This window comes from Nocardiopsis sp. CC223A (genome assembly GCF_030766825.1).
Taxonomy (GTDB): Bacteria; Actinomycetota; Actinomycetes; order Streptosporangiales; family Streptosporangiaceae; genus Nocardiopsis.
Genome location: NZ_JASFDV010000005.1, coordinates 1 through 56,584, shown reverse-complemented (window position 1 = coordinate 56,584; position 56,584 = coordinate 1). Strand labels below are relative to the sequence as shown.

Genomic DNA, 56,584 nt, shown 5'->3' with positions numbered 1-56,584 from the left:
GAACGCCCATCGCGGCGGCGATGGCCGCGGTGGCCTCCTCGCGTGGAACGGCGTAGGCGGCGGTCCCGGCCGGGCGGGCGACCACGGGGGCGATCTGCGACAGGTCCTCGTACACCGCCTCGTCGAACCCGGCGGAGACACCGATGATGAGGTCGGGCTCCAGGGTCGCGATCTGCTCGATGTTGGGCTCGGAGTCGGAGTCCAGCAGGGTCGTCTCCGCGTCGCCCACGAGGTCGTCGGTCCAGGGGCCCAGGCCGGTCTCGAAGAAGGAGAAGCCGGCGTTGCCGACCGGGACCGCGCCCAGGGCCAGCACGGCGTCGGCGTCGGTGACGCCCAGGGTGACGATGCGCTCGGGCGCCTCGGTGACGGTGGTCTCGCCGAACTCGTGCTCGATGGTGACCGGGAAGGCGCCCGCCTCGGCGGCGACCCCGCCACCGGGGCCGTCGGCGTCTTCGCCGCCGGAGGCGTTGTCCGCGGCGCTGCCGCAGGCGCTGAGCAGGGTCAGGGCGGCCAGGGCGGCGGCGGACGACAGGACGCGCACACGGGCGCGCGGGGTGCTGCACAGGGGAGACACGGGACTCCGTTCCAGAATCAGATAAGGCGTGCCTACCCTAAGCCATGCCCTCCTCGGGTCTCCGTCGGGGGTCACCCGTGGGACCGCCGCGTGAGTCGTCCCCGCAGTGGCCGTGCCGTGGATCTCCCAACGGTGTCCGAGGACCGGAGACGGATCGGATCCGGTGCCGCCGCCCGCCCGGCCGCCGTGGACCCGTTGTCCTTCGGTTCCATGGCGGCACCTGCGCGGCGCGGTCCGTGTCGTCATGCTCGCGCACGTGAGTGCGGACGCCATGGTCGAGCGGCGGGTCGGGCGTCGCGCCCGGCCGGCGCCGTCGCCTGTCCGGATGTCGGTGCTCGCCGCCCCGGCCGGCACCGCCGGCGTCCCGGCCGCCGGACCCCGGGCGGGCCGCCCCCGAGCCCCGAACGCGTTCGGACACGGCCCGGGGCCCGGTGCGGCACCGGGCCCCGTTCGCGCCGACGGGCGGGGAGGGCGCGTGTCCTCGCGCACCCCCTAACGCACGTACCGGGGGTTGCTCACACCGCTCTCGTGGTGGGTCCGGTCCAGCGCGGTCGCGTAGTAGGTGCGCCCGCCGCCCTCGGCGGTGAACACCGCCCGGCCGTCGTCGCCGGCGGGCACGGTCCCGAGCAGGGTCCGGGCGTCGGACACGGCGCAGTCGGGGTCGCGCCCGGGCAGGCCCTCCACCGCGTACACCGCGTAGTAGGCGGGCCGCTCGCCCCGCCCGGGCCTGATGGACAGCTCCACCCCGTCGCCCTGCGCCCCGCCGATCACCCGCGGCTCCTGCGGGGCCCGCCCGGGCAGGTCCCCGTGCAGGGGCACGAGCGCCGGGTGCCGGTAGTGCTCCTCGCGCAGGATCTCCATCGCCTCCGCCGCGTTGGTGCGCAGCGACGTCGCGCTGAAGTACACGTCGCCCAGCACCCCGGGGTGGTCCCGGTTGAAGTCCAGGTGCCGGGACAGCTCGCGCGGGTCCGACCAGGCGCCCGCGTTCCCGACCTTGTACGCGGCCTGGCCCACGTACAGGTGCACGCCGGTGCCCTCGACGACCTGCTCCCACCAGGGCACCAGCACCGCGTAGTCGGCGATCGGCAGGCCGATCTCCCAGTAGACCTGCGGGTTGATGTAGTCCACCCACCCCTCGCGGACCCACCGGCGGCTGTCGGCGAAGATGGCGTCGTAGGACTGGAGGCCGTTGGTGTCCGAGCCCTCCGGGTCGGTGCCGGCGTTGCGCCAGATGCCGAACGGGCTGATGCCGAACTTCACGTGCGGCTTGGCGGCGTGCACCGCCTCGTCCATCTCCCGCACCATGGCGTTGACGTTGTCGCGCCGCCAGTCGCCGATGTCGTCGTGGCCGCCGCCGTACTCGGCGAAGGTGTCGGCGTCGGGGATCTCCTGCCCCGCCACCGGATAGGGGTAGAAGTAGTCGTCGAAGTGCACACCGTCCATGTCGTAGTTCTCGACGGCGTGCATCATCGCCCCGATCACGAACTCCCGGACCTCCGGGATGCCGGGGTCGTAGTAGAGCCGCCCGCCGTAGGCGAAGGTCCAGTCGGGGTTGCGGCGGGCGGGGTGGTCGGCGGTCAGGCGGTCGAGGTCGTCGTGCATGGCCACCCGGTAGGGGTTGAACCAGCCGTGGAACTCCAGGCCCCGGGCGTGCGCCTCCTCGACGGCGAACTCCAGGGGGTCGTAGCCGGGGTCCTCGCCCTGGGTCCCGGTGAGCCACTCCGACCAGGGCTCGTGGGGGGAGGGCCAGAAGGCGTCGGCGGTGGGCCGGATCTGCACGAACACCGCGTTCAGCCCGTCGGCGACGGCGCGGTCGTACAGGGCGGCCAGCTCGTCCTGCTGCTGCTCGGGGGTGAGCCCGGTGCGGCTGGGCCAGTCGATGTTGTGCACCCCGGCGATCCACTCGGCGCGCAGCTGCCGCTTGGGCGGGGCCTGGGGGTCGACCCGGCACTCGGCGTATCCGGTACCGGTCCCGGGCGCGGTCAGCGCGGCCGCGGGGAGGGCGGGCAGCAGGGCGGCGACCAGGGCCGCCGTCAGGAGTGCGCCGCATCGGGGGACGGGGGAGGTGGATCGGGACGGGTGCGCCAACATGGCTCCTTCCGGAGGCTCTCCTGCGGGTGGGGCCCGACGGGGTCCGGGTCGTGTCCTGGCGACGACGGTACGCGACGATGACCCACCCGGTAGAAAACCTTCATGATTTTCCGGGGTGTCGCAAGAGAACTACGCGTTTTTGGTGCCCGAGCGCCGAATGTTCCGTATGTGTCCTTCGCCCCGCCTCGGCCGGTCGGTCACACCGGGGCGCATGGCCGGACCCCTGTGCGCCACCACCCTGCACCGCGACGGCACCGACCTGCACGTCCTGGACACCGGTGGTGAGGGGCCGCCGGTGCTCCTCCTGCACGGGCCGGCGGGGAGCGCCCGCGAGTTCGAGCCGACCGCCCGCGCCCTGGCGCCGGACTGCCGGGTGATCCTGGTCGACCAGCGCGGCCACGGCCGCAGCACCCGCCGTCCGGCGGACGTCTCGCACGCCGCGTTCGTGGCCGACGCCGTCGCGGTCGCAGAGCGGGTCGCCGGAGGGCCGGTGCGGCTGGTCGGCCAGTCCCTGGGGGCGCACACCGCCCTGCTCACCGCCGCGGCCCGGCCCGACCTCGTCGAGCGGCTGGTGCTGCTTGAGCCCCCGTCGGCGGACGACGACCCGGAGAGGGCGGCGCGGACCGGCGCGTTCTTCGCCTCCTGGCCGCTGCCGTTCCCCGACCGTGCGGCGGCCCGCGCCTTCCTCGGCCCGGACGTGCTCTCCGAGGTCTGGGTCGCCGACCTGGACGAGGGGCCCGACGGGCTGCGCCCGCGGTTCGACGCCGACGTGATGGAGGCGGTCATCGCCGCCGCCCGGGAACCCTGGTGGGCCGAGTGGGAGAGGGTGGCGGCCCCCACCCTCGCCGTCTTCTGCGACCTGGGCCCCGTCGCCGAGGCGTGGAAGGACGAGATGATCGCCCGCCGCCCCGCCACCGTCCGCGCCGACCTGGACGCCTTCTACGGGGCCCACCTGGAGGACCCCGCCGCCCGGATCTCCCTCCTGCGCGGCTTCCTCCCCGGCTGAGGGGTCGCGGGGATGACCAGGCTCACAGGAGGGGGACGCCCACCACGTTGCATGTGCATTCATCGTGATGCATACTTATTGCCATGTCCAAGGTACTCACCTCTCTGCCCGTCGGTGAACGTGTCGGCATCGCCTTCTCCGGGGGTCTCGACACCTCGGTGGCGGTCGCGTGGATGCGCGAGAAGGGCGCCGTCCCGTGCACCTACACCGCCGACATCGGCCAGTACGACGAACCCGACATCGCCTCGGTCCCCGGTCGCGCCCACGACTACGGCGCCGAGATCGCCCGGCTCGTCGACGGTCGTGCGGCCCTGGTGGAGGAGGGCCTGGCGGCGCTGGCCTGCGGCGCCTTCCACATCCGCTCCGGCGGGCGCGCCTACTTCAACACCACCCCCCTGGGCCGCGCCGTCACCGGCACCCTGCTGGTGCGCGCCATGCTTGAGGACGGCGTGCAGATCTGGGGTGACGGCTCCACCTACAAGGGCAACGACATCGAGCGGTTCTACCGCTACGGCCTGCTGGCCAACCCCGCCCTGCGCATCTACAAGCCGTGGCTGGACGCCGACTTCGTCAACGAGCTCGGCGGCCGCAAGGAGATGTCCGAGTGGTTGCAGGAGCGTGACCTCCCCTACCGCGACAGCACCGAGAAGGCCTACTCCACCGACGCCAACATCTGGGGCGCCACCCACGAGGCCAAGTCGCTGGAGCACCTGGACACCGGCATCGAGATCGTCGACCCCATCATGGGCGTCCGCTTCTGGGACCCCGAGGTGGAGGTCGTCCCCGAGGACGTCACCGTCGGCTTCGAGCAGGGCCGCCCGGTCACCGTCAACGGCAAGTCCTTCGCGTCCGCCGTGGACCTGGTCCTGGAGGCCAACGCCATCGGCGGCCGCCACGGCCTGGGCATGTCCGACCAGATCGAGAACCGCATCATCGAGGCCAAGAGCCGCGGCATCTACGAGGCCCCCGGCATGGCCCTGCTGCACGCCGCCTACGAGCGCCTGGTCAACGCGATCCACAACGAGGACACCCTCGCCGCGTACCACACCGAGGGCCGCCGCCTGGGCCGCCTCATGTACGAGGGCCGCTGGCTGGAGCCGCAGGCGCTCATGCTCCGCGAGTCGCTCCAGCGCTGGGTGGGCACCGCCGTCACCGGCGAGGTGACCCTGCGCCTGCGCCGCGGCGAGGACTACTCGATCCTCGACACCACCGGCCCCGCGTTCAGCTACCACCCGGACAAGCTGTCCATGGAGCGCACCGAGGACTCCGCGTTCGGCCCGACCGACCGGATCGGCCAGCTGACCATGCGCAACCTCGACATCGCCGACTCCCGCGCCAAGCTGGAGGAGTACGCCCGGCTCGGCATGGTCGGCACCGGCGAGGCCGCGGTCGTGGGCGCCGCCCAGGCCGCCTCCACCGGCCTCATCGGCGCGATGCCCGAGGGCGGCGCCGAGACGATCGCCTCCCGCGGCCGGGCCCCCGAGGACGAGCTGTTCCTCGACCAGGCCGCCATGGAGTCCGGCACGGACTGACCTTTCGCGGCGCGCGGCCCCGGGGCCGCGCGCCGCGGGCCCCGCCCGGGGCTCAGCCCTGCCGCGCGGGGCGCTCCTGCACCAGGCGCATCGACACGTACTCCCCGATGCCGCTGAACCTGGAGTAGGGGGCCCTGCGCCGCCGGTGCTCCCGGAACCCGAGCCGCCGGTAGAGCCCCAGTGCGGCCTCGTTGTTCGCGGCGATGTCCTCCAGCACGTACTCGTCGTACCCGGGCAGGGCGAGCAGGTGCAGCAGGACCGCCTTGGCCGCCCCCCGCCCCCGGTGCCGCAGTGACGAGGCCACGAACCCGATCTCGGCCTTGCCCTCCCGCGGTTCCCGCACGGCCCCCCGGAAGTGGCTGCGGAACACCCGGTCGGCGATGGTCCCCCTGACAGCGCCGAGGTGCCGCCGCAGGGTCTTCGCATCGGGTTCGACGCACTCCTCATCGCCGACGGTGAGCGAGGCCAGTCCCGCTGGCTCGCCGTCGATCAGGGCCACGTGGAACCGCTCCGGCACCAGCATGTGCGCGATGGCGTCGGCCAGGACCTCCGGGTCCTTCGAGAAGGCGGCCAGGTCCGGCCCGAACCCGTCCACGAACACCCGTGCGATATCCCGGCGGCGCGTCTCGCCCAGCACATCGCCGCGCACCACCTCGATCATCCCGCCCTCTCCGTCTCACCTGTCATCGGTGTCCTCCTCGATCAGCGGGGCCAGTACCACGGCGGCGCTCGGAACGGCGAACCCGTCACCCAGGGCGGAGCGCATCGTCACCAGTCCGCCCAGGGTGGCGAAGAAGCAGGTCGCCAGCTCGTCCGCCGGGCCGCGGCGGAATCCGCCCGACGCCCGGCCGCGCTCGATGAGGTCCACCGTCGCGCGGAGCAGCGCGGCGTTCCCCTCGATCAGGTCCCGGACCGCGGGCGGCGCGTCCTCCGGCCCGCCGTGCCCGGCGGCCCCCCGGGCGAACGCCTGGTTCATGAGCAGGTAGAAGTCCACGAACTCCGCGTTGTCGGCCAGGTCCCGCAGGAACTCCTCGCAGAAGGCGCGCAGCAGCTCCGCGGGGGAGCCGGGGCCGCGCAACCGCGCGACGGTGGCCTCCAGCCCGGCCGCGGCCTCTCCGACCAGGTCGCCGTACAGCTCCTCCTTGGTGGCGAAGTGCCGGTAGACGAGCCCGGTGCTCATGCCCGCCTCGGCCGCGATCCGGCGCATGTTCACCGTCGCGTACCCCTGGCGCGCGAAGAGGCGCATCGCCGTCCCCCGGATCCGCTCCCGTGTGGCGGCCCGCATGGCCTCGTTCTGCTCCGGACTGCGCGGCACGGTCCCCCGTCTCCCCGATTTTTCAATGAACAATTGTTCATTGTATTCGGGGCGCCCCGTAGCGCAAGGGGTCTCACTCCCCGAGGCCGGGATCCCGGCCCGGGCGTACGCTTCGGACATGGACGCACACGCCGACACCCTGGTCGCCAGACCGAACGTGCCGGGCGTCGTCGAGGTCTTCCACACCCACATGCTCGGGCACGCCTACCCGATGCACACCCACGACACCTGGGCGCTGCTCATCGTCGACTCCGGCCTGGTCCGCTACGACCTGGGCCGGCACGAGCACGGCGCGCTGGAGCGCACCGTCACCCTGCTGCCCCCGCACGTGCCGCACAACGGCACCCCCACCTCGGAGCAGGGCCTGCGCAAACGCGTCGTCTACCTGGAGCCCGCGCGGATCGGCACCGACCTGGTGGGCCGCTCCGTCGACCGCCCCGCCCTGGACGACGCGGTGCTGCGACGGCGCATCCACGCCCTGCACCGGGCCCTGCTCGAACCCGGCGGGGAACTGGAGGCCGAGAGCCGCCTGGCGTTCATCACCGAACGCCTGCGCGGCCACCTGCTGGGCGACCCCGAGCCCCCGCCGCCGCCCGGCGACCGCTCGGTGCTGGCCGGGAGCCTGCGCGACCTGCTGGACGCCCGGGTGGTGGAGGGGGTCTCGCTCGACGAGGCGGCCGCCGAGCTGCACGCCCACCCCGCCCACCTGGTGCGGGCCTTCGGCCGCAGGTTCGGCCTGCCCCCGCACCGCTACCTGGTGGGGCGCCGGGTGGACCTGGCCCGCCGCCTCATCCTCCAGGGGCACGGTCCGGCAGCCGCGGCCACGGCGGCCGGGTTCCACGACCAGGCGCACCTGCACCGGCACTTCACGCGCGTCCTGGGGCTGTCCCCGGGCCGGTTCGCGCGGGCCCTGCGCGCGGCCCCGGTCAGCGGTGCATCCGGGCGCCCTTGACGACCTTGTCCACGGCGTTCTTCGGCCCGTACACGGCGATCCCGACCAGGTCCAGCGAGTCCCGGGCGACCGCCCGCACCGCCGCCCGGTTGTCCCGGTCGTTGCCGGTGGCGAACAGGTCGGAGGTGAACACGGCGACGGCCAGGCCCCGGGACACGGCTCGCCCATGGGCCCGGGCGAGGATCTCCTTGTCCCCCTCGAACACCAGCACCGGCTGGCGGAACATGGGCAGGTAGACGGTGCCGTCACCGTCCTCATAGGGCTTGCCGACGACCTCGGGATCGCGGGTTCCCAGCCCGCTGACCAGGAACGAGGCCACGTTCAACCGCTGCCACACGGCGAGGTCGTCGCGCAGCAGGACGGCGATCTTGGTGTCGAAGCGCACGGGTGCGCCGACGGCCTCGGCGCCGCCGTTCGCGAGGTGTCCGGTCGCGGGGTGCTCGGTGTTCTCCATGGCCCCATGCTCGCGCCCGGCCCGCCCACCGGTCTTGTACGTTCTTCACCTCTTCGCCGCCGTGACCGCCCCCTGCCGGACCCGTCGGCACGGCGTACGGACATATCCGGCGAGGGAGGGGCGGAACAGCGTGCTGCGGGTGCGAGGACCCGCCCCCTCCGGGCCGCCGCGCCCTGTCGGGGCGGGGGTGCTTCTGCCAGACTGCGGGCCACATGAACGAGCACACGGACTGCCCCCGATGCGGCGGCACACCCGCCCCTGACGGGCGCTGCTGGGAGTGCGGCGCCGACCTCTCCGACCTCCTCGGACACACCCGGGCCGACGCAGGCGCCGACGGCGCGGCCGGCTACGGCGAACGCGGACCCGGCCGCCGGCTCAACGCCGACGCCCTGGCCCTGCGCACGACCGGCCCGTGGACCGTCGGCGCCGTCTGCGACGGTGTCTCCATGGCGCCCCGGGCGGAGCGGGCGGCCCGCATCGCCGCCGAGGTCACCGTCCAGACCCTGGCCCGCGCCCTGGCGGCGGGCGCCATCCCCGAGGACGCGCTCACCGACGCCACCGCCCGGGCCGGTCGCGCCGTCGCGGCCCTGGCCGCACCCGGCGGCCCGCGCCCGGACCCGCTCGTACCCGGATCCCTCGCGCCCTCCTGCACCCAGGTCGCCTGCGTCGTCGGGGAACACGGCCTGTGGGTGTCCTGGGTCGGCGACAGCCGCGCCTACTGGCTGCCCGACACCGGTACCGGGATGCTCCTCACCGAGGACGACACCGGCGAGCACGACGCCCTCGTCGCCTGGCTGGGCGCCGACGCCGCCGACCCCGTTCCGCGCATCCGCAGCCACCGGCCCCCGTGCCCGGGCCGGCTGCTGCTGTGCACCGACGGGCTGTGGCGCCACCTGCCCGACCCCGACGACCTGCGCACGGCCGCGGCCACCGCCGACGCGGCGGAGACCGCCCGCACCCTGGTCCGGCACGTCCTGGACGCCGGGGGTCGCGACGACGCCACCGCCCTGCTCGTCCCCGTGCGGGGCCGACCGCCCGCGGAAACGGGCGGCGCCCCACCGGTCACCTGACCCGCCGGTACACCAGGTCGAAGTCCTTCTCCCAGCCGCCGTCCCCGTGCGCGATCTCCCAGGCGCCCTCGATGACGTTCCCGTCCGCCGAGAAGGTCCCGGTGAACCGCTGCCGGAAGTCGAGCGGCGAGAAGTCGGCCTCCTCCCGCAACAGGGTCCACACTCCGTCGGCGAACCCCATCGCGTACAGGCGCACCACGCCACGGGAATCGAAGTAGTGCTGTGTGTACGTCCCCGCCTCCGCCCCCGGCGCGACGATCAGCAGACCGTCGGGCACCTCGGGTACCGAGACCTCGCTGCGCTGGACCAGGAACCTTCCGTCCAGGTCCCACTCGAACCGGCTGCGTGCCAGGACCGGCTCCCCCACGGGGGCGACCCCGCTGAGGTGTTCGGCGGAGAAGCGGGGCTCCAGGTCCCACTCGCCGATGAAGACGTCCAGGCACGCCAGCGCCTCCGGCCCGGTTCCTCCCGTGGTTCCCATGCCTGATCTCTTCCCTCCCTGCGGGTCCCCTCCCACAGCGGGCACCGCCCGCCGTGATCCGTCACCGGTACCGACCACCGCGGGCGGGAGAACTCATCGGGGGGCCGGAGCGGGTCCGGTCCGACCCCGTTCGACCAAGATGGATCCATCACATGGTTTGACTAGTTCCAGAAAAGGCGGCAGACTGCCTGGCATGCCAACCCCTTCGGATTTCGAGCGCATGCTGCGCGAGTCCGGCCTGCGGGTGACGAGCCCTCGGATGGCAGTGCTGTCCGCCGTGCACGACAACCCGCACGCCGACACGGAGTCGGTCATCGACCTCGTGCGCGGGAACCTCGGCACGGTGTCCGGCCAGGCCGTCTACGACGTGCTCAAGGCGTTGACCGGCGCCGGACTGCTTCGGCGCATCCAGCCACAGGGCTCCGTGGCCCGTTACGAGACACGGGTCGGGGACAACCACCACCACGTCGTATGCCGCTCCTGCGGTGCCATAGCCGACGTCGACTGCGCCGTCGGCCACGCACCGTGCCTGACCGCCTCGTCCGACCACGGCTTCCGGGTCGACGAGGCCGAGGTCGTCTACTGGGGTGTCTGCCCCGACTGCTCCCGTACACGCGAGTCCTGAAACCAAGAGTTCACCTCTTCCCTGTTCCGGAAGGAAGACGATGTCCGAAAACAACGAGGTAGTCACGCCCACCGCCGAGACCGAGGCGTCCGGCGGCTGCCCCGTCGCGCACGGTCGCGCCCCGCACCCCACCCAGACCGGTGCGAACAGCGCCTGGTGGCCCAACCGGCTCAACCTGAAGATCCTGGCCAAGAACCCGGCCGTGGCGAACCCCCTCGGTGAGGGCTTCGACTACGCCGAGGCGTTCAAGGCCCTTGACCTGGACGCCGTGAAGGCGGACATCGCCGAGGTCCTCACCACGTCCCAGGACTGGTGGCCCGCGGACTTCGGCCACTACGGCCCGCTCGTCATCCGCATGTCCTGGCACAGCGCCGGCACCTACCGCCTGTTCGACGGCCGCGGCGGCGGCAGCGCCGGCCAGCAGCGGTTCGCCCCGCTCAACAGCTGGCCCGACAACGCCAACCTGGACAAGGCCCGCCGCCTGCTGTGGCCGGTCAAGAAGAAGTACGGCCAGAACATCTCCTGGGCCGACCTCCTCATCCTCGCGGGCAACGTCGCTCTGGAGTCCATGGGCTTCGAGACCTTCGGTTTCGGCGGCGGTCGCGAGGACGTGTGGGAGGCCGACGAGGACGTCTACTGGGGTCCCGAGACCACCTGGCTCGACGACAAGCGCTACAGCGGCGACCGCGAGCTGGAGAAGCCGCTGGCCGCCGTCCAGATGGGCCTCATCTACGTCAACCCGGAGGGCCCCAACGGCAACCCGGACCCGATCGCCGCGGCCCGCGACATCCGCGACACCTTCGGCCGCATGGGCATGAACGACGAGGAGACCGTCGCCCTCATCGCCGGCGGCCACACCTTCGGCAAGACCCACGGCGCGGGCCCGGCCGACAACGTCGAGGCCGATCCCGAGGCCGCCGGCCTGGAGCAGCAGGGCCTGGGCTGGAAGAACAACTACGGCACCGGCAAGGGCGGCGACACCATCACCTCGGGTCTGGAGGTCACCTGGACCACCACGCCCGCGCAGTGGAGCCACGGTTTCTTCAAGAACCTGTTCGAGTACGAGTACGAGCTCACCCAGAGCCCGGCCGGCGCCAACCAGTGGGTCGCCAAGGACGCCGAGGAGATCATCCCCGACGCCCACGACCCGAACAAGAAGCACAAGCCGACCATGCTCACCACCGACCTGTCGCTGCGCTTCGACCCGGTCTACGAGCAGATCTCGCGCCGCTTCTACGAGAAGCCCGAGGAGTTCGCCGACGCGTTCGCCCGCGCCTGGTACAAGCTGACCCACCGCGACATGGGCCCGAAGTCGCGCTACCTCGGCCCCGAGGTCCCCCAGGAGACCCTGATCTGGCAGGACCCGCTGCCCGAGCAGGAGGGCGAGGTCATCGGCGAGGCCGAGATCGCATCCCTCAAGGCGGCCGTCATCGAGTCCGGTCTGACCGTGTCCCAGCTGGTCAAGACCGCCTGGGCCTCGGCGTCCACCTTCCGTGACAGCGACAAGCGCGGCGGCGCCAACGGCGCCCGCGTCCGCCTGGCCCCGCAGATCGACTGGGCGGTCAACAACCCGGTCGAGCTGCGCGAGGTGCTGGCCACCCTGGAGAGCATCGCCGAGAAGTTCAACGCCTCCTCCGCGAAGAAGGTGTCGCTCGCCGACCTCATCGTCCTCGCCGGTGGCGTGGGCGTGGAGAAGGCGGCCCAGGCCGCCGGGCAGGACGTCGTCGTGCCGTTCACCCCGGGCCGCGTGGACGCGACCCCGGAGCAGACGGACGTCGAGTCCTTCTCCTACCTTCAGCCGGTCGCCGACGGCTTCCGCAACTACTACGGCGAGGGCAACCGCCTCCCCGCCGAGTACCTGCTGATCGACAAGGCGAACCTGCTGGGCCTGAGCGCCCCGGAGACCACCGTCCTGGTCGGCGGCCTGCGTGTGCTGGGCGCCAACTACGACAACTCCGAGGTGGGCGTGTTCACCGACGCGCCGGGCACCCTGACGAACGACTTCTTCGTCAACCTGCTCGACCTGGGGACCACCTGGACCCCGACCGGTGAGAGCTCCGAGACCTCGCAGACGTTCGTCGCCAAGGACGAGTCCGGCGCGGTCAAGTGGACCGGCAGCCGCGTCGACCTGGTGTTCGGCTCCAACTCCGAGCTGCGCGCCCTGGCGGAGGTGTACGCCTCCGACGACGCGAAGAAGAAGTTCGTCGAGGACTTCGTCGCCGCGTGGACCAAGGTGATGGAGCTGGACCGCTTCGACCTGGCCTGATCCGCCTTCCGGGTCCTGCCCGGAACCGGACCCGGAGCCGGTCCGACCGCCACGGTCGGACCGGCTTCCCCCTTTTTCCGGGTAACGCTCGTCGTGCGCGCCCCCGGCGGCCTCCCCGGCCGCACGGGTCACTTCTCCCGCACGGCCGGCCCGCGCTCACACCGCGCCCTCCTCGGGGCCGACTCCGCGGGGTGAGCGCGAGGGAGCCGCGCCGGGGAGCGGACGGTCCCGGGGTCATCCCTTGCCGCCGGTGCCGTCGGCCACGGTGCGGATCGGCCCTCCCCGCCGTCGAACGGCCCGTACCGCCGGGAAGGCGGACCGGCCACCCGTGACGCCACGTCACGGTCCCGCCCGGGGAAATGTCATCACCGTCCGGTGACACGGCGCCACTGCCGTGCGGGCGCCGCCGCGGATGGAATGGAGACGTGCCCGGGGACCGCGGGCGAGGGCGCCCGACACGGCCGTGTCCGTGCGGGTCCGCGGGTCCCCGGGGCATCCGACACCGAGGAGGGCTCTTCATGTCCGGTACCCGTCCCGACCACCCGCGGCGGCCTGCGCCGATCGTCGGCGCCGCCCCGCAGCGCCCCGGCTGGCCCGAGATCATCGCCGGGCTGGCCGGCCTGGCAGCGGCCGGCGTCCTGCTCGTGTTCATCCCGGCCGACCGTCTGGGCCCGGTGGCGTTCGGCCTGGTCGTGGCCGCCTGGTCGGGTGTCGCCGGGCTCTTCGGCTTCGCGGTGGCCGCGGTGCTGCGCGTCCGCTCCCTGGCCGCGTTCAACGTCCGCCGCACCACCTGGCGCTGGATGCTCATCGGTGCGGCCTGGGGTGTGGCCGCGCTGCTCCTCAAGGGCGGGCTGATCCTCGCCATCACGGCCCTGACCGGGTACGAAGAGAACCCGCAGGGCATGTACTACGACGCCGCGGGCGGCGGCCTGCCCGCCTTCCTCCTGACCGTCCTGTTCCTGGCGGTGCTGACGCCGATCGGCGAGGAGTTCCTCTTCCGCGGCGTCGTCACCACCGCCCTGCTGCGGTACGGGCCCGTCATCGGGGCTCTGGGCGGTTCGGTGGTCTTCGCCGTGTTCCACGGCGTCAACATCATCCTGCCCGCGGCGTTCCTGGTGGGCCTGATCGCCGCCGAGGTGATGCGCCGCAGCGGTTCGATCTGGCCCGCCGTCGCCGTCCACGCCGTCAACAACGCGGCCCTGCCGCTGCTGGTGCTCCTCACCGGGGCCACCGCGCCGGCCTGATCAACGTTCAGCGGTGCGGCGGGTGGGGCGGCCGCGGCGGATGCCCCTGCCCCTGCCAGGGGCCGGGCCGAGCGGGCGGACCGGGGCGGTACCGCTGCTGCGGGTGTCCGTACCCGGACCCGCCCACTGCTGCGGATACGGGGGATGGTGCGGACCGGGGTGCGGCCGCCGTGCCTGCGCCCGGGCGTGCTCCTGTGCCTGGAACCGGGCCCTGACCTGCCGGACCCGGGCCCGGGTGACGATCAGCGAGACGGCCACGAGCAGCAGACCGATGCCGGCTCCGGCGAGCGAGCCCAGCCCCCGCCGGACGTCTCCGTCGACCAGCATGACCAGGGCCGAAACCCAGTGCCACCAGGCTCAGGAGGGTGAGGACGATCGTGCGGATCACGTAGTCGGGCGACACGGGACCTCCGGAGCGGGGGGATGGGGGTGGATCCGAGGTGCGCTCCGCCGGGGCGGTCGCTCCGGGAGCGGGATGCCCGCGCCCCCGCCGTGGTTCACCCCGCCGTGGTCCTCGGCGGCCCCGGCGTCACCCGCCGCCCCCCGGGGGGCGAACGGCACGTCCAGGCCGGATGGTGTCCCATCGAGTGGTGTGACTTTTCCGGCCCTGTTCCCACGGATGCGCGTCAGCGGTGTCGGGCGGATCGGTGCGCCGCCGCCTCCGGCGGCTTCTTCATCCCGGCCGGCGGGCCGCCGGTACGCGGCGGCCTGCCCGGCTTCGGCCGACCATCACGATGACCCGCAAGGACGCACCCGCGCGAAAATCACACCACTCCCGGGGACGTGACCCCAGGCCGTGCCGGCGTTGGCGTGTCGCCGGGTCGACGTGTTGTGGGCGCTCATCCGTGGCGGACGGTGTCGTCGACCGCCACCTCCGGTCACCCTCGCGGCTCGGCAACCCCGTTAGGAGGTGGTCCGGCGGAACCGGTACCACTGCGGCGAGGTCCGGTTCATCGGCCACCCCAGCCCTGCGGGGTCGGCGTCCTCGGCCGAGAGGAGTTCCCAGCCCGGGAACGCGGCCTCGACCTCGGCCCGTGAGACACCCTCGACGAGGCGCCGGTACTGGGACGGCCCGAAGGCGAGCATCAGCAGGGTGGCGCCGGGGGCGGCCAGCGCCGTCACACCCCGCCCCTCCGCGGCCCGCTGCTCCGGGGTCAGGCCCTGGAAGCAGCCGATGTCGAGGAAGAGGTCGAACACACCCAGGCCGGCCGCGGGCAGGTCGGTCACGTCCCCCACGACGTAGGCGATCTCCGCCGGGCCCTTGCTCCGGGCGGCCTCGACGGCGTCCGGCACGAGGTCGAGCCCCACCGCCTCCCAGCCGCGCCGGGCCAGTTCGGGGGTGAACTGGCCGCGCCCGCAGCCCAGGTCCAGGGCCCGCCCGGGCCCGCCCGGCCGCTCCTTCGTCTCACGGTCGATCAGGCCGCCGAGCTGCGTCCCGCCGGCGGCGCCGTAACGTTCCCACGGAGTGAAGCCGAGACGGTACATCCGCGCGTATTTCGTCATGCCCTCACGGTAGAACGCCCTCCCGGTGCGGCCCGGTCACCCCCCGGAGACCGGATCCGCCGCAGGTGGCGGCGGGGGAGGCGCCGCCGGGCCGCCGCCGACGGCCCGGAACCGCCCCGGCTCCACCTCGACGACCCGGCCCCGACCCATCAGCAGCTCCAGGTGCTGCACCGCGGTCCGGCGCTCCACCGGCTCCACGTGCGGCCCCTCGACGTGCGGGCGGTAGACCAGCCGGTGCGCGACGATGTCCTCCAGGGTCCGGGGTTCGGCGAGGAAGTCCAGCAGCACGGCGCTGCGTCGGCCCACCACCCCGGCGTAGGCGTCGAGCCTGCGCCGGAACTCCGCGGCGCCCTCGACCACGCCCTTGTGGTGCGCGGTGCCGTACCACCGCGCGTCGATCTCCCGGCAGCGGCGCATCGACGCCTCGAAGTCCGTCAGGCTGCTGCCGGGGTCGCCGTAGAAGGGACCGAACGAGCTCAGGTCGATGTCCGCCACGAACAGGAACCCGTCCGGTTCGACCAGGAAACCGCAGTGGCCCGCGGTGTGGCCCGGCAGGTGCACGGCCGTCACGGTGCATCCGCCGAGGTCGAACACGGCGCCGTCGGCGAACCCCGTCGCGTCGGGGCGTTCGCGCACGTGGAACCGTTCCCGGTACTCCCTCTCGACGGCCGGGACCGCCTCGGGGGCCAGGCCCAGGCCGGCGATCAGCTTCTCGGGAGAGCGCACCCCTTCGAGGTCGTGTTCGTGGACCCGGACCGGGGCGGTGTGGTCCGCCAGGCCCGCCATGTGGTCCTCGTGGGCGTGGCTCACCAGGATCAGGTCCGCGGGCGGCGGGGAACCGACCAGCGAGAGCGACGGGTCGATGAGCACCGTCGACTCCGTGCCGCGCACCAGCAGCGAGTTCGCGTAGGGGTAGGCGCCGCGTTCGGCACCGACGAGCACCCGGACCCGGCCGTGGTCCACCGCCGTGTGCCCCGTGGCGTGCGCGTCCATCACTTCGACCCTTCGTCGGAGGCGGGCTTGCGGACGAAGCGCTCGTAGTGGGTGCGGAAGTCGAAGAAGCGCAGGCCGTCGATGACGGTTCCCTCCTCGATCTCCCGCAGGGTCCACGCGTGTCGGGAGTGGTCGTCATAGGCCGCACCACCGTGTTCGAGCAGCAGCGCGGCCAGGCGGTGGAGTTCGGCGGTGCCGTCGACGCGTCCGGTGACGTTCACCTGGAGCGCCCGGGCGGGGTGATACCCGAGGGCGGCGTCGAGGACCGCCACGTCTTCGGGATCCCAGCCGCGGAAAAGGTATCCGGTCGGCTCGTCGTCGATGTCGATGTGGAGGGCGTCCTCCATGATCCACGGATCGCGCTGAGCGGGCAGGCGCCGGTCCGGCATCGCGATGGTCTCGTCCCGCCCTGTGGCGGGGAACATGAACACGGTGCGCATCGCCGAAGTCTAGAAGGTGCCCTCTCCGGCGGGGCGGCCCGAGTCGTAGTACAGGACGGTCCGGACCGAAGGCCGGACCTGCGCCAGGGTCGCGGTGTTGGCGGGCACGGCGCCCACCGGTGTCATCGTCGGTGCGCTCAGCGTGACGATCAGGGGTGTGAGGAGGCGTTTCAGCATGCGGGGCTCCCGGGGGCGGGGGTGCTGAACCGATCGGTGGCCCGGTGGGGCCGGGGTGATGCCATGCGCAGTGGCGCGCCCTTACGAGGGGGTGGAAAGACCCTCCGCGGACACCGCGCTCCCGTGCCGGGACTCCCGCCGGGAGCCCCGGCACGGGACCCCGCCGTCACCAGGGAACGGGCCCCTCGTCGTCGAAGAACCCGCCGCGCGGCCCGTCGTCGGGCAGGGTGGCGAGCCGGATCGCGATGGCGGCCCCCTGCTCCGGTGTCCGAGGGGCGTTGAAGCCGGTGAAGTCGGTGGCCACATAGCCGGGGCAGGCGGAGTTGACGATGATGCCGGTGTCGGCGAACCGGCGGGCGTACTGGGTCGTGATGGCGTTGAGCATGGTCTTCGACGGTGCGTACGCCGCCAGCACCGGCCCCGTCCGCAGTGTCAGCGACCCCATGTTGCTCGACATGTTGACGATCCGCGGCGCGTCCGACCGGCGCAGCAGTGGGAGCATCGCGTTGGTGACCCGGACGACCCCGAACACGTTGGTCTCCAGGACGGTGCGCACGACGTCCAGGTCCAGAGTCGTCGGATCCTGCCCGTCGTCGTCGATGCGGCCGGCGATCCCCGCGTTGTTGACGAGCACGTCCAGGCGCCCCGCCTCCTTCTCGACGGCCTCCACCGCCTCGGCGACGCTCTCGTCGGAGGTGACGTCCAGGGCGACCCCGAACGCATCGACGCCCGCGGCGCGCAGCCGCTCCACCGCCGTCTCGCGCCGTGCGTCGTCACGCGCCCCCACCGCGACCCTGAAGCCGACCGGGCCGAGGCCCTGGGCGATGGCGAAACCGATTCCCTTGTTCGCGCCGGTGACCAGCGCGGTCTTCGTATCGTTCACGGGACCCATCCTCCGGGGTGGGCGCAGCCGGGGTCCAAGACCGAGTGGGTCCACTGTGATACCCGCCGGGTATCGGTCGTATCGGTCGGTAGGCTGTCGGCGTGGACCACCTCGAAACCCGTGAACTGCGGTACTTCGTCGCCGTCGCCGAAGAGCTGCACTTCGGGCGCGCCGCCGAGCGGCTCGGGATCGCACAGCCTCCGCTGTCCCGCGCGATCCGCCGCCTGGAGCACCGGGTCGGTGTCGGACTCCTGGACCGGGACCGGCGGGGCGTGGCGCTCACCCCGGCCGGCGCGGTGCTGCTCCGCGAGGCCCGGGCGGCCCTCGACGCGGTCGAGGCCGCCGTCCACCGCACGCGCCGCGCCGGGGACCCGAAGCGGTCGCTGGTACTCGTGACCAAGGCCGGGGCCTCCCACGAACTGCTGCGGCGGCTCCTCGACCGGGCGGCCGGGGAACCCGATGCGGCACCGGTCGACGTCCTGCTGTGCGAGGTCGGCGAGCAGGCCGGGCTGTTGCGCAGCGGGCACGCCGACGTGGCGCTCATGCACCGCCCGTTCGACGACCTCGCCGGGTTCGACACCGAGGACCTCTACACCGAGGGCCAGGTCGCGATCCTGCCGGCGGTGCATCCGCTGGCGTCGTACGAACGGCTCACGCTGGCCCAGGTGCAGGACGTTCCGGGACTGCCGATCGCCCGGTGGCCGCGGCTCGACGGGTCCTATCCGGACGGGCCCGGACCGAGGGTGGGCACCCAGGCGCAGCTCGCCCAGCTCGTGGCGCTCGGCAGGACGCTGCTCGTCATCCCCGCCTCCAGCCGTGCCTGGCAGTGGCCCGAACACGTCGCCGTGCCCGTCGTCGACGCCCCGGAGGTCACCACGGTGATCGCCTGGCCGCCGAACAGCCGGTCCCGGGCGGTCGCGGCGCTCGTCCGGACGGCGGCCGGGCTCCACGACACCCCGCTGCCCGCGCACACGGACTGACCCGCTCCGGGACCCGGTACCGGCGGCGGGTCCACCGCCCGGCCCCGGAGGAAGCGGGTTCGGGAGGCGAAAGGACGGGGATCCCGGCCCTGGGCGGGCCGGTGAGCGGCGTCGACAACGGCGCCGGCCCCTCTCCTCCCGGGCGACGGTCTCCCCGGGAACGACCGTGCCCCGGGGTCCGGTCCACAGTCCTCGCCGCGGACGGTGTGATCAGGACGACTGGCCGAACGGATACACCCGGGGGTATATTGGCTTCCACGAGTCGAAAGGACCACGATGAAACCCGAAATGGTGGGTGACGCCCTCACGAGGCTCAAGCGCGCCCAGGGGCAGCTCTCAGGTGTGATCTCGATGATCGAGGAGGGGGAGGACTGCGCGGCGGTCCTCCAGCAGCTGGCGGCCGTCTCCCGCGCACTCGACCGTGCCGGGTTCAAGATCGTGGCGAGCGGCATGCGGCACTGCACCACCGCCCGCGAGCGCGGCGAGGAGCCCGACATCACCGAGGCCGAGCTGGAGAAGCTGTTCCTGGCCCTGGCCTGAAGGCGCGGGTCCCGGTCGCCGGTCGGAGTCCGGCCCGCGCGTACGCGGTGCCTGCGGGCATCCCGCCGGGGCCCGGCCGTGGACCCTTGATACTCCCCCCGGTATGCAGAAGGCGTATCCGGTCGTAGTGTGCGACCGGGTCGCCTCCTGAATCCTCTGTTCCCGCCCGCGGACCCGTCTGCCCCCTGGATACTCCCCGGAGTATCCAGGGGGCGCTACCGAAGGAGACACATGACCGACGACACCATCGATGTCCACGCCGTGCGCAGCCTGGTCGAGACCGACCCCGACACCCTGCTGGTGGACGTGCGCACCCCCGCCGAGTACGAGAACTCGCACGTCCCCGGCGCCATCAACCTGCCGCTCCAACGGGTGAGCGCCCATCTGGAGCGCATCGTCACCGATGCCGGGGGCCGCCTCGTACTGATCTGCCAGTCCGGCGACCGCGCCCGCCGGTGCCAGGGCGAACTGGTCGCCGCGGGGCTGCGGAACACGGTGGTGATGAACGGCGGCATGAACGCCTGGGAGGCCCAGGGGGCCCCGGTCGTGCGCGGCCGCCGGAGCTGGGCCCTGGAACGCCAGGTCCGACTGGTCGCCGGGGGCATCGTGCTCGCCTCCGTGCTCGCCTCCCTGCTGTGGCCGCCCGCGGTGGCCCTCGCCGGGCTCATCGGCGCCGGACTGGTCTTCGCCGCGATCACCGGCACCTGCATGATGGGCATGGCCCTGGCCCGCCTGCCCTACAACCGGCCCCGTGGCCACGTCGACATCGAGGACTCCCTCGAACGCCTCGGCGGCGGCCGATGACGGCCTGACCGCACCCTCGGGGCGGACCGGCGCCCCGACGTCCACGACCCGGGCCGAACTCGCTCCTCCGGATACTCCCGGGAGTATCCGGAGGAGCGGCGGCACCAACGGACCAACGACACGGACAAGGAAGATCCATGCTCCTGGAACGCATCTACGACGACGACCTCGCCCAGGCGGGCTACCTCATCGGCTGCCAGGCCACAGGGGAGGCAGTCGTGGTCGACGCCCGCCGCGACATCGGCGAATACCTCGACCTGGCCGATCGGCACGGCATGCGGATCGTCGCCGTGACCGAAACGCACATCCACGCCGACTACCTCTCCGGCACCCGCGAACTCGCCGCGGCCACGGGCGCCGTCACCTACGTCTCCGGGGAGGGAGGCCGGGACTGGCAGTACGGCTTCGACGCCGAGCGGCTCCGCGACGGCGACGCCATCACCGTCGGGAACATCGCGGTGCGGGCGCGCCACACACCCGGGCACACCCCCGAACACCTGTCGTTCCTGATCACCGACGGGGCGTTCAGCGACGAACCGGGGTACCTGCTCTCCGGGGACTTCGTCTTCGCCGGCGACCTGGGCCGCCCCGACCTGCTGGACGAGGCCGCCGGGGGAGCGGACACCCGCTTCGCGGGCGCACGCCAGGTGTTCGCCGGCCTCCGCGACGCCTTCCTGACCCTGCCCGACCACGTGCAGGTCTACCCCGGGCACGGGGCGGGAAGCGCCTGCGGCAAGGCCCTGGGCGCACTCCCGGCCACCACCGTCGGATACGAGCGCCTCAACGCCTGGTGGGCGCCGTACCTGCGGGACGACGACGAGGAGGGCTTCGTCGAGGAACTGCTCAACGGGCAACCGGACGCGCACGCCTACTTCGCCCGCATGAAGCGCCAGAACAAGGAGGGGCCGCAGATCCTGGGCCCCCTGGCCCCGCCGCCCGAGCTCACCGGCGCGGAGGCGGCCGGGCTCGTGCACCGGGACCGGGTCGTCTTCGTCGACACCCGGCCGCACACCGAGGTGCACCGGGGCACCGTGGCCGGCGCGCTGAACATCCCCGGCCCGGCCAAGGCCGCCACCTACGGCGCCTGGGCCTACGACCCCGAGACCGAGGACCGCCCGCTGGTGCTGCTGGCACCCGACGGGGAGACCGCCCGAGCCGTGCGGGACCACCTGCTGCGCGTCGGCATCGACCGCGTGGCCGGCTACACCACCACGACGGAGGGCCTGCCGGGGACCGTTCCGGCGGTCATCACCCCGGAGCGCCTCCAGGACTTCGGCGCCGTCCTCCTCCTGGACGTGCGCAACCGGACCGAGCACGCCGCCGGGCACGTCCCCGGCTCCGAGCAGCTCAGCGCCGGCCGTGTCCTGTGGCACCTGGACGAACTGCCGGGCGAGGGCACCATCGTGACCTACTGCCAGTCCGGCGTACGCAACTCCGTCGCCGCCTCCGCCCTGCGCCGGGCCGGATACGACGCCGTCGAACTCGACGGAGGCTACGCGGCCTGGTCGGCCTGGCGGCAGGACCGGGAAGCCCCGGCGGGCACCGCCTCCGGCTGATGGCGACATGGGGGACGCGGTGCCCGGCAACGGGCACCGCGGCACCCGTGCGCGGGCCGCAGAACACCCCCGCTCCGAAGACCCCGCACCGCTCAACGGGCACACGTACGCCCCCGTCACAGAAGGAAACGAGATATGGAGTTCCAGCCGGTCCTCGTCGTGGTGCTCGCCATCGGGGTGGGGCTCGCGCTCGGCCTGCTCGGCGGCGGCGGATCCATCCTGATGGTCCCGCTGCTGACCTACGCCGCGGGCATGGAGCCCAGGGAGGCGATCGCCGCCTCCCTGTTCGTCGTCGGATCCACGTCACTGATCAGCGCACTCGCCCACACACGCCGGGGGAACGTCCGCTGGCGCACCGGCCTGGTCTTCGGCGGGGCGGGCATGGCCGGCGCCTTCCTCGGCGGGCTGGCGGGCGGACGTATCCCCGGCACCCTGCTGATGATCGCCTTCGCCCTCATGATGATCGCCACCGCCGCCGCCATGATCCGCAGCAGCGGACGGGCCCCTTCCGCAGGCGACGCACGGGGACACGGGGACCTCCCCCTGCGACGGATCGTCCTCGACGGCCTGATCGTCGGGGCGGTCACCGGGCTCGTCGGAGCCGGGGGCGGATTCCTCGTCGTGCCCGCCCTGACCCTGCTCGGCGGTCTCGCCATGCCGGTCGCCGTGGGAACCTCGCTCCTCGTGATCGCCATGAAGTCCTTCGCCGGACTCGCCGGATACCTCACCGCCGTGGACCTGGACTGGCCTCTGGTCGGCACGGTCACCGCCACCGCCATCGCCGGGTCGCTCGTCGGGGCGCTCCTGACCTCGCGTGTCCCCGAAGCGCTTCTGCGCCGGGCCTTCGGTGTCCTCGTGCTGGCCATGGGCGTGCTCGTGCTCGCACAGGAACTCCCCCCGCCCCTGGGGGCCGGGATCGCCGCCGGCGCGGTCCTGCTCGTCGGCCTGGCCCTGGTCTGCCGCATGATCGGCGAGTACTGCCCCCTGCACCCGCTCCTGCGCGCGGGGACGTGAACGCCTCCGGGGGACCGGGGGCCGGGCCGGATCGTGCGCGGCCGCCGCACGAGGCTCCAGCGCGGCGGTCTCCGCCGCGTGATAGCCGCCCAGGCCGAGCCCGACGATCCCTACGCGTGCGACTCCGATCAGCGCCTCGCCGTGCCCCGGGACGGGGCAGGGGGCGTCGGTGAACTCCACCGGACGCGTCACGCCCCCTGTCGGGATCAGTCTTCGCATGCGGACGATCCGACCGCCCGCGTCACCCCCGGTCCGACAACGGACGGGAGGGGCCGACAACCTCCGGTCGTCACCTAAGGTCGTGGCCGTGGATCCGGCGCGGGTACGTGTGTTCGTGCTCGCCGCCGACGAGTTCCACTTCGGGCGGGTGGCCGGAACGCTCTCCGTCTCCCAACAGGCGCTGTCCAAGCGGATCGCGCGTCTGGAATCGGTGCTCGGCTCACCGAGGCGGGGCGGCGCTTCCGCGAACCGGTCCGGCGGCCCCTGACCGTCGCCGCCAGCGCGGTGGCCGGGGCCGAACGCCCCGAGCCGACGGCAGGGCACTCACAAGCCCCGATACGGGCCGCCGACCCTCGCCGACCTCGTCGGATGGCCGACGTCCGGGATTCACGCCGCGGGTGGGCCGCCCGCCGCACGGCGGAACCTCGTCGCGAGGCGGTCGAACGCCGCCGCGAGCTCGTCCCCGTCGATCACCTCGATGTCGGCGTCGAGCTGTGCCATCCACAGCGCGAGCCGGTCCGGGTCGTCGGAACCCAGCTCGACACGGCACGTGGACCCGTCGACCACCTCGATGTCGACCGGGACGGGGATCTTCGCGGCGACCCTGGCAGCGGGAGCATGGACGAGCACCCGGGCGCGGTACCGCCAGGTCGCCCTGCTGACGCGTTCGACGACGTACCCGACGGCATCGCCCCCCGGGATCACGCGCGGCCGGAACCGCACACCCGTCGGCGTGTGCCGGACCATGCGGTCGACACGGAAGACCCGCCAGTCGTCACGGTCGAGATCCCACGCGAGCAGGTACCAGAGCGGCCCCCAGCCCACCAACCGTTGCGGTTCGGTGTGGCGGGCCCCTTCGTAGCCCCCGGGCTTGGTGTATCCGAACCGGAGCCGTTCGCGGCCGCGGATCGCGGCGGCGACCGCACCGAGGACCGAGAGGTCGAGCGGTGGTTCAGCCCCCGGAACGACGCTCGTCGCCTCGCGTACCGCCTCGACACGCCGACGCAGACGCGAGGGCAGCACCTGCTCCAGCTTCGCGAGCGCGGTGAGCGACGTCTCCTCGACACCGAGCCTTCGGGTGGCGACCGCACCCAGTCCGACCGCCACGGCGACGGCCTCGTCGTCATCGAGCAGCAGCGGGGGCATGGCCGTCCCGGCGGCCAGCCGGTACCCGCCCGCGACGCCGGGGCGCGCGTCCACGGGGTAGCCGAGCGACCGCAGCCTGCCGATGTCCGCGCGCACGGTCCTGGTGCTCACCCCGAGCCGACCGGCGAGCTCCGGGCCCGTCCAGTCACGCTTGAGCTGGAGCAATGACAGCAGTTCGAGCAGGCGGGCCGAGGTCTCCAACATGTTCCCCATCATCCAGGCGATCGCGGAAGCGAACCTGCCGCATTGCCTGAAAGCGTCGGTGCCATGAACGAGAACACACTCACACCGTTCCGCATCCACGTCCCGCAGGCCGACATCGACGACCTGCGTAACCGGCTGGCGCACACGCGCTGGCCGCACCCCGTGCCGGGCCGGGACGACCGCACCGACTTCAGCCGCGGCATCCCGCAGACGTACCTGAGGGAGCTCGCCGAGTACTGGCGCGACGGGTTCGACTGGCGTGCGCAGGAGGAGAGGCTCAACGAGTACGAACAGTTCACGACGGTCGTCGACGGCCAGACGTTCCACCTCGTCCACGTGCGATCGACGAACCCGGAGGCCACCCCGCTGATCCTGAACCACGGCTGGCCGGGCTCGTTCGTCGAGTACCAGCGGCTCATTCCACTGCTGGTCGACGAGTTCCACGTGGTCATCCCGTCGCCGCCCGGCTTCGGGTTCTCCACCCCGTTGTCGGGGACCGGCTGGGAGCTGGCGCGGACCACGGACGCCTACGCCGAGATCATGACGCGGCTGGGCTACGAGAGGTTCGCGGCCCACGGCACCGACCTCGGTTCGGGCATCGCCGGCCGCCTCGCGGCGCTCCACCCGGAGCGCGTCATCGGCACGCACATCGGCGGCGACCCCCGGCTGCTCGGGTTGCTCGGCGACAAGTTCCCCTACCCCGGCGGTCTGTCCGACGACGAGATCGCCCAGATCGAGGCCATGCGCGCCGAGGCCGCGGCCGAGCGCGGGTATCTCGCGATGCAGGACCACCGTCCCGACACGATCGGCGCGGCGCTCACCGACTCGCCGGTCGGCCAACTCGCGTGGATCGCCGAGAAGTTCAAGACCAGGACCGACGGCGACCCCCGGACGCCGGACGAGTCGGTCGACCGCGACCAGCTCCTCACGAACATCAGCCTGTACTGGTTCACCCGCGGCGGCGAGTCGAGCGCGCAGTTCTACTACGAGTCCGAGCACTCCGGAATCGACCTGGTCATGGCCTCCGACGTGCCGTCCGGATGGGCCGTGTTCGACACCCACCCGCTCATGCGCCGCGCGGTGGACCCGTACAAGGCGATCGGCCACTGGAGCGAGTTCACCGAGGGCGGCCACTTCCCCGCCATGGAGGAGCCGGAACTCCTCGCGGACGACATCCGCGCCTTCTTCCGCGGCATCTCCTGACTCCGTGTCCGGGGTCCGCGGGCCACGAAAGCCCTTTAGAGCTGATCTCATTTGGTGAGTTGGCGGTAGCAGATCAGTGTGCAGGCGATGCCGGCGAAGGCCAGGAAGTGGTCGGCCGGTAGCGGCGGTGCAGGCGGCGGCATCCGGCCAGCCAGGCCATGGTCCGCTCCACCTGCCACCGGTGCCTGCCCAGCCGCTGCGAGGACTCCACTTCCCGGCGGGCCAGGCGGTGCACAATGTCGGCGGCGCGGGTGGGCGTAGTCGTAGCCCTTGTCGCCGTGCAGCTCGGCCGGTCTGCGCCTGCGAGGTCCGCGGCGGGAGCGGATCGGCGGGATCCCCGCCATCAGGGGCTGCAAAGCCTGGCTGTCGTGGGTGTCGGCCCCCGAGATCGCCACGGAAAGCGGCAAAACCTGCTGGTCGGTGATCAGGCGGATCTTCGACCCCTTCTTGCCCTGATCGACAGGATTCGGACCTGTCAGGTCCCCTGTGAGGGCGTGCATGTTCACCGAGTCGATCGCGCACCGCGACCGGTCCGGCTCACCGCGGGAACCCGGCCCGTCCAACACGAGTCGATGGAGCTCGGCTCACGCGCGCCCGGGTCCACTCGGCGAAGCGCCGGTGCGCGGTGGGCCCAGGTGCAGCCGGACGTGGCCACGAAGATGATGGCGGTCGCCGTGTCCGCGCCGCCCGCCGCCCTGGGACCGGGTGACGCCTCGGGCACCACTCGCTGGAACAGTTCCCACAGCTCATCCGGCACCAGCCGCTCCACCATCGACACAGGAGCAGGTCATCGAGAACCCAAAATGAGATGAGCTCTTAGGAGCAGGGCCTCATCGCACTGCCGGCCGCGCGGGTCCCAGACGGTATGACGCCTGGGACCCGAACGGGGCGGAAGCATCAGCGCTTCATGAGGGCGAAGACTCCCCAACTGAGATACTCACGTCCGTAGCGCGCGTAGCGGGCGGGCTCGGTGGTGAGCTTCTCCCGGACCTCAGGGGCCAGTTCGTCGTCCGGGTTCTGGTCGAGCCAGCGGCGCATGCTAAGCCACTGGGCCGCGGTGTACCGGTCCCAGCTGTCCTGGTCGGACAACATCATTTCCACGACGTCGTACCCAAGATCCTGGAACCGCCCGATCAGATCCGGGAGTTCCCGGAAATCGGCGATGGAGGTGGCCTGGCATGCCTGGGCGGTCTCCTCGTCCGGAGGGGGCTGCCGCCAGTACGGCTCGCCGATAAGCATCAGGCCCCCGGGGCGAAGGCTGCGGTCGAGCAGCTCGATCGTTCCGGCGACACCGCCGCCGATCCAGGTGGCGCCGACACAGGCGGCCAGATCCACCGGTTGGTCCGCGACATGGCCGGCGGCGTCACCGTGGATGAACTCGACCCGGTCGGCGACGCCCAGTTCGGCGGCGCGGGCCCGGGCCTGCTCGGTGAAGAGCGTGCTGATGTCCACTCCGGTGCCCGTGAAACCCAGGTCACGCGCCCAGGTGCACAGCATCTCGCCTGAGCCGCTGGCCAGGTCGAGCACCCGTGTCCCGGGGGCGAGGCGGAGTGATTCGCCCAGGGCGGCGAACTTGGCCGCGGTCAGCGGGTTATGGATCCGATGGCCGCTCTCACGGATGGCGAAGATGCGGGGAAGGTCCATGACCAGGTTCATTCCTTTCCGTCATGCCTTGAAAATCGGGGACTGCTTGAGGGTGCGTTGCAGGCGCGCGCCGCGCTTGCCCTGCCGCTTCGTCTCGGCGCGCCGTCGCACGTCGGTGCGGGGGGCGACGTAGGTGTTCTCGCGCTGTAGCCGGTGGCCAGGAGGTCCTCGCCCAGCAGGTGGTTGTCGAGGGTGGACTTGCCCGTGCCCGAGAGCCCGAGCAGGACGACAGTGCCCGACCGGACGGCGGTAAGGGTATCCATGCCTCCCCGTGGCGGCGCTGGTGACCAGCACCTCCGCACCCGGGGCGACCTCGGGCACCTCGTCAGCCGCCCGCTGTGGGTCCGTGCGCCGGGTCGGCCTCGGTGAGCACCACCGCAGGCGTGGCGTCGTTCTCCCAGGCCTCGGTTACCGCTTGACGAGTTCGGCCGGCATGGCGCCGGTCGTTTCGTCGGCCGGTAAGAACGCCTCAAGTCGTAGTTCTGCGATGGTGACGTCGATGGCGGTGCCCAAGTGGGTGAGCGTGGTGATGAGGGTCAACTCCCTGTCGTCGTCCGGATCATGTGCCCGGAGGCACAACGGTACGGCGAAGCCGAGGTGGTGCGGTGACCCGCACGGACGCAGCGGTACCAGATCGATGAGTTCGGAGGCCAAACGTTGGAGGTGGTCGTCCGGGCTGCGTGCGTTCTCGGCCTGGAGGCGGTCGATGATGTGCCACGCCCGCTCGTCGAGGTTGACGATGCGCGGTGCCCCGTCGTCGGCGGGAGCGCGTGCCGTGCTCGTACAGCTCAGAGGAGGTGGGTGAAGTGAGTCCAGGTACTCCGGTCACGTTGGCCGAGGCCGCCTCGTTGTCGGTGGCGCTTGACCCGGTGACGGCCGGTCGGATGCTCGGCCTGGTCCGCACCACCGTCTACCGGTTGCTCCGAGAAAGGGCCTTCCCGGCTCCGGTTCGGAGGCTGGGGAGAACGTGGGTGGTTCCGACCGCCGGGGCACCGGCCTACCTCGGCCTGAACACCCCACCACCTCTGCTGGTGGGTGCGGGTGCGATGTGCGCGTGAACACCGAGGAGAAGATGAGAGCCGTAGATGGCAGCACGTGAGGGGTCCACGTTCAAGCGGTGCGGGTGCCGCGACGAGACCGACAAGGCCTTGGGGGTGAGGTGCCCTCAGCTCAAGCGCAAAAGCGGATGATGGGACCCGTCCCACGGGGCGTGGGCGTTCCAGCACGAGTTGCCCCGCACCACGGACGGTGGGCGCCGTCAGGCGCGCCGGGTCGGGTCGGCCACGCACACCGAGACCACCCAAGGGCTGGAACGGGTCAAGGCACTGATGGCACTGGCCTCCGGAGAGGCGGCGACCGAGGTGCAGATCGCCGACCTCATCCAGGCATCCCTCAAGGGCCGCCGGCCCCTGCCCGAGGTGGAGGAGGTGCGCATGGTGGGGGAGTGGTTGCGCCAGTGGCTGGACGGCAAGCCCGATCTTGCCGAGGGCACCCGGGCCTCCTACGACGGGCACATCCGCAAATACCTCATCCCGCACCTCGGCCGGATCCGCCTGGACCGGCTCCAGGCGCGTCATGTGGAGGCGATGTTCGCGGCGGTGGAGGAGGCCAACGTGCACGTCCTGGAGTGCCGCGAATCGTCCGACCCGCAGGTGCGGAGGTCGGTGCGGGGCGGGGCGGCGGGTGATCTCTCTACCGACCGAGCACCGGATCCGGGCCACGTTGCGCAGCGCGTTGTCGGACGCGGTCCGCTCCCCGGACCTACCGGTGTCGTGAACATCGCCTCCCACGTGCGCCTGCCGTCCTGCCCCCGCAAACGGCCCCTGGTGTGGACCACGGGCCGGGTGCGCCAGTGGGAAAAGGACGGGACCGTACCCGGGGAGGTGATGGTGTGGACTCCCGAGCAGACCCGCACCTTCCTGACGCACGCGAGGAGGTACACGTGGCTGTTCCCGATGTTCCACCTCATCGCCCTCAAGTGCTTGCGTCGTGGTGAGGCGGTCGGGTTGCCGTGGGGGAACACCCGGCTGGTGGACGGCCGGATCGACATCCGCGTCCGGGTCGTGCAACTCGCGTGGGAGACGATCACCTCGACCCCCAAGAGCACAGTTGGCCGGCGGACCATCACCCTGGACTCCGACACCATCAAGATCCTGCGCGGCTGGAAGAGGTTCCAGAACGAGGCCCGGCTCCAGGCCGGGAAGAACTGGAACCGCACCGGGCTGGTGTTCACCCGCCAGGACGGCACGGGGTGGCATCCGGGGCAGGTCAGTGACTGGTTCTGCCGCATCGCCAAAGCCGCAGGGCTCCCGCCCATCACGCTGCACGGGCTCCGCCACGGGGCCGCCTCGCTCGCCCTGGCGGCGGGGACGGACGTGAAGGTGGTCTCGGCCGAGCAGGGCCACGCGACCACGCACTTCACCCAGGACACCTACCAGACGGTGTACCCCGACGTGGCCAAAGCCGCGGCCGAGGCGACCGCCGCGCTGCTGCGCGGGACGCCGATCTCGGCCGGGTAGCGGGACGGGGGAGCACACCAGGAGCACCTGAACACCCCGAGCCCCGGGCCGTGTGGCGGTTCCACCCCGCCCGGCCTGGGGCTTCGCCGTTGGCGGTGCCGGTGGGCCATCGGATCAAAGGTCCCCTGGGCCGGGGTATGCGGACTAGGATGCGGCCTCTCGCAGGGCGGTCGTGACCACAGGGGCGTCAATGGTCACCACTGCCATCTCCCACTCCTGTCCTCCCGCGTGGAAGCCGATGATGCGCACATCTCCGAGGGTGGTGTCCCACCGAGTGGTGTAACTTCACAAGCTCACAAAGTGGTCACCCCTGTCCCGGGGCCGATCTCGTTGGGGCCCTGTTGTCGGCCCGGGCCGCGAGCATCCTCGCCCAGCAACTCGACCATGGACGCCTCGGAGAAGTAGCGGCGATCGCTGACCTGCCACTCATCGTGCATCTCGGCCAGCACCGCCCCCGCCAACCGGCCCAACGCCTTGGGGTTGGGGAAGACCTGCACCACGTCCGCCCGGCGTTTGACCTCCCGGTTCAACCGCTCCAACGGGTTGGTCGACCAGATCTTCTTCCAGTGCGCGGCCGGAAAGTCCGCGAACGCCGTGATGTCCACGCTCGCTTCGGTCAACATCTCCTGCACCTGGGAGAACTGCCGGCCCAGCAGATCCGCGACGATGTTCACCTGGGAGCGCACCGCCTCAGCGTCGGCCTGGGCGAAGATCGTGCGGATCGTGGCCGCGACCATCTCCCCCGACCCCTTGGGGACCTTGGCCAGCACATCGCGCACGAAATGCACCCGGCACCGCTGCCAGGTGGCCCCCAACAGCACCGCTTCGATCGCCGAGACCAGGCCGGCGTGGGAGTCGGAGACCACCAGGCGCACCCCGTCCAGGCCGCGCGAGCGCAAGGAGCGCAGGAACTCGGTCCAAAAGGCCCGGGTCTCGCTGTCGCCGACCGCGAACCCCAGCACCTCCCTGCGCCCTTGGGCGGTGACGCCGGTGGCGATCACCACCGCCTGGGAGACGATCCGGTGGTTCAGGCGTGCTTTGCAGTAGGTCGCGTCCAGGAACACATACGGGAACGCGGTGTGGTCCAGGGGCCGGTCGGCGAACGCTTCGACTTCCGCATCCAGTTCGGCGCAGATCCGCGAGACCTCGGACTTGGACACACCCGAGTCGGCCCCTAGGGCTTTGACCAGGTCATCGACCGCCCGGGTGGAGACGCCGTGGACGTAGGCCTCCATGATTGAGGGCGAACAGGGCCCGGTCGATGCGGCGGCGGCGCTCCAACAGGGAGGGGTAGAACAATCCGGAGCGGAGTTTGGGGATGTGCAGGTCCACGTCCCCGGCGGTCGTGGTCAGGGTGCGGTCGCGGTGACCGTTGCGGCGGTTGACCCGCTCAGGGGTGCGCTGGTGGGGGTGGGCGCCGATCACGGTGGTGGCCTCGGCCTCGATCAGTTCCTGGAGCATCCTCTCCAGGACCAGGCGGACCATGTCCACATTCTCGGCGGCTCGTAGTGACTCCAGAAGCTGTTGTAGGTCATGCTGGGACAGAGCCATCGTGTGTCCTTGGGTGAGGAACGTCAGACCTTCTCTCACTTGACGGTCACACGGTGGCTCGCCTGGTTCTATAGGCGTTCCGGCCAGGGATTGGTCACCGGAAGTTACACCACTCGGCGGGACACCATCTCTCCGAGTTGCCGCTCCTGGAAGGAGGAGGGTTCCTGGACGGTGACTGCTTCGATCGGGGTTGGCACCGGGATGAGCGGAGCGTAAGTGACGAACGGGCACCATTTGCGCCAGGTGAGCCGTTCGGCGGTGGCGAAGTGCATGATGAGGAGGCCCTACCAAAAGAAAGCGTCCCCTGCGCAGGCGGGCGACTGCTTGCAGGGGACGCCCTTGATGGAGGTCGTGCAGGTCCTGTTCGGCGACTTTCGGGTTTCCTTCTTGGACGCCCCACCACCACCGCCGGGGGTCGCAGATAGCGTCCGGGAGGGGGAAGCCCCCGTCTCCTACTACTGGGCCATATGGCGTGAGGAGCACTCTTTAATGTGGCGTCCGGGTAGGGGGTTACGCACAACCTCTTCGTATAGACGCTAACTGACCAGGCGGATCTCGTAGGACACGGGATACCGACGCAGGCCACAGGAGACAACGGTGCTTCCGCTCCCCTGGATGGTCGGAGAGGCCAACCCGAACTTCAGGCCGGTGATCGCATCCTGGCACAGGACTGTCAGCATCCACGCGATCTCTTCTTCTTCGGCTTCGCAGGTGACCGCACCGAAGCTGGGGGTTCCCGTGCAGGTGAGCCCTTCGGGTGCATCCAGCGCTGGGTTCGCATACGTGGTCGGCACATTGTCAGCAGAAGCCGGGGCAATCCCTACGGATACGGCCACCACCATAGCGGTGACGAGGGCGAACATGTGGCGGAAGATCCTCATGGTTTTAACTCCAAGGGTGATCTCTGTTGGCCCCCTACTTGCCTGGAAGATGGGCTCTCGGGGTGCCTTCGAACTCGGAGATCATAGCGGGGAGATGTTCATTTAAACAATTTAATAATTAATTAATGGAACCCTGTCCGCATGTGGACAGGGTTCCAAGTTCCAGGTCAGAGGTGTTCCAGTGCTGTTGGATGCCTGTGATTCGGGGATCGTTTAATTTCTGAAGCATTTGTCTGTGCTAGATTCCTTCTCGCGTCGCCCATCGGGCGTTTGCTTCCTTATCTATTTGGAGGAACCTTGAATAGAAAATTCTTGGCACTGGTGGCTGCCGGTGCCGTTGTGATCGGCACGCCGGTAGTGGCCAACGCCTCTGTGTTCTCCGCACCGATCACCCAGGAGTCCACGGTCTCAGAGCGTCCCTATGATGGTGTCGAACTGTTCAGCGCGATCTACTTCGGCACCGGACCTGCTGTCGAAGCCATCCCTGAGCTGAACACCATGTTCGAAGGGGTCGACACCGAGAACGCCGGCATGGAACACCTGCGCGGTGAACTGGTCGAGAAGCTGGAAGAGCAGGACCCGGAGTTCTTCGTCGAGTTCGCTGATGGCGTCTATTCCGGCGACCACCTGACCATTCAGGCAACGCTGCAGTCGACGGGAGAGCAGATCTATGAGGCCCTCGCGGAGCTGTACCCCCAGGCCGCAGCGCAGGGTGACATCACCCCCAACGCCTGCACGGCGGTGCTCGGCTGCGTCGTGACGGTCGTCGCCGCTGTCAACTACGCTGCGGCGGCAGCCGTGGCGGTCGCCGCCGTCGCCTGGGTCACCGTGGTGAGCCCGAAGTCGGGTGAGATCGACGGAGACTTGCTGGAGCAGCAGATCGTCGACCGGATCGCCAACGATCTGGACACGGCAGCCTAGATCCGATGAAGAGACGTCGTCTCCGTGCGCTGGCCCTCATCGTCTGGAGCCTTATCCTCGCGGTGGTCGTCAACTCCTCGCTGGTCGCCTCCACGCCTTACTCGGCCTGGGCTGGCCTGACCGAGTTCGTTCCGAAATTCACGGTGCAGACAGCTGTCCCCCAGGGGTGGGCGTTCTTCACCCGGGACCCTCAAGAGCCGAGGATCACTGCCTATGAGGAAACCGCCGATGAGAGCTGGCGGCATGCGGACACCGGTGGTAACGGTGCCGCCAAGTGGCTTTTCGGTGCGGACAGGGAAGGACGTCTGCAGTCCGTGGAGATGGGTGTCATCCTCGGAGAGATCGGTCATGACTCCTGGATGGACTGCCCCACTCCTGACCACTCGGAGTGCCTCGAATCTTTGGCAGACCGCGCGTTCGGCCCCGTGGTGAACGAATCCGGACGCCCGCAACTGTGCGGTCGGATCGGGATCATCCGCCGACAGATTACCCCGTGGGCGTGGCAGGGCGGAGAAAAATCCCCGGAGATGCCCACCTCGGCTGTCGTGGTGGAGGTCCGATGCGAGCAAGCCTGAGCACCTGGTACGAAGGTCTGTTCGTCCACGACCCGTGGACGAACGTCTATGCGCTGGCACGTTCGCTGACCGCTGCCGCGCTGCTCATCACGTTGTCGTTCAACTCGGTGGATACGCTCTTCGCGCCCAACGAGGCCTGGGAATCTCCGAAATGTGACGGCTGGCTCCGATGGGGCGGACTTTTCTGCGTCGCTCCCTCCTTGGCGTGGGGGAAGGCCCTGGCCGTCGTCGTTCTACTCCTCGTCGTGATCGGTTACCTTCCCCGATGGACGGCCCTGCCCCATGTGTGGGTGAGTGTCAGCCTGCACAACTCCATGAGCATGACCGAGGGTGGCGATCAGATAGCCGCGATCATCGCCTTGCTCATCAGCCCCATTGCCCTCCTCGATTCACGGCGCTGGCACTGGACCTTCAAGGGTGGTCCCGTGTCGATCAACCGATCAGGAGAGATCCGGCGGATGATCGCAAACACATCCGCCATGCTCATCCGACTTCAGGTATCGGTGATCTATCTCCACGCCGCGATCGGAAAGCTGGCAGTGGAGGAGTGGGTGAACGGGACCGCCGTCTACTACTGGGTCCATGACCCCCAGTTCGGCCCGAGCGGTTTGAGAGCCACGGTTGCTGAGGCGGTAGTATCGACGGCTTTGGGCGTCGTCCTTCTCACCTGGGGAACACTGGTCCTGGAGTTGGCCTTGGCCTATGGTCTCGTGGCAAGTGCTCCCTTGCGTAAGGCGCTGTTCTGGGCAGGTGTCCTCTTCCATGCAGGAATCGCCATGGTCCTAGGGTTGGTGACTTTCGGTATCACGATGAGCGGTGCCCTCCTCCTGTACCTGTGGCCACGCGAAAGCTCTCCGGACATCAATGTTCACGAATATCTCTACAGAAGGTTCAGCAAGAGGTTCGGTGGATACGATAAGAGTGACATGAAGGGTTAGGGTGTATGATTCGAAGTCGTCGATAGAATGGTGGTGTTACCTGTGTCGGACTGGTTCACAGTAGGGATCTTCTTCGGTCTGATAAGCGCGTTTCTCGGCTGGACATCGATCTATTCCGTGCGTGATGGAGTCAACATCGACCGAAGCCCGGGCATACGAATCCCGGTGACGCTCGCGTCGAGAGAAGCTTGGCTCGTCGCCCACAGGAAGGCGCAACCCTACTTCTTCGGGTCCTGCCTGTTCATGTCGGTTTCCGGAGTGGCTTTCGTGGTCTGGGCTGCGGTCATCGACGCTCCGGGCAGCGTGATCGTGCCCATGTTCGCCGTCCTGGCTGCGATGACCGCGATCCTATTGGTCGGAGCGATCCTGGGTGTGCGTGATGTGCGCAGGTCACATGAGGTTCTCGGGCCCAAGGACTGATTCCGAGCATGGGCCTTCAGCGGCTCGGGGACCTGCTCTCCGGGCCGCTGTCCCATCCGGTGCACTTTGACCATGACAATCGTCATGGCCGGGCCTGCTTTCCTGTCAGCAGAATTCACGTTGAGTGATGATGCGTGTGTCGATACGATGCCTTTATCCCAGGATCCACTTTTGGGGTGACCATGACGCTCACTTGCGCCTTGAGAGGTCTCCGTGTCAGAGAACGATTTCTTCGCCGCTCTTTCTCATCCTCATCGAAGACTCATCATCCGAACTCTGGGAAACTCGAAGGGCATGCCGGCAAGCCATCTTGCTGATGCCGTCGGAGTATCACGCCCTGGACTTTCGTCCCACCTCAAAGTACTTAAGTCGTCCAGGATCGTGCACGGTGAAAGGAGAGGAAAGTCGATCGTCTACCGGCTCGACAATGAGACTCTTAATTCACACATAGCGGACATGCTCGAATTTCTGAACATCGGGGCGATAGATCATTTGTTCGCAGGTTCTCCTGCGGGTATCGCTCCTCGACGGCCATGACGGAGATGGGAGACGTGCAGTGAGCGCCGACGCAGTGCTGCCGCATATCTGGGCGGACCAGCCATTGAGCGGTGGAACCCTGGCATGGTTGAGCATCATTCTTGTTGTGGCCGCACTTGTCCTCTTCGCCGTCGGAGCAATGGGCCACGGCGGACGACTGCGCCCGAACAGGGTCGTGGGTATCCGCACCGCCTACACCGAGTCTGACCATGAGGCCTGGTATGACGTCCACGCGAAGGCAGCTCCATGGCTGATCGCCTCGGGGGCGGTGCTCATCATCGGAACTGCGACGCTCAACCTGACCGACACCCCCCGACTGCAATTCCTCGCATTGATGGTTTCGATCGTTGTGGGAACAGCGGTCCTACTCATCGGTACCGGGTCAGCACACAGTTCGGTACGCCGAAGGAACGAGAACGACCAGAGCGCTGGGGAGCAGGAGAGGACACCGTGAGAATCGAGTATTCCCGTATCGGGGACGTTCCTGAGAGCGGGCTCTTCCTCTACGATCATGACTGCGGGTTCTGCCAGCGCGTTGTGACGTTCGCCCGGGAACGGCTGCGTACCCGCACAGCCTTCGCCGCCTGGCAGCGGACCGACCTCTCCCGTTTCGGTCTCACCCCGACCCAAGCCGATAATCGTGCCTGGGTGGTGCTTCCCGACGGAGGGCTGCTCTCCGGGGGCGATGCTATCGCCCACGTCCTTCTACACGGTTACCTACCCGGCAGGCTCCTCGGAAGAGCCATGAGATTACCGCTGCTACGGGTGGCGAATCGTGCCGCTTACCGGTGGGTAGCTGCCCGTCGACATCGCCTGCCGGGTGGGACGGCATCCTGCGCGCTCCCGTCTGCCCCCCTTCGAAAGCCGCCAGAGGAACTCGGTACCATGCGCCCATGACCCCCCTCTCGGAGCGTCTCGACCTACGTCGACTCGATTTTCGCGGCGATGCCGCCCCTGTTGGCCTCAGGTACCTCTTCTGGACCACAGTCGTGCTGATCATCGTGGTCCGTACGATCCTTGCCCAAGCCGGGGGGCGCTTCGTCCCCAACGCCTGGCCCCACTCGGAATGGGTCTTCGTCCTTCTCCTCTCGGCACTGGTGCCCTTGTGCGTTCTCTGGCCTTTTCTGCCCTGGGAGTCTTCAGCTCCCTTACGCGACCGGGCAGTCGCTGTAGCATTCCTGATATCGGCTGTCGTTTTGATGCCCGTCACCGACTTCGCGGCCTACCCCCTGGTAGCGCTCGCTATCGCTAATGCAACGTGCGTGTTCGGAACGGTCGGTGGGCTGGTCCAATCCTCCTTGTTTTCCGCGGTCAACGTTCTGTTCGGAGTGCTCTACCCCGACCTGCCGGCGGCTTATGCACTGACCAATGGCGGCTTGCTCCTCCTCTACAGCCTGGCAGTGCTCTTCGTCATGACGTCCCTGATCGCCGCTGGCAAGCGCGCTCGGCGCACTAGAGAACTCCTCGCAGAGCTCGACAACGCGCATACGCGCCTACGTGCTTATGCCTCCCGAGTCCGGGAAGCGGCGATCTCGGAGGAACGCAGCCGCATGGCGCGCGAGATGCATGACAGTACAGGGCACTACCTCACATCGATCCATCTCTGCTTGGCGAACGCGGAGCGCACAGTGACTGCTCTGCCTGCACAGGTACGCGAGGACCTACGCCAGGCCCGCCGTCTCACCAAGGAAGCTCTCGACGATACCCGCCGCTGGGTGCGCGCCCTCAAACCCTTGGACCTGGCGCACCGTTCCGGCTCTGAAGCGATCCAGGCTCTCACCGAAGCTTTCGGTGAACTGGGCATCACTACCGATTTCTCCGCCACAGGACCCTGGCCTGAGGAGATGGACGGGGAACTGGAACTGGTCGCCTACCGTTTCGTTCAAGAGGCCCTCACCAACGCCTTGAGACATGGAAAGGCCGAACACGTGAAAGTGACCGTGCACGTCACAGGCGAGGGCATATCCCTTGCAGTGGCTGACAACGGCCAAGGGCGTGCTGAGGGAACGGTTGAGGGGTTCGGGATCACCGCTTTGCGTGAACGTCTCACAACGAGAGGTGGAACTCTGACCGTTATCGACCGACCCGAGGGTGGTTTCGAGCTGTGTGCCAGAATCCCCTTTGCCATGGAGACGGCGATGCCATGACCGGTCTAGAAAAGGAGGCCATCCGGGTCATGGTTGTGGACGACCAACCCCTCATGCGCCGAGGACTGGCTCGCCTACTGGAGTCCGAAGGCTTCACCGTCGTCGGGGAGGCCACGGACGGGGTCGACGCCTTGGGCTTCCTCGCTGCCTGCGACCCTGATGCTCTACCCCATGCGGCACTAGTGGATGTCCGCATGCCAGGAATGGATGGTGTGACGTTGATCGGGCGGATGGCCGCGGACTTCCCCACCGTATCCGCGATCGTCTTGACGACCTTTGACGAGGATGAGTACCTCTTCGCAGGGCTGCGCGCTGGTGCTCGAGCCTATTTGCTCAAGGATGCCGAACCGGAAGAGGTCGCCTTGGCGGTTCGGCGTGTTGCCGCAGGTGGGAGTTTCCTAGTCGGCCCAGCAGCAGACCGTATGATTGCGTTCCTGCGTGGCCGGGACACCACTCCGGATTCTCTGCCTGGTGGCGATCCCGGAGATGAACTGTCCGGGAGAGAAGGAGAAGTGGCCTCTCTGGTCGGACAAGGGGCTTCCAACCGCGAGATCGCGCGCGCACTTGGCCTCGCAGAGGGGACGGTGCGTAATCACGTCACCAACATCCTCCACAAACTCGGCCTGCGCGATCGTACCCAGCTCGCCCTGTGGATGGTGTCTCGCTGAGTTGTGCAACTCTCTGTAATAGAGGCGCATTTGGCAAGTACGTGAGGGCCGCCCTTCGGGCGGCCGAGGTCATAACATCAGGCAGGCGAGCCTCCCACCGGCGATGGCGATCTACTTCCGAGATGACCGAGGCCTACGAGGCGATCAGCCTACGACTTGGTGCGCGATTGAAGTCGGTGCGTGTCGGCCTGGAGAATCGGCAGGTGGTCGGTCACCGCTCGGCGGCGCGGTCGGAGACCAGCCCGGCGATCGCGGCGTAGATCTCGTCGAAGTACTCGCACCGTCCGGTGTAGCGCTGCAGAGAGCGCCTGAGGGGCCTTTCTGTTTCCGGATGTGACGAAAGCGACTGCGCTGTTGTTGCGCGGGCTGGCCGCCTGTGTCGGGGCGTGTGGGCGGCTGACACGCCCGGACGGTCCTGCGGGGTAGGGGCATGGGTGTTGGGGGAGGACGCGGCGTTACAGGGCCGTGTCCGCCCAGGGCATGTCCCCGGCAGGGCCCGGGTGGGCCTGCACGGTCACGGAACGGCAAAGTGCTCCGGAGGTGGGTGCCCTACCTGTACTGACCTTGTACTGGGGAGCACACATGGAGCACGCATCGGTCTGAAAAGCGGCGAGGACCTCTTGCGAGGTCCTCGTGTAACCCCTGTGAACTGGGGTTTTGTGGCGCACCCGGCAGGATTCGAACCTGCGGCCATCGGATTAGAAGTGCCCTGGTTGCGTATCGTCACGTGTCGCTACGTACCGTTTGATGCCACCCCATCCGCCCTGCCGCGCCGCCTGCTGTCATGTCGTGCCGTGTGGTGTCGCCCTGGTCTGAAACCGCGGAGCACGAACGGAGCACACACAGGCTGATGGTGGCGTTCGATGGCGCCTCCTGAGGTTCTTGGTGTTGGTGTGGGTGTCGAGGGTGTTCTCTGGGGTGAGGTTGTCATTCTCCGGAATGGTGCTTGAGCTCGGGATCGGTTTCGTCGAGCGCCTGGCAGGTCATCCGTCCGAGTCTGGGGGCCACCGCCGTTCCCTGCCCGCCATCGCTGTTTCCGTCACCGCGGGGCCGTCGGTCGTATGGTCATGAGATGAGGGACGTGGTCCATGACTCTCCGTCGGCGGCCACATAGCAGAAGGCGTTCTGGATTCCGTAGTCCCACGAGTCCTGGTTCGGTGCGATGTAGCCGATGAAGTACGTGTCCGGGGCGCGGGCGGGGTCCAGGGTGCGTTGGCTCATCGGGTCGCACGTGGCCTCGATGTCGGCGTTGAAGGCGGCCCATCCGGGCCAATCGCCTCCGGAGGGGGAGTAGGAGCCGATCACCTGGGCGTCGTGCGGCTCGTCGCAGGAGGTGAGCTCGACCTCGTAGAACTCCGTGGTCGCAGGCTCGATGAAGCAGTCACCGGTCTGCAGTGTGCACACGGTGGCGTACCCGGGCGAGGGCTCGCAGAGTTCGGTGGGGGAAGGGGCCCGTCCCTCGCCGGTGGAGACCGAGGGGGTCAGGCCCTGCGGATCGTAGGGGGCGGACGGGTCCGTGCCCTCCGAGACAAAGGCGCCGGATTCCGCCTGCACGATGATGACCGCCGCGGCCGTCCATCCGAGCCCCCACAAACAGGCGGCCAGGAGCCCGATCAGGGAGAAGATGACGCTGATCACCTTGGCGGCCGAGAACCCGGTCACGGCGGCCGGCGCGAAGGGAGCTGACACCCCGGCGGTCGGCGGTGTGACCGGCGTACCCGCCGCAGCAGACCCGGCGACCGGTGGCGGGGACAGACCGGTGACGGGGTCCGCCCCCACCCCGGGTTCGGCCGGTGCGGTCGGCGAAGCCGGGTCCGTGCCGATGGTGGAAGGGTCGGTCCGGCCCGCCGATCCGTCGGGAGCGGGGGCCGCCGCGTCAGCGGAGACCCCGGTGGGATCGGAGGACCGGGGCGTGGTGTGGGCCGCGGGTACGGAGCCCGCACTGGTTGGATCCGCGGGGCCTGTCGTCGCTCCCCGGGAGCTGGTGGCGTTCGGCGCTCCCCCGGGACCGGCCGTACCGCCGACCGTCTGGCCACTTCCCGAGGACTGGGCCGGGGATGGAGTTCGCAGCGCCCGGGTGAGGGCCATGAGGCCAAGGGCGATGGCGACGGGGATGGGCAGGATGAGGAAGCCCAGCAGCCCCAGGACGAGCGCCGCGACGGAGAAGCCGCTGATCCTCCGTTCTTGGATGTTGTTGTGCACCGTGTGGTGAACGTTGTGGTGCGTGTTGCTGGTGCTGTCGCCTATGTGGATCGGACCCTGGTGGTTTCCGCCCACGCCGACGTTGTGGTGGCCCGACACGTTGACCGAGGAGAACTGCGTGTTCATGGCGGCCAGGCTCCGGGCCAGATCCAGGTCCTCCCGCAGGGCCCGCCTGATCTGGTCGCGGAGTTCCGCGGCGGCGTCGGTGTCCTCCGGTGCCCGACCGAGCTCCCTGACCGCGTTCTCGATTTTCGGTTCAGGTTTCCCGCGTCCGAGGATGGCGGCCAGTAACCGTTGACCGTGCCGCACGGTGCCGCTCGCCGCCGCGTCCTCCGACTTGGACAGCACTGCCTGCCCGTAGGCGGTGACCGCGTCTTTCACGTAGGGGAACACCTGGGAGGTGAGGGTTTCGATATCTGTCAAAGGTGCTTCCGTTCGTCTGAGGGAGATTCGTGATGCCGTGAAGGTCGCTCTCCGAGAAGGGCTCACTACTATAACGGCATGGTGTCCGGGAACAGAGCGGGATTCGATGTCGGTTGTCCGAACATCGGGGGCGCGAACGGTTTCCGCGTTAGGGGGAGGTTCGGAGTATCTCCTGACCTCGAAGAACGTTTCTCTGAGGGTTGGTTTCGCGTGCGTGTCCGGAAGCGGCCATGAAATTCCGAGTTCGCCCGTGCCTTCCCGGGGAATCGGTGCGGAAGTTATACTTCCTTTGTAATTGTTGTGAAGTATTTGTGTTGTTCTAAGAATATTTGGAACGCTGATCTAAGCTTGTATACAGAAGTTCTGCGCGTAACTCCGGGTCGGGGCGCCGCGGCGGACGCGTGTTGACAAGGGCCCTGTCGGGGGTTGGATCGAGAGTGGAACCACGTCCGACTACCCGGCGAGGTCGTGATCAATATGCGCCCGACCAGTGTGTTCGCCCAAGCCTTCACACCTGAGGCCGCCCGACTACGATGCGACCTGCGTGGCCGGTGAAGGGTCGCGGTGTTTCGTGCCTGGTTTACAACACGAGCCGGTGGAGCTTGGCCCACACTCGGGCCTGGGTCCACTCGGTGAAGCGCCGGTGCGCGGTGGCACCGGAGGGACCAAAGACCGGCGGGAGCTGGGCTCAGGTGCAGCCGCTGGTGGCCACGAAGATGATCGCGGCCAGGACCTGGCGGTCGCCGTGTCTGCGCCGCTCGCCGCCTTGCTGGCGGGTGGGTGCCTCGGGCACCACCCGCTGGAACAGTTTGTTTCGTGCCGGGTGTGATGGAGGCTCTGGCGTGTGCCGGAATCGCCTCCCGGCACTCCTGGGACGTTCTCCTCGCGTTCTTGGCGCAGGTTGGCAGACGGTCGCGTTTGCGGGGGATGAATCGTCGCTGTGGTCAGAGTGGACGCCCTCGCTGGGATGGTGGAGCGCTTCGGGCAGGCGGCACGGTGTTGTGACCGTCGCGCGAAGGATGCCAGGTACTGAGGAAGCGACACCGGGTCGCTGATGGGTGTCGGGGGACGGTCACGGAGTTCCGCCGTCGACGGTTGTCGGAGGAAGTCAGGGGAACGTGTTCGTCACAGGTGGCGGGCACACTGGGCGCGTGACCCATGATGATGACGCGGTGTTCGAGGCCGTACGCGCACGCGTGTTCTCCGGTGAGTACCTGGACCATCGGCTCGGCCTGCCAGAGGACGACAGAGTTGGTGCGGCCCGGTGCTGTCCTGACCAGGGCTCGTGGCGAACGGTCTACTTTAGGGGCACACCGGAGTACGACACCGCGCTTGCCGCGGGGCGGCTCGACCCGCCGCCGCCATTGAAGCCTGTGGAGGAGGAAGCGGTCAAGGAGTGCGAGGAGCATCTCGGCCGCCCTCTGCCCCCACTGCTGCGGCGCTGCTACCTCGAGCTCGGCGACGGGGGATTCGGTCCGGGCTACGGCCTGTTACCGCTCTGGGATCCGGAGAACGGTGTCTCCGTCATGGACGCCTTCCGGCAGCGGGAGGGGTGGCCTCGGGAGTGGCGGCCGATGGCGGACTCACTCCTGACGCTGTGCGACTGGGGTTGTGGTATCGAGTCACTTGTTGACTGCCGGAACCCGTCCGGCGGGATGTGGGCCATCGACCCCAACTCGGCGCTCGGGGACGATCCGGGCGTCATGCTGTTCCCCCAGGAGTTCACCTTTCCCGAGTGGATGCGTCGGTGGGTGGACGGCACACTTCGACAGCCTCAACTGCTTCTGGGAAAGGGCGCAGGAGGTTAGCGGGTCTGTTTCGTGCTGGGAGCGGCGGAAGCTGCGGTGCGTGCCGGGATTGCCTCCCGTCACTCGCCTGGCGTACTCCTTCTCCGCGGCCGGCCTATGCCTGGTGGTCATGGGGCGGCAGGGCCGATCCGGCATAGCCTGGGGCCTGTGGCCCACACCGAAGACTTCGCCCAGCGTGCCGCTCGCGCTGTCAGCGCTGCCGCCCGGACCCTGGAAGTTCCTGCTTCACGGGCTGACGGCCTTCCCGCGCTCGTTCGGATGGGAGAGCGAGCGGTGTTCCGTCTCGGCAGTGACGTGATCGCACGTGTTGAGCGCTCCACGGACAGGTGGGAGGAGGCCGACCGGGAGGTGCGGGCCGCCCGCTGGCTCGCCGAGCAGTCCCTTCCGGTGACCCGCCCCCTGCCCGGGAAGCAACCGGTCTTGGCCGAGGACCTCGTCGTCACCTTGTGGGAAGCGGTCCAGGGTGAATGGACCCTCCCACGGGAACTGGCCCGGTTACTGCGCACCCTGCACCACCTCACCCCGCCACCGTCGCTCGGCCTGCCCGCCCTGGATCCCTTCCACCGCGTGGCCGAACGCATCGACACCGCTCCCGGACTCGACACCGCCCAGCGCGACCTGCTCCGCGCACACCACCAGGACCTCGCCGCCCGCTGGCCCACGGCCACACCCGTCCTCGGCACACACGTCATCCACGGCGACGCCAACATCGGCAACGTCCTGGCCACCCCCCAGGGGGTCGTGCTCTTCGACCTGGACGGCATCTGCTGGGGCCCACCCGAATGGGACCTGGTCCTGACCGCCCTGTACCGGGACCTGGGCTGGCACAGCGACACCGAGTACGCCGACTTCTGCGACGTCTACGGGTTCGACGTCACCTCCTGGGACGGTTACCCCCTCTACAGACAGGTCAGGGAGTTGCGGATGACCACCTGGCTTGCCCAGAAGGGTGGGGAAAGCCCCGAGATCGACGCTGAGATCGCTCGGCGGATCACCGACCTCGCCGACCCCCGGCGTTCCCGGATCTGGAATCCCTACTGACCCGTGGATCCCCCAGCCTTCACAGTCCGGGTCTGGTGGAGGAACCGCTCCGCCTCCGGCTGCCCCTTATAGGCGCGCATACTGTCGACGAACGCGTCCAGGTATCCCGCGCACCTGGCCGAGGACGTCGCCCGCACCTGCGGCACCATCGCGGCACCCAGGTGGCAGGCCTCCTCGACCTCGCCCTGCCCGAGCATCGCGGACGCCAGCACGAGCCGGGTGAAGACCCGGCTGCGCGCGTACTCCTGCCCGGAGGAGGCGGTCAGGCTCTGCTCGGCCGACCGCCGAGCGGCACGGGCCTCTCCCAGATCCCGGTGGCAGTGGGCCACCTCATCGGAGTACTCCGCCTGGTCGAAGTACCCGATCCACGCCGGATCGGCACCGGGGTCACGTCGGCTGAAGGCCTGCTCGGCGTGGCCCATCGCCCGAGAACACGCGCCCTTGTCCCTCAGGGATGCATGGGCGCGCGCCTCCATCATCAGGAACTGCGCCCGCAGGGTCGCCGTCGCCCGCTCCCCGGCTCCGGTCAACGCCGCCCGCGCCAGGTCGCGTGCTTCGGTGTAGGAGCCCACGTAGTTGGCCTGGTGGCTCATCGCCGACAGCACACTCGCCCCCAGCAGGCGGTCTTGGGCATGGTCCGCCAAGTCCAAGGCCTGCACGAAGTAGCGTCGGGCTGTCCCGTTGCGCTGGGCATCGTAGGACATCCACGCCAGCGAGAGTACGAACTCCGCAGACGCCGCGAACACTGATCGCCCGGTACTGCTCGGGTACGACCTGCGCAGCATCGGGACCACCGTGCCGCTGAGGTACTGCGTGGCCGCTATCCGCGCATGGTCACCGCCGAAGCGGTTGTCCAGGCCCGCGAACGCAGCCGCAGCAGCCCGGATAGCCGCTACGGGACCTTCCTCACCCCGGAGTTTCTCGGAACCGGATGGGGTGTGGGACACCAACCACGACAGTACGGCCGAACTGATCGCTGAATAGGGCGGTTGTGTCTCTGCGCCGGGGACTTCGTTCAGATCCAGCCGAGTCACTTGTTCAAGGACCGACGCGGTCTGCTGTCCGGAGTCGTTCAGCCCCAGGCCGAGTTCGGGTGGGAAGTGTTCCATCACCGGGCCGGGGATGTCGTACCCGCGAGTGAGACCCTCCAGCACGCGCTGGACGGTCTCCCGCTTGCGCAACTCGCGCTGCCCGCTCAGGACTCGGGAGACCATGGCCTGCGACAGGTCGCCCATCCGCGCGACGGCGTCCTGGGCCAGGTCCGTATGCCTCAACAGAAGGCGGATCAGCGCGTTGGCGTCCTGGTCGGCCACAGCCCGCCGAACCTGAGGCATACGCCAAAAACGCGCAGGGACGCAAGAGCAGTCGTCGCTACGCAGGCGGCCACAATTTCCGCAGAGCACGGGTGCCTTCCATTGGGACCTCGGGGCGGTCGGGTGGCACAGAAGACTACGCGGGCCGTATGCCGACCGGCCATGACTGGTTTGTCATGACCACCATGCCCGCACAGTCATGGGGTTGTCAGCGTTTTCTCTCAACAGTGGCCCCATGACCCCAGCGAAAACGTCTGAGACCGGTCCGGCCGTTGCGCGAAGTACTCATCGCACACTTCCCGGTCCTCCACACAGCACCCAGACCCGTGCTCACTGTGGTTTCCCGCCACCTTCGAAGACCGAGCCGAGAACCACGGCGCGGCGAGGGGACGATCAGGGCGGGCCGGTCGCGCGTGCTCCGTATGGGTCGAGTGAGTTCGGTCCGTTGCTGCCGCCGCCGCGGGCCGATGATGCGGTGGGGCACGGGTACACGGCCCTTCAGGTGGTGCGGTTGGCGGTGTGGGCGGCGCGGGAGTGTTGGTGGGTGGACGCCATGGATCCGGTGCACCGTGCGGAGACCGCGTGGGAGGCCATTACCGAACACCTCCAGCTCGCCCACGAGCGGCCGGAGGAGACGGAGCTGATCGCCATCGGGTGGAAGGCGATGAAGGCTCAGCACTACCAGGACCTCAAAGTCCGCGGCTTGGGCGGCAAGGACAAGGCCCTGCTCTCCCGAGCGTTCGTCCGGTATTGGACCAGCGCCTCGGCACCGGCACACTCCCACGAGGACCAGATCGTCGATCGGCTGGCGCTGGCCCAGATCTGGGCCGCCCTGAAGCCCGCGCACCGGGAGGTGCTCACCGCTCTGGCCGAACACGAGGACCGGCGCGGCGCCGAACGCTCCCTGAACATGGACCCTGTCGCTTTCACCCGCACGTTGGGGCGGGCCCGGCGGGCGTTCCTGGCGCTGTGGCACGAGGGCGAGACCCCGTCCCTGCTGTGGGGGTACGACCGCACCGGGGCGCGGCACCAGAACGTGATGTACCTGGTCCGGTTGCGCAAACGCCGGGCATTGCAGCGCAAGGCCGAGGGGCATGTGCGCCGCTACGGGCACCGCCCGGCCCGCGACCTGGGGGTGCCCGACGCCGAACTGCTGGCGCGGCACGAGGCCGGGGAGAGCTACGCGGCGCTGGCCGAGTGCTTCGGTGTCAGCCGCGCGCTGATCGCCTCCCGGGTAACCAAGACCCGGGCCCGGAGGGAGGAACAGGCCGCTGGTGGTGGGCCTGGGGTATCGGCCCACGGATGACGAAAACCGGCGCGTATGCGGGATTCCGGTCGGGGGTTGAACCACCTCGCGAGGCAGAGCGACCATCGACCAGCCCCGGGAACCCCGCGTTCCCGTCGGGCGCAGAGGCACAGCCCTGAGCGGGCCCAAGCGGGAAGCGCAGCCCTTCGAGGCCAGAGACACCCGCTCCTGAGCCTGCTTCGACGACTCAAAAACACAGGTGCCCCGACCGGTGCGCGAACACCGGACCGGGGCGCGATCACCACCTGCACCAACCAGGAGGAGACCGTGCACGATCCTACAACTGGCCGTCACCGGCGGCCGTGTCACAGCATGGCCGGGCGCGTGTGGGCGCTGACCGTCGCGCTGCTGGCCACCGCCCTGGCCGCGCTCTTCGACCCCCGCCCGCCGCGGTTGCCCCGCCGGGTCCCGCGCGCACTGCCCGCAGCACCCCCGACCACCACCGCCGTCAGGCGGGGCGACCTGCTCGCCGACCGGTCCGGCTTCCCCGAACAGCACACCTGGGCAGCCGGGGCCTCGACCTCCTCGGCCCGCTGGGAACAGGCCTACCACGACCGCTCCACCCCGTCCGAGGAAGAGGACCGGGTGGACGCCGACCCCGACCTGATCGCAGGTGCTCTGGTGCGCCCCTACCTCAGCAGGGCCGCTGTTCCGCGGCCGCGCCCGGCCGAGTCGGAGGACTACCCGGTCCCGCCTTCGGGCGTGGAGCCCGAGCCGGTAGGGGACGAGTTCGCCGAGCTGACCGACCGCATCCGCGCCTACCTGGCGCTGCGGGGCTGAGAAAATCCTGAACGGATCGGGGGCGTCTTCTCCTGCGGGAGGAGGCGCCCCCAGGCGTTTTTCTGCGGCACTCCGAGGTCGCCGCGTATTTCTCGATCAATGGCTGCAAAGAAAAACCAAAGACGGGATTTCAGCCAACCGACGCGCTCGGCCGACTTCCAGGCGTGCCGGTTATGTGGCTTTTACGGGGTGGGCCTGTGACTCCGCCGGAGACTGGGCCTGTGACTGGGCCCGGTGGGGTCCCTGTGACTCCGCCTGTGGGTGGGCCCATTAGAGCGGCCCACCCCATCCGCGTTATCAGTGCAGGTCAAAGCCGCTCCGGGTGGGCCCTTCGCATTCCCTTTCTCTGGTCTCTTGAAAAGGAATTTTCGAAAACGCTTCAAAAAACCGGTTCGGATCGCTGGCGTGCCAGAGCGAGGTGGTTGATGCACACACGAGGCGGTGCGTCGGCCGCCACCTCGTTCGCGCGCCCGGGTGCTGCTCCTGGCGGACGGGAGCGCGCTGCTCGGTGGCTTCCCGCTAGGTGTCGCAACCAGGCCGCAGGCCGCGTTCCTCGTAGGACATGAGGAGAAAAAGAGAAGCCGAGCCTGCGCGGAGGCTCTCGGCAAGGTTGCCGGGTGCGTCCATGAGACCCGTCCCCCGCTGGGGCCATGGTCGTTTCGCGGGCTCGCGCCCGCGAACGGTGTGGGGCGGTTGTGCGGCGTTCAGCGCCCCCACGCGGCCCGGACACCCAGGGCTGGCCTCCATGGCGGGGCGGCGGGTTCGGGGGCGGACGCGGCCGCTGTGGGCCGCATCCATGGAATCGGGCATTGCGTCTGTTTTCGGGCGTGCTCGCCAGGTGGAGTGCGGGTCCGGTGGGTGTTCTGACCAATCCGCTTGCATTACTCGGCGAGGTCGAGCGTGGATGCGTGGTGCCCCGTCGCCGACGGGGTCACGTGCCGTGTTCGCGCAGTTCAGAGGTGGCGGGGAGGTGGGTTAGTGAAGCGGAATGTTCCGGTCGTGCCGGCTTACCTCGGCTTGGACACCTTCGCTACCTCCGCGTCCTCCACCGCCATGGGCGGTGGGTGCGGGTGCAGCGCGCGCGTGAACGCCACGAAGGAGAGGTGAACGACTGCATGAGCGCGTACGAGGGGTCGGTGTTCAAGCGGTGCGGGTGCCGTAACGAGGACAGCGGCCGGGCATTGGGGGTGAAGTGTCCGAAGCTGCGGAGGGAGGACAAGGCGTGGAACCCCCGGCACGGGAACTGGTGGTTCCAGCTCGAACTCCCGCGCACCGCTGAAGGCAAGCGCCGCCAGGCCCGCAGGGGCGGCCTGGCCTCGCAGGAGGAGGCCCGTCGCCAGCTCGACCACGTGAAAGCGCTGCTGGCCCTGGCCGAAGGCGAGCAGGATATCGAAGTGCAGGTCGCGGACCTGATCCAGGCCGCGCTACGGACCCGGAAGCCGTTGCCCGACCTGGAAGAGGTGCGTCGGCGGGTCGGCGCGGGGGCAGACGTGCGTCGTGAGCCGCCGGTGGTGGGGGTGTGGTTGCGGGAGTGGTTGGACGGCAAGCCCGACCTCGCCGAAGGGACCCGGGCTTCCTATGACGGGCACATCCGCAAGTACCTGGTCCCGCACCTGGGGAACATCCGGGTGGATCGGCTCCAGGCGCGTCATGTGGAGGCGATGTTCGCGGCTATCGAGGAGGCCAACGTGCACATCCTGGAGTGCCGCGACTCCTCCGATCCGCAGGTGAAGAAGTCGGTGCGGGGGCGGCGGGTGATCTCGCTGTCGACCAAGCACCGGATCCGTGCCACGCTGCGCAGCGCGCTGTCGGACGCGGTCCGCTCCCCGGACCTACCGGTGTCGGTGAACGTCGCCTCGCATGTCCGCCTGCCGTCCTGTCCGAGGAAACGTCCCCTGGTGTGGACGGCGGACCGGGTCCGCTTGTGGGAGAAGGACGGGGCGGTGCCGGGTGAGGTGATGGTGTGGACCCCTGAGCAGACCCGCACCTTCCTCCAGCACGCGAGGAGGTACACCTGGTTGTTCCCGATGTTCCACCTCATCGCTGTCAAGGGGCTGCGCCGGGGTGAGGCGGTGGGGCTGCCGTGGGCGAACACCCGTCTGGTGGACGGCCAGATCGACATCCGCGTCCAGGTCGTGCAACTGGCGTGGGAGACGATCACCTCGACCCCCAAGAGCGCGGCGGGCCAGCGCACCATCACCCTGGACGCCGACACGATCAAGATCCTGCGGGGCTGGAAGAGGTTCCAGAACGAGCAACGCCTCGCGGCCGGGAAGAACTGGAACAGCACCGGGTTGGTGTTCACCCGCCAGGACGGGTCGGGCTGGCATCCGGGTCAGGTCAGTGACTGGTTCTGCCGCATCGCCAAGGCTGCCGGGCTCCCGCCCATCACCTTGCACGGGCTCCGCCACGGGGCCGCCTCCCTGGCGCTGGCGGCGGGAACGGACGTGAAGGTGGTCTCGACTGAGCTGGGCCACGCGACCACGCACTTCACCCAGGACACGTACCAGTCGGTGTACCCCGACGTCGCGAAAGCCGCGGCGGAGGCGACCGCCGCGCTGCTGCGCGGGGAACCGGTGTCTGCCGGGTAGCGGGACGGGGGAGCACACCAGGAGCGACTGGACACCCCGAGCCCCGGGCCGTGCGGCGGGTTCACCCCGCCCGTCCTGGGGTTTCCTCGTGGGCAGGACCGGTCGGCCATCGGATCAAAGGTCCTCTGGTTATGGCTGTCTTGAAAACATTCGACAGTTTTTATCGCAGATTCAGATGACCTGGCTTTCTATTCTCGTAGAACCATATCTTGGGAGAGCAAGCATAGCGCGGATGCTGATTTTCAAACATCACATTGCCCCATGCGGAAAAATTAGATGAAAACTTTCTGCATATCTCCATCTGCGTCGTCCCTGTGATGCATTTTGGCGTGACTATGAAGAACTCGTCTCCGCTTTTGTTGAGACAAAATGCGGTAATAAAATCAATGTACTCTGAGAAGTTCTCTATGAGGGACCTTGTGTTCGGAAAGCTTCCATTTCTGTCTACGGGGAGGCAGACGTATTTGTAGTGTTTTGCTCCGCGTTCAACAAAAGCCTGAAATCGGCCCCCTCCGTGCTGCTGCCAGGCGTTTTCTACAATGGAAGCTAGCTCGCTCTCTAGGGGGATGGTTTGGTTATCTTCTGGATGTGAAAATCCAAGTATTTCTCCATTTTTATAAAGGAGGTCAAATCTAAAGCAGTCAATGGCCTCTTCCAAGGAGGCCAGGAGTCCGATGAGGATGGTGTAGGTTCGCTCAGAGATGGCTCTGTTGTGGGCGAGAAGATTTCTTATCTCTCTCACTTCGTCCAGCTTTCCACCGAGAAAAGCTGATTCGTGTCCGGTCAATTCTCGGACAGTCTTTTCTACTGTTCGATCACTAATCAGTGATATGAGTTCGTGATGAGTTGTTTCCCAGATGATATCGCTACTGGACTCGGCTCCTAGGTATACCCGTTTGGCGTTTCTCTTTGCTCTTGTTTCGAGTTTTGACCTCAAGTTTGAGTCAATTTGATCGACCCATTCATTCCCAAATTCTGCCATCCACGCAGCGAGGCAGAGGCGTCGGACCCATGTCTCTAGTACGTAGATCTTCCTGTAGGCAATGAAATTAATTTCAGGGGTTAGGATCTCATCAGAGAATTCTAGATATTCATTTGGAGAAGTGGGGATTTCTTTCATTTTCTAGTACTCCAATAGTGACCAATTCTTGGTGCGTTCAGTGATCAATTAATGTTGGTTTTTGTGTTGGAAGCACCTCTAAAAATTCACCTCGGTTGTTGGATGGTCATAGGGTGTTCATTAGATCTATAAAACAGACCTTAGTCGGCCAAATCTGCGACACGACTATCGCCTGCGACAATGAGCAAGTCTACCACTCGCTGCCATCGCGCTGCTTGTTCATCCGTAACGAGGTCCGCAAAACGTTCGTGAAGCCATTCGGGCAATGTATAGGTGTTGGCGCAATCAGTGCCACTTTGCTCGACGATCTGCTCGATCCACCGGAGTCCAGCCTCGACCTGATCTGATATGGTGAGTTCATGAATGGCAATCACCAGTTGGTCGATGCTCATGCGGGAGCTGGTGATCGTGCTGAGCCATCGCTCAACTTGAGGCGACCAGCTAATCAGATCACGCCAGGGATGCGCGTCCCCCTGGTTTTCCAGCGTGATGTACCCCGGCTCGGCTGACCGGTTGGGAATGAGAGCAGACTCGGCATAGTCACCCCAGGGCTGTTCAGTGAAAATTTGGGGATTCGCATCCGCCGCGTTAAGAACGTGATCCATAATTAGCGGCCAAAGTCGATAAAGTTGCTCTGCTAGGTCGGAATGCTCCCCGCCAGCGACGCTGATTGCCTGCAGGCCTTCCGATAGGAGGCGTGAATTACCGAGATATCGGTCCACATATGTGAGTATGGGTTCGTCCCGCTCATTAATCGCTTGCCACAGAGTGGCCCGGGCTGCGACGAGTGAGTCGCTTTTGCTGTGGTGGTAGCCGTGATCGAAGGTCAGCATGGCTCGTTGATGGGCTGCAATGAGCGACTCGACTATCTGGCGAGCCTCCTCCCTGCAGCACGCGGAGCTGATGGCAGCGGCCCCTGTAGCTCGGATTGCCGAAGTCAGCTGAGGGACGAAGATGTCCTTGCCCTCGGTGGCATCGAGGGAGGCAGCAGTTGGCGGGTCAAGTCTAGCCACTGTTCTCCGCTGGCTCTCAAAGTCCCATGGGCCAAAGACAGATTCGAGGAAGGACTCCTGCACGACGTCCAAGGCGATTCGGTGATGGCACCGACCGTGCAGGTGATTGTTATTGCACGGCGCAGACCAGACAACATCAAGTCCTCTTGCGTACGCGATTCGGGTTTCGTTTGGCGACTGCGACGCGATGGCACTACTCAGCTCTACGAGTTCCTGAACGTCTTCGTGCGAGGCGACGCCAACCGCCTGTCGGAGGTCTCTCGCAGCAGGAAGGAGAAGGTACGGCAGTGCTCGGCCCGCTGATCGGTCCGCACCCTGATTGAAGAACGACAACTTATCAAGCGAGTCGCTTGGGCGTTTAGCAACCTCCGCAGCGATGCCCAAGATGACGAACACACTCCACTGCAGATCCTCATCCGCGACGTGAGCTCGGCTCGTCAGATGAAGTTCGACAGCAGATGCGGCCACTGCCACTGGTCCATCCGAGGACGCCCCCAGACCAGACTGAGGAGGATTGTCCAGCAGATCTCGTGCCAGCACGAGGTCGGCAGCTAGTGCCTCGTCGGTCATTTCCGGTGCTCGACCACCGTTGTCTCTCACATGGGCGTGACGTACGACCAGCCCCATCGCATCGTTTCCACGCCGAAGGTCCGCGTTCGTTTCACCCAGAACATCCTCAACCTCGGGATTGACCGTCTGCTGGATCAGGATCTCCCCGTCTTGACGGAGTAGTTCGTACGCGCTGCGATCGAGCGAGGCTGCCCAGTTCTGAACGGCGGCGAGATACTCGTGAGCACCTGATGAGGAGTCGTCGCCGACCTGCTTCCGAGCGTTCGCTAGCAACTGGTTGCCGAGTTCCTTGAGATGCTCGATGCGTTCACCCTCAGCGCGCAGTGCCAGCATCATGCTGACCTCTCGCAAGGACCAACCGCGTCGCTCAGTGTTCGCAAGGTCAGGGATATGTGCTGCGAGGATGCCCGACTGGTCGTGAGTTGCGCGGCCAAACTCCAGCGACCATACCGTTGGTTCGACTAGATAGGGATCAAGAGCATCTTCAGCGGCTTCGAGGTGGCGGACGAGGATACCGAGCGCAAGTGCAGGCATCGCGAGGCTTTCGGCGCCCTCGAGTAAGATAGGTGTGAGGGTGGTAACAGGAACTCCGGCCCGAATGATTTCCTCTGTCACGAACTCCAAAGCCTGGAGCGCACTCATACAGGGATAAGGACCCACTCCGGTTCCGCGGTACCACAACCAAACGTGTTCGTCGCCGATATAGGTGCGTGGCTCTCCCGTAATCGAGAGGGTGTGCTCCACCCCTGCCGTCTCCTCGTCGATGGGAGGCTCGTGGCGGAGATCCGAGAGGGTGCGTACCCGACAGCGGGCTGCGTGGTTCAGCATCCGGTTCAGGAAGACGGTGCCTCTACGGTAGTCGGCCCGGAGCAGGGCGAGGAACGGTCCGTGAGTGAAGGAGGCGAGCTGTAAGTCGATGCTGCCTCTGGGCCGATGATGGCGGATGCCGTCTTCATCCAGTCCGCTGGACCACCCGAAGTCGTCTTCATCGTCATCGATGTAGTAGGCGGCAGTGAGGTCGATGAGGAGCGCGGGGTCATACGCTGCCAGACTGTGGCCGGTGAACCATGGTTCAACGGCATGATCCAGCGAGTGCGGTTCGTCCTCCGCGACCCGCCGCAAAACTGCCTCACCAACGCCACCCAGGTCGGGACCGAGCAGAGCGAGGTGCTCGATTTGAGCATCCTTGATCCACAGGTACGGCCGATGCCGAGCCGTTTCGGGTCGACGGCGCCGACGTGACGGAAACGGCCCAGCCATAGAAGAGAATCTCTTTCGATGCTCCTCATCCGCTGTAACCTGCTCGGGAGTTCGGGCTGCCAGAGCGGCCTGTTTGGCTGCTTCTTGCTCGTCGAGTACACGCTCGTTCTCAGCGCAATCGGTGAGAATGGCATCTCGGAGTGCCACACGTGTCGGTTGGCCAGCCGGAGTACTGCGGAGGACGTGCGCTCGCAGCCAGTCGCGAATCAGTTCAGCGACCTCGTCAGTGAGACCGGGGGGCACCTCCTCGTCAAGAAGTCGGATGATGAAGGGCTCGGCGATGATCGGGTCCAGCACCCCTTCTCGTTGGTGGCGCCCGTGCAGAATCCGAATCACCCGGGAAAGCCCCTGAGCTTGATCGCGGAGGAGCGTAGGCCAGGCATCTTTAAGGATCAGACGCGACGCCGGTACAGCGAGGAGCGCCTCCGTCGGAACATCGGCCCAGCGTTCGCCGTGCCCAGCTGTGACGATCTCCTCGAAGCGCGTCTGGAGCTGTATAAATCGCTCGGCAAGCGGGTGCGATGCGTGATCTGGTGCAGAAAGCACGATCTCACACGCGAGACGGGCCGACGGCAGGGCCCAACGAGGGGCCTCGACCGACATCAAAGCGCGAGCCGGGTCGCGTTCTCCCAGGAGTTGACGTGCAATCGAGTAAGCGCGGAGCAGGTCATGCTTGAATTCGGGCACTCGCTCCCACGGCAAACCGCTGGCTGGGTGGATTAGCCCGCTCCGGCGAAGTCCGTCGACTGCGGCGTGATCGAGACGATTGATCAGTTCGTCGACATCGCTCTTGCGAAGTGCGTGGTCCGCAAGACGCAGCATGACTTGCTCACGGGCATCAGGTGCTCCGGCACCCTGCCGTTCACTGTTGCGTACGAGGTGGCGCCAGATGTGGTCGAGCGCCTCCGACTCACTGAGGGGCAGCCCAGGGTCACCGGCCCGCCCTAGCAGGTCGACGATGATCGGTCGGCGTAGCAGCTCGCGTCCACGAGAGTTTTCAGCCAGACGTTGCAGACCAGGGAAGTGTCCTGCAACTGCTGTGACCTCCTCGTCGGTCAGTCCCGGAACCGTGTACTCGCGAGGCGCTGCGGCACCAGACCTCATCAGCTCGGCCGCAGTCCCTGCGCCCTCGGTTGCTGCGACCACGATGACTTTGAGACCAGCCTCCCGTGCGCAGCGAAGTACATGGGAGAAGACCTGGCCATGATCCTCGGCTGCGGCCTCCGCCCCGTCAATCACCAAGATTCGCTCGGGGGCGGTCAGTTCGGCGAATAACTCGTCCAGAGGGTTGCCTAGTTGGGACAACAAGCCGAGGTGATTCTCCGGCAGGTGCCGAAGGTTGATCGCGATTGCTTGTCGGTCATCGCCTAGTCCGGTTGGTTCGATGCTGTCCATGACCAGGGCGCTCTTGCCGACGCCGGAGTCGCCTTTCACGAAGAGGTCGCCAGGTGAGGCGATCGCTGTGCGCAGGGCATCACGGATGGTCTCGCGTGGCAGTCTCAGAGCAGCAGCAGTGTCTGACCCGATCAGGCTCCGGGATACTCCGGACCGGGCTTCTTGGTCCAGGCTGCGGAGCCGGGCCCAGCCCACCTCATGGGTCGGTGGGTGTATGTGCTGTTCGTTGATGAACGGCCCGTTGAAGGTGCTGTCGCGGTAATCGTTGTGGTTGCCCTCGTAGGAAGCGCTCACTGGTCGGGCTCCGTGTTCTCCTCGGGGCCGGACCGGTGGTTGTGCTGTTCGTTGATGAACGACTCGTTGAACGTGCCGCCTCGGAAGTCGTTGTGGTTCCCTCCATAGGAGGGACTGTTCACGTGCATGTCGCGGCCCTGGGTTACGGTTCCGCCAGAGACGTTCCCGTTCACCGTATTGTCCGTGCCCACAGGGGCATCGGGGGATTTGGTAAGGGAAGGCTTGGTGGATGTGGAGGCCCAGACGATGGCGTTGGCGATCAGGGACAGCGCGACAGCGATCGTGCCCGCCCAGGCTGCAGCCTCCCACCCCTCGCGTGAGGTCGGTCCGCCGCCAAACCACAACCCCGCTGCCAGCGCAGCCACGATCGCAACGGCCGCCACTACTACACCGATCCACCTCGCCATGGTCATGTCACCAATTGTGAGGCATCGTGACCTGCGAGGTAAGGGTTCCGGTCGAATCGGCCGTATGCGGCTGGACGGGCGACAGGGCGTGTCCCGGGGCTAGTGTCCCCCCGCGACGGCGTCGGGGCGGCTGTGGGGGGCTGGTGGGCGGGCGCGGGGTCACCCTGGGCGTCCGCCAGGGGGTCACGGAACGGCAAAATGCTCCGTGAGGTGCCCCTCCACCTGTACTGGACCTTGCACTGGGGAGCACACACGGAGCATTTCAGGGCCCCAGACAGGCTCAGCGCCTCGTCTGTTCGACTCGCGCACCCCGTTTGAACTGGGGTTTTGTGGCGCACCCGGCAGGATTCGAACCTGCGGCCATCGGATTAGAAGTGCCCTGGTTGTGTACCGTCACGTGTCGCTACGTACCGTTTCATGCCACCCCATCCGATCCGCCGTGCTGTCCGGTGCCATGTCGTGCCGTGTGGTGTCGCTCCGGTCCAAAACTGCGGAGCACGAACGGAGCACACAGCCCCCGGAAACGTCCGATGGTGGTGACTCAGGTGGGTGAGGTCCGGCTTGGGTCTCATATCTCTCAACATCAATGCACCCACCTGGTATACCCGCTAGGTTTTGTGCTGCTGACTGGGATCTGATCCTCGCCCCTTGACTCCTGTGACAGCTTGCGTGGTACCTACCGACCTTGGATGCGCGGGTTGACGGCGGCAATGGAGAAGGCCTGTGAGGCTGACCTGGACAAACGGAGCCGACTCAGCAGGTTGGGTTTGTCGACCACAAGCTCAAAGATCGGTAGGCCGATCTCTGTGGACCTACGGAGGAGTGCGGATGACCGAGCAAACCATTTTCCTCGACCCCGACCCGCGCGACTGGCGTTCTCGAAAGCTACAAGTCCAGCCTTCCCGCTGGTATGCCACGGTTCAGTTGAACCGTGATGGGTACGTCGATGCCGAGCACGCACGGGGACACGATTCCGCACTGCCCACCA

General features: G+C 68.3%; 50 protein-coding genes and 4 pseudogenes (1 of these 54 cut by a window edge). 30 read left to right on the top strand and 24 right to left on the bottom strand.

Features of this window, described 5'->3' with window-relative positions; all coding sequences use genetic code 11:
- Together QJS33_RS03460 and QJS33_RS03455 are read right to left on the bottom strand one after the other, a co-directional pair.
- Positions 1–574, bottom strand: partial view of an iron-siderophore ABC transporter substrate-binding protein gene (locus QJS33_RS03460; protein WP_306366365.1) — the 5' portion only. It extends 464 nt beyond the left edge of the window; only the first 574 of its 1,038 coding nucleotides appear in the window; the start codon lies at positions 572–574; the stop codon falls past the left edge of the window.
- 492 nt (positions 575–1,066) lie between these two features.
- Complete coding sequence (locus tag QJS33_RS03455) at positions 1,067–2,665, bottom strand: glycoside hydrolase family 10 protein (RefSeq protein WP_306366364.1); 1,599 nt, start codon at positions 2,663–2,665, stop codon at positions 1,067–1,069.
- Between the two features lie 211 nt (positions 2,666–2,876).
- On the opposite strand from QJS33_RS03455, the gene QJS33_RS03450 reads away from it, so the two are divergent.
- Together QJS33_RS03450 and argG are read left to right on the top strand one after the other, a co-directional pair.
- On the top strand, positions 2,877–3,671 hold the full coding sequence (locus QJS33_RS03450; protein ID WP_306366363.1) for an alpha/beta fold hydrolase: 795 nt from the start codon (positions 2,877–2,879) through the stop codon (positions 3,669–3,671).
- An 83-nt stretch (positions 3,672–3,754) separates the two neighbouring features.
- On the top strand, positions 3,755–5,203 hold the full coding sequence (argG, locus tag QJS33_RS03445; protein ID WP_306366362.1) for an argininosuccinate synthase: 1,449 nt from the start codon (positions 3,755–3,757) through the stop codon (positions 5,201–5,203).
- 52 nt (positions 5,204–5,255) lie between these two features.
- Here argG and QJS33_RS03440 read toward each other — a convergent pair whose 3' ends face one another.
- Positions 5,256–5,864 (bottom strand): GNAT family N-acetyltransferase, encoded by a 609-nt coding sequence (locus QJS33_RS03440; protein ID WP_306366361.1) that lies wholly within the window; start codon positions 5,862–5,864, stop codon positions 5,256–5,258.
- A gap of 15 nt (positions 5,865–5,879) precedes the next feature.
- Positions 5,880–6,518, bottom strand: coding sequence for a TetR/AcrR family transcriptional regulator (locus QJS33_RS03435; RefSeq protein ID WP_306366360.1), 639 nt, complete (start codon positions 6,516–6,518; stop codon positions 5,880–5,882).
- A 118-nt stretch (positions 6,519–6,636) separates the two neighbouring features.
- Between QJS33_RS03435 and QJS33_RS03430 the strand changes: the two genes are divergently transcribed.
- Positions 6,637–7,470, top strand: a complete 834-nt coding sequence (locus QJS33_RS03430; protein ID WP_306366359.1) for an AraC family transcriptional regulator — start codon at positions 6,637–6,639, stop codon at positions 7,468–7,470.
- Here QJS33_RS03430 and QJS33_RS03425 read toward each other — a convergent pair.
- Positions 7,445–7,855: a DUF2000 domain-containing protein gene (locus QJS33_RS03425; protein ID WP_306366438.1), complete on the bottom strand. Its 411-nt coding sequence runs from the start codon at positions 7,853–7,855 to the stop codon at positions 7,445–7,447. The genes QJS33_RS03430 and QJS33_RS03425 overlap by 26 nt on opposite strands.
- Before the next feature lie 281 nt (positions 7,856–8,136).
- Here QJS33_RS03425 and QJS33_RS03420 point away from each other — a divergent pair, with 281 nt between their 5' ends.
- A complete protein-coding gene (locus QJS33_RS03420) occupies positions 8,137–8,994 on the top strand; it encodes a PP2C family serine/threonine-protein phosphatase (protein ID WP_306366358.1) in 858 nt (285 codons plus the stop codon).
- On the opposite strand, the gene QJS33_RS03415 is transcribed toward QJS33_RS03420, so the two are convergent.
- Positions 8,987–9,475 carry a hypothetical protein gene (locus tag QJS33_RS03415; protein ID WP_306366357.1) on the bottom strand — a complete coding sequence of 163 codons (489 nt, stop codon included), beginning with the start codon at positions 9,473–9,475 and terminating at the stop codon, positions 8,987–8,989. The genes QJS33_RS03420 and QJS33_RS03415 overlap by 8 nt on opposite strands.
- Before the next feature lie 193 nt (positions 9,476–9,668).
- Here QJS33_RS03415 and QJS33_RS03410 point away from each other — a divergent pair, with 193 nt between their 5' ends.
- The 3 genes from QJS33_RS03410 to QJS33_RS03400 all read left to right on the top strand — a co-directional run bounded on the left by QJS33_RS03410 (position 9,669) and on the right by QJS33_RS03400 (position 13,610).
- Positions 9,669–10,100, top strand: coding sequence for a Fur family transcriptional regulator (locus QJS33_RS03410; protein WP_306366356.1), 432 nt, complete (start codon positions 9,669–9,671; stop codon positions 10,098–10,100).
- Positions 10,101–10,140: 40 nt separating this feature from the next.
- Positions 10,141–12,366 (top strand): catalase/peroxidase HPI, encoded by a 2,226-nt coding sequence (katG, locus tag QJS33_RS03405; protein ID WP_306366355.1) that lies wholly within the window; start codon positions 10,141–10,143, stop codon positions 12,364–12,366.
- Positions 12,367–12,884: 518 nt separating this feature from the next.
- Positions 12,885–13,610, top strand: coding sequence for a CPBP family intramembrane glutamic endopeptidase (locus QJS33_RS03400; protein ID WP_306366354.1), 726 nt, complete (start codon positions 12,885–12,887; stop codon positions 13,608–13,610).
- Here the strand turns inward: QJS33_RS03400 and QJS33_RS03395 are convergent, their stop codons facing one another.
- The 6 genes from QJS33_RS03395 to QJS33_RS03370 form a co-directional block, all read right to left on the bottom strand.
- Entirely contained in the window at positions 13,611–13,937 is a 327-nt protein-coding gene (locus QJS33_RS03395) for a hypothetical protein (RefSeq protein ID WP_306366353.1), read from the bottom strand.
- 576 nt (positions 13,938–14,513) lie between these two features.
- On the bottom strand, positions 14,514–15,113 hold the full coding sequence (locus QJS33_RS03390; RefSeq protein WP_306366352.1) for a bifunctional 2-polyprenyl-6-hydroxyphenol methylase/3-demethylubiquinol 3-O-methyltransferase UbiG: 600 nt from the start codon (positions 15,111–15,113) through the stop codon (positions 14,514–14,516).
- Positions 15,114–15,149: 36 nt separating this feature from the next.
- Positions 15,150–16,106 (bottom strand): MBL fold metallo-hydrolase, encoded by a 957-nt coding sequence (locus tag QJS33_RS03385; protein WP_306366351.1) that lies wholly within the window; start codon positions 16,104–16,106, stop codon positions 15,150–15,152.
- Positions 16,106–16,546, bottom strand: a complete 441-nt coding sequence (locus tag QJS33_RS03380) for a hypothetical protein (protein ID WP_306366350.1) — start codon at positions 16,544–16,546, stop codon at positions 16,106–16,108. Before QJS33_RS03380 ends, QJS33_RS03385 begins: the two co-directional genes overlap by 1 nt.
- Before the next feature lie 9 nt (positions 16,547–16,555).
- The gene (locus QJS33_RS03375) at positions 16,556–16,723 is read right to left on the bottom strand and encodes a hypothetical protein (RefSeq protein WP_306366349.1); all 168 of its coding nucleotides are present in this window, start codon (positions 16,721–16,723) and stop codon (positions 16,556–16,558) included.
- A gap of 166 nt (positions 16,724–16,889) precedes the next feature.
- Positions 16,890–17,615, bottom strand: a complete 726-nt coding sequence (locus tag QJS33_RS03370; protein WP_306366348.1) for an SDR family oxidoreductase — start codon at positions 17,613–17,615, stop codon at positions 16,890–16,892.
- Positions 17,616–17,707: 92 nt separating this feature from the next.
- Here QJS33_RS03370 and QJS33_RS03365 point away from each other — a divergent pair, with 92 nt between their 5' ends.
- The 6 genes from QJS33_RS03365 to QJS33_RS03340 all read left to right on the top strand — a co-directional run bounded on the left by QJS33_RS03365 (position 17,708) and on the right by QJS33_RS03340 (position 22,987).
- The gene (locus QJS33_RS03365) at positions 17,708–18,586 is read left to right on the top strand and encodes a LysR family transcriptional regulator (protein ID WP_306366347.1); all 879 of its coding nucleotides are present in this window, start codon (positions 17,708–17,710) and stop codon (positions 18,584–18,586) included.
- A gap of 288 nt (positions 18,587–18,874) precedes the next feature.
- Entirely contained in the window at positions 18,875–19,126 is a 252-nt protein-coding gene (locus QJS33_RS03360; protein ID WP_306366437.1) for a metal-sensitive transcriptional regulator, read from the top strand.
- Between the two features lie 231 nt (positions 19,127–19,357).
- Positions 19,358–19,930, top strand: a complete 573-nt coding sequence (locus tag QJS33_RS03355) for a rhodanese-like domain-containing protein (RefSeq protein WP_306366346.1) — start codon at positions 19,358–19,360, stop codon at positions 19,928–19,930.
- 137 nt (positions 19,931–20,067) lie between these two features.
- Positions 20,068–21,486: an MBL fold metallo-hydrolase gene (locus QJS33_RS03350; RefSeq protein WP_306366345.1), complete on the top strand. Its 1,419-nt coding sequence runs from the start codon at positions 20,068–20,070 to the stop codon at positions 21,484–21,486.
- 135 nt (positions 21,487–21,621) lie between these two features.
- A complete protein-coding gene (locus tag QJS33_RS03345) occupies positions 21,622–22,500 on the top strand; it encodes a sulfite exporter TauE/SafE family protein (RefSeq protein WP_306366344.1) in 879 nt (292 codons plus the stop codon).
- Between the two features lie 301 nt (positions 22,501–22,801).
- Positions 22,802–22,987, top strand: a complete 186-nt coding sequence (locus QJS33_RS03340) for a LysR family transcriptional regulator (protein ID WP_306366343.1) — start codon at positions 22,802–22,804, stop codon at positions 22,985–22,987.
- 119 nt (positions 22,988–23,106) lie between these two features.
- Here QJS33_RS03340 and QJS33_RS03335 read toward each other — a convergent pair whose 3' ends face one another.
- On the bottom strand, positions 23,107–24,069 hold the full coding sequence (locus tag QJS33_RS03335) for a helix-turn-helix transcriptional regulator (RefSeq protein WP_372339574.1): 963 nt from the start codon (positions 24,067–24,069) through the stop codon (positions 23,107–23,109).
- Between the two features lie 63 nt (positions 24,070–24,132).
- Between QJS33_RS03335 and QJS33_RS03330 the strand changes: the two genes are divergently transcribed.
- Positions 24,133–25,272, top strand: coding sequence for an epoxide hydrolase family protein (locus tag QJS33_RS03330; protein ID WP_306366341.1), 1,140 nt, complete (start codon positions 24,133–24,135; stop codon positions 25,270–25,272).
- 47 nt (positions 25,273–25,319) lie between these two features.
- Here QJS33_RS03330 and QJS33_RS03325 read toward each other — a convergent pair.
- The 3 genes and pseudogenes from QJS33_RS03325 to QJS33_RS03315 all read right to left on the bottom strand — a co-directional run bounded on the left by QJS33_RS03325 (position 25,320) and on the right by QJS33_RS03315 (position 27,624).
- A pseudogene (locus QJS33_RS03325) lies at positions 25,320–26,050 on the bottom strand (IS5 family transposase).
- Positions 26,051–26,169: 119 nt separating this feature from the next.
- Entirely contained in the window at positions 26,170–26,928 is a 759-nt protein-coding gene (locus tag QJS33_RS03320; protein ID WP_306366340.1) for a cyclopropane-fatty-acyl-phospholipid synthase family protein, read from the bottom strand.
- Positions 26,929–27,324: 396 nt separating this feature from the next.
- The gene (locus tag QJS33_RS03315; protein WP_306366436.1) at positions 27,325–27,624 is read right to left on the bottom strand and encodes a hypothetical protein; all 300 of its coding nucleotides are present in this window, start codon (positions 27,622–27,624) and stop codon (positions 27,325–27,327) included.
- Positions 27,625–28,244: 620 nt separating this feature from the next.
- On the opposite strand from QJS33_RS03315, the pseudogene QJS33_RS03310 reads away from it, so the two are divergent.
- Positions 28,245–29,435: pseudogene (locus tag QJS33_RS03310) on the top strand (tyrosine-type recombinase/integrase).
- 293 nt (positions 29,436–29,728) lie between these two features.
- Here the strand turns inward: QJS33_RS03310 and QJS33_RS03305 are convergent.
- Both QJS33_RS03305 and QJS33_RS03300 read right to left on the bottom strand, forming a co-directional pair.
- Positions 29,729–30,986, bottom strand: a pseudogene (locus tag QJS33_RS03305) (IS256 family transposase).
- A 536-nt stretch (positions 30,987–31,522) separates the two neighbouring features.
- On the bottom strand, positions 31,523–31,849 hold the full coding sequence (locus QJS33_RS03300; RefSeq protein ID WP_306366339.1) for a hypothetical protein: 327 nt from the start codon (positions 31,847–31,849) through the stop codon (positions 31,523–31,525).
- Positions 31,850–32,179: 330 nt separating this feature from the next.
- Between QJS33_RS03300 and QJS33_RS03295 the strand changes: the two genes are divergently transcribed.
- The 10 genes from QJS33_RS03295 to QJS33_RS03255 all read left to right on the top strand — a co-directional run bounded on the left by QJS33_RS03295 (position 32,180) and on the right by QJS33_RS03255 (position 38,333).
- A complete protein-coding gene (locus QJS33_RS03295) occupies positions 32,180–32,788 on the top strand; it encodes a hypothetical protein (protein ID WP_306366338.1) in 609 nt (202 codons plus the stop codon).
- 5 nt (positions 32,789–32,793) lie between these two features.
- Entirely contained in the window at positions 32,794–33,363 is a 570-nt protein-coding gene (locus QJS33_RS03290; protein WP_306366337.1) for an SdpA family antimicrobial peptide system protein, read from the top strand.
- Complete coding sequence (locus QJS33_RS03285) at positions 33,348–34,301, top strand: sporulation-delaying protein SdpB family protein (RefSeq protein WP_306366336.1); 954 nt, start codon at positions 33,348–33,350, stop codon at positions 34,299–34,301. Before QJS33_RS03290 ends, QJS33_RS03285 begins: the two co-directional genes overlap by 16 nt.
- Before the next feature lie 42 nt (positions 34,302–34,343).
- Positions 34,344–34,721 carry an SdpI family protein gene (locus QJS33_RS03280; RefSeq protein ID WP_306366335.1) on the top strand — a complete coding sequence of 126 codons (378 nt, stop codon included), beginning with the start codon at positions 34,344–34,346 and terminating at the stop codon, positions 34,719–34,721.
- Positions 34,722–34,934: 213 nt separating this feature from the next.
- Positions 34,935–35,258, top strand: coding sequence for an ArsR/SmtB family transcription factor (locus QJS33_RS31350; RefSeq protein WP_372339573.1), 324 nt, complete (start codon positions 34,935–34,937; stop codon positions 35,256–35,258).
- 19 nt (positions 35,259–35,277) lie between these two features.
- On the top strand, positions 35,278–35,712 hold the full coding sequence (locus tag QJS33_RS03275) for an SdpI family protein (protein WP_306366334.1): 435 nt from the start codon (positions 35,278–35,280) through the stop codon (positions 35,710–35,712).
- Positions 35,709–36,155, top strand: coding sequence for a thiol-disulfide oxidoreductase DCC family protein (locus QJS33_RS03270; RefSeq protein WP_372339572.1), 447 nt, complete (start codon positions 35,709–35,711; stop codon positions 36,153–36,155). The genes QJS33_RS03275 and QJS33_RS03270 overlap by 4 nt, the downstream gene beginning before the upstream one ends.
- Positions 36,152–37,405, top strand: a complete 1,254-nt coding sequence (locus tag QJS33_RS03265) for a sensor histidine kinase (protein ID WP_306366333.1) — start codon at positions 36,152–36,154, stop codon at positions 37,403–37,405. The genes QJS33_RS03270 and QJS33_RS03265 overlap by 4 nt, the downstream gene beginning before the upstream one ends.
- Positions 37,402–38,073, top strand: a complete 672-nt coding sequence (locus QJS33_RS03260; RefSeq protein ID WP_306366332.1) for a response regulator transcription factor — start codon at positions 37,402–37,404, stop codon at positions 38,071–38,073. Before QJS33_RS03265 ends, QJS33_RS03260 begins: the two co-directional genes overlap by 4 nt.
- A 122-nt stretch (positions 38,074–38,195) precedes the next feature.
- Positions 38,196–38,333, top strand: coding sequence for a hypothetical protein (locus QJS33_RS03255; RefSeq protein WP_306366331.1), 138 nt, complete (start codon positions 38,196–38,198; stop codon positions 38,331–38,333).
- An 805-nt stretch (positions 38,334–39,138) separates the two neighbouring features.
- Here QJS33_RS03255 and QJS33_RS03250 read toward each other — a convergent pair.
- Together QJS33_RS03250 and QJS33_RS03245 are read right to left on the bottom strand one after the other, a co-directional pair.
- The gene (locus QJS33_RS03250) at positions 39,139–40,698 is read right to left on the bottom strand and encodes a septum formation family protein (protein WP_306366330.1); all 1,560 of its coding nucleotides are present in this window, start codon (positions 40,696–40,698) and stop codon (positions 39,139–39,141) included.
- A 583-nt stretch (positions 40,699–41,281) separates the two neighbouring features.
- Positions 41,282–41,506 (bottom strand): annotated as a pseudogene (locus QJS33_RS03245) (transposase); the annotation flags it as partial.
- 343 nt (positions 41,507–41,849) lie between these two features.
- Here QJS33_RS03245 and QJS33_RS03240 point away from each other — a divergent pair.
- Entirely contained in the window at positions 41,850–42,506 is a 657-nt protein-coding gene (locus tag QJS33_RS03240; protein ID WP_306366329.1) for an SMI1/KNR4 family protein, read from the top strand.
- A gap of 96 nt (positions 42,507–42,602) precedes the next feature.
- Positions 42,603–43,547 (top strand): phosphotransferase enzyme family protein, encoded by a 945-nt coding sequence (locus tag QJS33_RS03235; protein ID WP_372339571.1) that lies wholly within the window; start codon positions 42,603–42,605, stop codon positions 43,545–43,547.
- Here the strand turns inward: QJS33_RS03235 and QJS33_RS03230 are convergent.
- Positions 43,541–44,860, bottom strand: a complete 1,320-nt coding sequence (locus QJS33_RS03230; protein ID WP_306366327.1) for a hypothetical protein — start codon at positions 44,858–44,860, stop codon at positions 43,541–43,543. The genes QJS33_RS03235 and QJS33_RS03230 overlap by 7 nt on opposite strands.
- A 553-nt stretch (positions 44,861–45,413) precedes the next feature.
- Here QJS33_RS03230 and QJS33_RS03225 point away from each other — a divergent pair.
- From QJS33_RS03225 to QJS33_RS03215, 3 genes are all read left to right on the top strand, one after another.
- Complete coding sequence (locus tag QJS33_RS03225) at positions 45,414–46,166, top strand: hypothetical protein (RefSeq protein WP_306366434.1); 753 nt, start codon at positions 45,414–45,416, stop codon at positions 46,164–46,166.
- Between the two features lie 312 nt (positions 46,167–46,478).
- Positions 46,479–46,946: a hypothetical protein gene (locus tag QJS33_RS03220; protein ID WP_306366326.1), complete on the top strand. Its 468-nt coding sequence runs from the start codon at positions 46,479–46,481 to the stop codon at positions 46,944–46,946.
- A 1,115-nt stretch (positions 46,947–48,061) separates the two neighbouring features.
- Positions 48,062–49,537 (top strand): site-specific integrase, encoded by a 1,476-nt coding sequence (locus QJS33_RS03215; RefSeq protein ID WP_306366325.1) that lies wholly within the window; start codon positions 48,062–48,064, stop codon positions 49,535–49,537.
- 160 nt (positions 49,538–49,697) lie between these two features.
- Here QJS33_RS03215 and QJS33_RS03210 read toward each other — a convergent pair whose 3' ends face one another.
- From QJS33_RS03210 to QJS33_RS03200, 3 genes are all read right to left on the bottom strand, one after another.
- Entirely contained in the window at positions 49,698–50,657 is a 960-nt protein-coding gene (locus QJS33_RS03210) for a hypothetical protein (RefSeq protein ID WP_306366324.1), read from the bottom strand.
- 140 nt (positions 50,658–50,797) lie between these two features.
- Positions 50,798–55,189, bottom strand: coding sequence for a hypothetical protein (locus QJS33_RS03205; RefSeq protein WP_306366323.1), 4,392 nt, complete (start codon positions 55,187–55,189; stop codon positions 50,798–50,800).
- Complete coding sequence (locus tag QJS33_RS03200) at positions 55,186–55,602, bottom strand: hypothetical protein (protein WP_306366322.1); 417 nt, start codon at positions 55,600–55,602, stop codon at positions 55,186–55,188. Before QJS33_RS03200 ends, QJS33_RS03205 begins: the two co-directional genes overlap by 4 nt.
- Positions 55,603–56,584 lie beyond the last annotated feature (982 nt).

What these genes read in the sequence shown, in the direction of transcription:
- QJS33_RS03400 (WP_306366354.1), top strand. Translation starts at nt 12,885, where the DNA reads ATGTCCGGTACCCGTCCCGACCACCCGCGGCGGCCTGCGCCGATCGTC.
- QJS33_RS03290 (WP_306366337.1), top strand. Translation starts at nt 32,794, where the DNA reads ATGAAGAGACGTCGTCTCCGTGCGCTGGCCCTCATCGTCTGGAGCCTT.
- QJS33_RS03455 (WP_306366364.1), bottom strand. Translation starts at nt 2,665, where the DNA reads ATGTTGGCGCACCCGTCCCGATCCACCTCCCCCGTCCCCCGATGCGGC.
- QJS33_RS03255 (WP_306366331.1), top strand. Translation starts at nt 38,196, where the DNA reads ATGACCGAGGCCTACGAGGCGATCAGCCTACGACTTGGTGCGCGATTG.
- QJS33_RS03390 (WP_306366352.1), bottom strand. Translation starts at nt 15,113, where the DNA reads ATGACGAAATACGCGCGGATGTACCGTCTCGGCTTCACTCCGTGGGAA.
- QJS33_RS03415 (WP_306366357.1), bottom strand. Translation starts at nt 9,475, where the DNA reads ATGGGAACCACGGGAGGAACCGGGCCGGAGGCGCTGGCGTGCCTGGAC.
- QJS33_RS03345 (WP_306366344.1), top strand. Translation starts at nt 21,622, where the DNA reads ATGGAGTTCCAGCCGGTCCTCGTCGTGGTGCTCGCCATCGGGGTGGGG.
- QJS33_RS03440 (WP_306366361.1), bottom strand. Translation starts at nt 5,864, where the DNA reads ATGATCGAGGTGGTGCGCGGCGATGTGCTGGGCGAGACGCGCCGCCGG.
- QJS33_RS03320 (WP_306366340.1), bottom strand. Translation starts at nt 26,928, where the DNA reads ATGAACCTGGTCATGGACCTTCCCCGCATCTTCGCCATCCGTGAGAGC.
- QJS33_RS03200 (WP_306366322.1), bottom strand. Translation starts at nt 55,602, where the DNA reads ATGACCATGGCGAGGTGGATCGGTGTAGTAGTGGCGGCCGTTGCGATC.
- QJS33_RS03350 (WP_306366345.1), top strand. Translation starts at nt 20,068, where the DNA reads ATGCTCCTGGAACGCATCTACGACGACGACCTCGCCCAGGCGGGCTAC.
- QJS33_RS03210 (WP_306366324.1), bottom strand. Translation starts at nt 50,657, where the DNA reads ATGAAAGAAATCCCCACTTCTCCAAATGAATATCTAGAATTCTCTGAT.
- QJS33_RS03430 (WP_306366359.1), top strand. Translation starts at nt 6,637, where the DNA reads ATGGACGCACACGCCGACACCCTGGTCGCCAGACCGAACGTGCCGGGC.
- QJS33_RS03335 (WP_372339574.1), bottom strand. Translation starts at nt 24,069, where the DNA reads ATGTTGGAGACCTCGGCCCGCCTGCTCGAACTGCTGTCATTGCTCCAG.
- QJS33_RS03385 (WP_306366351.1), bottom strand. Translation starts at nt 16,106, where the DNA reads ATGGACGCGCACGCCACGGGGCACACGGCGGTGGACCACGGCCGGGTC.
- QJS33_RS03220 (WP_306366326.1), top strand. Translation starts at nt 46,479, where the DNA reads ATGGCCGGGCGCGTGTGGGCGCTGACCGTCGCGCTGCTGGCCACCGCC.
- QJS33_RS03265 (WP_306366333.1), top strand. Translation starts at nt 36,152, where the DNA reads ATGACCCCCCTCTCGGAGCGTCTCGACCTACGTCGACTCGATTTTCGC.
- QJS33_RS03235 (WP_372339571.1), top strand. Translation starts at nt 42,603, where the DNA reads ATGCCTGGTGGTCATGGGGCGGCAGGGCCGATCCGGCATAGCCTGGGG.
- katG (WP_306366355.1), top strand. Translation starts at nt 10,141, where the DNA reads ATGTCCGAAAACAACGAGGTAGTCACGCCCACCGCCGAGACCGAGGCG.
- QJS33_RS03330 (WP_306366341.1), top strand. Translation starts at nt 24,133, where the DNA reads ATGAACGAGAACACACTCACACCGTTCCGCATCCACGTCCCGCAGGCC.
- QJS33_RS03215 (WP_306366325.1), top strand. Translation starts at nt 48,062, where the DNA reads ATGAGCGCGTACGAGGGGTCGGTGTTCAAGCGGTGCGGGTGCCGTAAC.
- QJS33_RS03260 (WP_306366332.1), top strand. Translation starts at nt 37,402, where the DNA reads ATGACCGGTCTAGAAAAGGAGGCCATCCGGGTCATGGTTGTGGACGAC.
- QJS33_RS03300 (WP_306366339.1), bottom strand. Translation starts at nt 31,849, where the DNA reads ATGTTCGCCCTCGTCACCGCTATGGTGGTGGCCGTATCCGTAGGGATT.
- QJS33_RS03410 (WP_306366356.1), top strand. Translation starts at nt 9,669, where the DNA reads ATGCCAACCCCTTCGGATTTCGAGCGCATGCTGCGCGAGTCCGGCCTG.
- QJS33_RS03355 (WP_306366346.1), top strand. Translation starts at nt 19,358, where the DNA reads ATGACCGACGACACCATCGATGTCCACGCCGTGCGCAGCCTGGTCGAG.
- QJS33_RS03370 (WP_306366348.1), bottom strand. Translation starts at nt 17,615, where the DNA reads ATGGGTCCCGTGAACGATACGAAGACCGCGCTGGTCACCGGCGCGAAC.
- QJS33_RS03450 (WP_306366363.1), top strand. Translation starts at nt 2,877, where the DNA reads ATGGCCGGACCCCTGTGCGCCACCACCCTGCACCGCGACGGCACCGAC.
- QJS33_RS03360 (WP_306366437.1), top strand. Translation starts at nt 18,875, where the DNA reads ATGGTGGGTGACGCCCTCACGAGGCTCAAGCGCGCCCAGGGGCAGCTC.
- QJS33_RS03395 (WP_306366353.1), bottom strand. Translation starts at nt 13,937, where the DNA reads ATGCTGGTCGACGGAGACGTCCGGCGGGGGCTGGGCTCGCTCGCCGGA.
- QJS33_RS03380 (WP_306366350.1), bottom strand. Translation starts at nt 16,546, where the DNA reads ATGCGCACCGTGTTCATGTTCCCCGCCACAGGGCGGGACGAGACCATC.
- QJS33_RS03225 (WP_306366434.1), top strand. Translation starts at nt 45,414, where the DNA reads ATGGATCCGGTGCACCGTGCGGAGACCGCGTGGGAGGCCATTACCGAA.
- argG (WP_306366362.1), top strand. Translation starts at nt 3,755, where the DNA reads ATGTCCAAGGTACTCACCTCTCTGCCCGTCGGTGAACGTGTCGGCATC.
- QJS33_RS03285 (WP_306366336.1), top strand. Translation starts at nt 33,348, where the DNA reads ATGCGAGCAAGCCTGAGCACCTGGTACGAAGGTCTGTTCGTCCACGAC.
- QJS33_RS03420 (WP_306366358.1), top strand. Translation starts at nt 8,137, where the DNA reads ATGAACGAGCACACGGACTGCCCCCGATGCGGCGGCACACCCGCCCCT.
- QJS33_RS03375 (WP_306366349.1), bottom strand. Translation starts at nt 16,723, where the DNA reads ATGCTGAAACGCCTCCTCACACCCCTGATCGTCACGCTGAGCGCACCG.